At 68.7% G+C, this 55754-nt stretch carries 53 protein-coding genes (1 of these 53 running past the window's edge); 17 read left to right on the top strand and 36 right to left on the bottom strand.

Translation table 11 applies throughout. The features are described 5' to 3' along the window. Window positions 1-1628, top strand: partial view of a cation-translocating P-type ATPase gene (locus PHA8399_RS02115; protein WP_058284565.1) — the 3' portion only. 991 nt of this gene lie to the left of the window's left edge; only the last 1628 of its 2619 coding nucleotides appear in the window; its start codon lies beyond the left edge, outside the window; it ends in the stop codon at window positions 1626-1628. 7 nt (window positions 1629-1635) lie between these two features. On the opposite strand, the gene PHA8399_RS02110 is transcribed toward PHA8399_RS02115, so the two are convergent. The 6 genes from PHA8399_RS02110 to pdhA (PHA8399_RS02085) all read right to left on the bottom strand — a co-directional run bounded on the left by PHA8399_RS02110 (window position 1636) and on the right by pdhA (PHA8399_RS02085) (window position 7484). Then, window positions 1636-2481: a universal stress protein gene (locus tag PHA8399_RS02110; RefSeq protein WP_058284564.1), complete on the bottom strand. Its 846-nt coding sequence runs from the start codon at window positions 2479-2481 to the stop codon at window positions 1636-1638. A gap of 122 nt (window positions 2482-2603) precedes the next feature. After that, a complete protein-coding gene (locus PHA8399_RS02105) occupies window positions 2604-3038 on the bottom strand; it encodes a DUF4405 domain-containing protein (RefSeq protein WP_058284563.1) in 435 nt (144 codons plus the stop codon). Between the two features lie 93 nt (window positions 3039-3131). Further along, entirely contained in the window at window positions 3132-4235 is a 1104-nt protein-coding gene (locus PHA8399_RS02100) for a Glu/Leu/Phe/Val family dehydrogenase (protein ID WP_058284562.1), read from the bottom strand. Between the two features lie 42 nt (window positions 4236-4277). Further along, entirely contained in the window at window positions 4278-5426 is a 1149-nt protein-coding gene (locus PHA8399_RS02095; protein ID WP_082649431.1) for a dihydrolipoamide acetyltransferase family protein, read from the bottom strand. Next, window positions 5417-6397 (bottom strand): alpha-ketoacid dehydrogenase subunit beta, encoded by a 981-nt coding sequence (locus PHA8399_RS02090; protein WP_058284561.1) that lies wholly within the window; start codon window positions 6395-6397, stop codon window positions 5417-5419. The genes PHA8399_RS02095 and PHA8399_RS02090 overlap by 10 nt, the downstream gene beginning before the upstream one ends. Further along, on the bottom strand, window positions 6390-7484 hold the full coding sequence (gene pdhA / locus PHA8399_RS02085; RefSeq protein ID WP_058284560.1) for a pyruvate dehydrogenase (acetyl-transferring) E1 component subunit alpha: 1095 nt from the start codon (window positions 7482-7484) through the stop codon (window positions 6390-6392). Before pdhA (PHA8399_RS02085) ends, PHA8399_RS02090 begins: the two co-directional genes overlap by 8 nt. Before the next feature lie 167 nt (window positions 7485-7651). Here pdhA (PHA8399_RS02085) and PHA8399_RS02080 point away from each other — a divergent pair, with 167 nt between their 5' ends. Then, entirely contained in the window at window positions 7652-9178 is a 1527-nt protein-coding gene (locus PHA8399_RS02080) for a bifunctional aminoglycoside phosphotransferase/ATP-binding protein (protein WP_058284559.1), read from the top strand. Window positions 9179-9282: 104 nt separating this feature from the next. Next, a complete protein-coding gene (locus PHA8399_RS02075) occupies window positions 9283-9690 on the top strand; it encodes a universal stress protein (protein WP_058284558.1) in 408 nt (135 codons plus the stop codon). Here the strand turns inward: PHA8399_RS02075 and PHA8399_RS02070 are convergent. From PHA8399_RS02070 to PHA8399_RS02060, 3 genes are read right to left on the bottom strand one after another with little or no spacing between them, the layout of a single operon-like run. Beyond that, window positions 9687-10811: an ABC transporter permease gene (locus PHA8399_RS02070; RefSeq protein WP_058284557.1), complete on the bottom strand. Its 1125-nt coding sequence runs from the start codon at window positions 10809-10811 to the stop codon at window positions 9687-9689. The genes PHA8399_RS02075 and PHA8399_RS02070 overlap by 4 nt on opposite strands. Continuing rightward, window positions 10812-13508, bottom strand: a complete 2697-nt coding sequence (gene rbbA / locus PHA8399_RS02065) for a ribosome-associated ATPase/putative transporter RbbA (protein WP_058284556.1) — start codon at window positions 13506-13508, stop codon at window positions 10812-10814. Beyond that, a complete protein-coding gene (locus tag PHA8399_RS02060) occupies window positions 13505-14500 on the bottom strand; it encodes an HlyD family secretion protein (protein ID WP_058284572.1) in 996 nt (331 codons plus the stop codon). Before PHA8399_RS02060 ends, rbbA begins: the two co-directional genes overlap by 4 nt. Before the next feature lie 250 nt (window positions 14501-14750). On the opposite strand from PHA8399_RS02060, the gene PHA8399_RS02055 reads away from it, so the two are divergent. From PHA8399_RS02055 to PHA8399_RS02040, 4 genes are read left to right on the top strand one after another with little or no spacing between them, the layout of a single operon-like run. Further along, complete coding sequence (locus PHA8399_RS02055; protein WP_058284555.1) at window positions 14751-16007, top strand: sulfite oxidase; 1257 nt, start codon at window positions 14751-14753, stop codon at window positions 16005-16007. Then, window positions 16007-16360 (top strand): hypothetical protein, encoded by a 354-nt coding sequence (locus PHA8399_RS02050; protein ID WP_058284554.1) that lies wholly within the window; start codon window positions 16007-16009, stop codon window positions 16358-16360. Before PHA8399_RS02055 ends, PHA8399_RS02050 begins: the two co-directional genes overlap by 1 nt. Before the next feature lie 28 nt (window positions 16361-16388). Next, on the top strand, window positions 16389-17219 hold the full coding sequence (locus tag PHA8399_RS02045) for a universal stress protein (RefSeq protein WP_058284553.1): 831 nt from the start codon (window positions 16389-16391) through the stop codon (window positions 17217-17219). A 24-nt stretch (window positions 17220-17243) separates the two neighbouring features. After that, window positions 17244-18626 carry an MBL fold metallo-hydrolase RNA specificity domain-containing protein gene (locus PHA8399_RS02040; protein ID WP_058284552.1) on the top strand — a complete coding sequence of 461 codons (1383 nt, stop codon included), beginning with the start codon at window positions 17244-17246 and terminating at the stop codon, window positions 18624-18626. Window positions 18627-18665: 39 nt separating this feature from the next. On the opposite strand, the gene PHA8399_RS02035 is transcribed toward PHA8399_RS02040, so the two are convergent. Further along, entirely contained in the window at window positions 18666-20381 is a 1716-nt protein-coding gene (locus PHA8399_RS02035; protein WP_058284551.1) for a SulP family inorganic anion transporter, read from the bottom strand. Between the two features lie 240 nt (window positions 20382-20621). Between PHA8399_RS02035 and PHA8399_RS02030 the strand changes: the two genes are divergently transcribed. After that, window positions 20622-21149, top strand: a complete 528-nt coding sequence (locus tag PHA8399_RS02030; RefSeq protein ID WP_058284550.1) for a universal stress protein — start codon at window positions 20622-20624, stop codon at window positions 21147-21149. A gap of 35 nt (window positions 21150-21184) precedes the next feature. On the opposite strand, the gene PHA8399_RS02025 is transcribed toward PHA8399_RS02030, so the two are convergent. Both PHA8399_RS02025 and PHA8399_RS02020 read right to left on the bottom strand, forming a co-directional pair. After that, window positions 21185-21610, bottom strand: a complete 426-nt coding sequence (locus PHA8399_RS02025) for a DUF2267 domain-containing protein (protein WP_058284549.1) — start codon at window positions 21608-21610, stop codon at window positions 21185-21187. A 94-nt stretch (window positions 21611-21704) separates the two neighbouring features. Continuing rightward, the gene (locus PHA8399_RS02020) at window positions 21705-23090 is read right to left on the bottom strand and encodes a preATP grasp domain-containing protein (protein ID WP_058284548.1); all 1386 of its coding nucleotides are present in this window, start codon (window positions 23088-23090) and stop codon (window positions 21705-21707) included. Window positions 23091-23208: 118 nt separating this feature from the next. Between PHA8399_RS02020 and PHA8399_RS02015 the strand changes: the two genes are divergently transcribed. Continuing rightward, on the top strand, window positions 23209-24033 hold the full coding sequence (locus tag PHA8399_RS02015) for a class II glutamine amidotransferase (RefSeq protein WP_058284547.1): 825 nt from the start codon (window positions 23209-23211) through the stop codon (window positions 24031-24033). Window positions 24034-24242: 209 nt separating this feature from the next. Then, on the top strand, window positions 24243-24995 hold the full coding sequence (locus PHA8399_RS02010; RefSeq protein WP_058284546.1) for a Crp/Fnr family transcriptional regulator: 753 nt from the start codon (window positions 24243-24245) through the stop codon (window positions 24993-24995). Between the two features lie 8 nt (window positions 24996-25003). Here PHA8399_RS02010 and PHA8399_RS02005 read toward each other — a convergent pair whose 3' ends face one another. Together PHA8399_RS02005 and PHA8399_RS02000 are read right to left on the bottom strand one after the other, a co-directional pair. Continuing rightward, window positions 25004-25420, bottom strand: coding sequence for a CBS domain-containing protein (locus PHA8399_RS02005; RefSeq protein WP_058284545.1), 417 nt, complete (start codon window positions 25418-25420; stop codon window positions 25004-25006). Window positions 25421-25475: 55 nt separating this feature from the next. Further along, window positions 25476-26030: an Hsp20/alpha crystallin family protein gene (locus tag PHA8399_RS02000; protein WP_158509247.1), complete on the bottom strand. Its 555-nt coding sequence runs from the start codon at window positions 26028-26030 to the stop codon at window positions 25476-25478. A gap of 217 nt (window positions 26031-26247) precedes the next feature. On the opposite strand from PHA8399_RS02000, the gene PHA8399_RS01995 reads away from it, so the two are divergent. Continuing rightward, on the top strand, window positions 26248-27090 hold the full coding sequence (locus PHA8399_RS01995; RefSeq protein WP_058284543.1) for a universal stress protein: 843 nt from the start codon (window positions 26248-26250) through the stop codon (window positions 27088-27090). A gap of 11 nt (window positions 27091-27101) precedes the next feature. Beyond that, a complete protein-coding gene (locus PHA8399_RS01990) occupies window positions 27102-28154 on the top strand; it encodes a sodium:calcium antiporter (RefSeq protein WP_058284542.1) in 1053 nt (350 codons plus the stop codon). A 61-nt stretch (window positions 28155-28215) separates the two neighbouring features. Here the strand turns inward: PHA8399_RS01990 and PHA8399_RS01985 are convergent, their stop codons facing one another. The 5 genes from PHA8399_RS01985 to acsA all read right to left on the bottom strand — a co-directional run bounded on the left by PHA8399_RS01985 (window position 28216) and on the right by acsA (window position 33938). Further along, window positions 28216-28662 carry a hypothetical protein gene (locus PHA8399_RS01985; protein WP_058284541.1) on the bottom strand — a complete coding sequence of 149 codons (447 nt, stop codon included), beginning with the start codon at window positions 28660-28662 and terminating at the stop codon, window positions 28216-28218. 147 nt (window positions 28663-28809) lie between these two features. Next, window positions 28810-29061, bottom strand: coding sequence for an acyl carrier protein (locus PHA8399_RS01980; RefSeq protein ID WP_058284540.1), 252 nt, complete (start codon window positions 29059-29061; stop codon window positions 28810-28812). Further along, complete coding sequence (locus PHA8399_RS01975) at window positions 29058-30209, bottom strand: dihydrolipoamide acetyltransferase family protein (protein ID WP_058284539.1); 1152 nt, start codon at window positions 30207-30209, stop codon at window positions 29058-29060. Before PHA8399_RS01975 ends, PHA8399_RS01980 begins: the two co-directional genes overlap by 4 nt. 1 nt (window position 30210) lies before the next feature. Then, on the bottom strand, window positions 30211-32208 hold the full coding sequence (gene pdhA / locus PHA8399_RS21790) for a pyruvate dehydrogenase (acetyl-transferring) E1 component subunit alpha (protein WP_082649428.1): 1998 nt from the start codon (window positions 32206-32208) through the stop codon (window positions 30211-30213). Continuing rightward, window positions 32205-33938 carry an acetate--CoA ligase gene (acsA, locus tag PHA8399_RS01965; RefSeq protein WP_082649427.1) on the bottom strand — a complete coding sequence of 578 codons (1734 nt, stop codon included), beginning with the start codon at window positions 33936-33938 and terminating at the stop codon, window positions 32205-32207. The genes pdhA (PHA8399_RS21790) and acsA overlap by 4 nt, the downstream gene beginning before the upstream one ends. 115 nt (window positions 33939-34053) lie before the next feature. Here acsA and PHA8399_RS01960 point away from each other — a divergent pair, with 115 nt between their 5' ends. Further along, window positions 34054-35676, top strand: a complete 1623-nt coding sequence (locus PHA8399_RS01960) for a Na/Pi cotransporter family protein (protein WP_058284569.1) — start codon at window positions 34054-34056, stop codon at window positions 35674-35676. 158 nt (window positions 35677-35834) lie between these two features. Further along, on the top strand, window positions 35835-36224 hold the full coding sequence (locus tag PHA8399_RS01955) for a c-type cytochrome (protein ID WP_244270133.1): 390 nt from the start codon (window positions 35835-35837) through the stop codon (window positions 36222-36224). Window positions 36225-36241: 17 nt separating this feature from the next. On the opposite strand, the gene PHA8399_RS22530 is transcribed toward PHA8399_RS01955, so the two are convergent. From PHA8399_RS22530 to PHA8399_RS01940, 3 genes are all read right to left on the bottom strand, one after another. Further along, window positions 36242-36388, bottom strand: coding sequence for a hypothetical protein (locus tag PHA8399_RS22530; RefSeq protein ID WP_158509246.1), 147 nt, complete (start codon window positions 36386-36388; stop codon window positions 36242-36244). 116 nt (window positions 36389-36504) lie between these two features. Continuing rightward, on the bottom strand, window positions 36505-37044 hold the full coding sequence (locus PHA8399_RS01945; protein WP_058284536.1) for a DUF2953 domain-containing protein: 540 nt from the start codon (window positions 37042-37044) through the stop codon (window positions 36505-36507). A 2-nt stretch (window positions 37045-37046) separates the two neighbouring features. Beyond that, entirely contained in the window at window positions 37047-37412 is a 366-nt protein-coding gene (locus PHA8399_RS01940) for a GerW family sporulation protein (protein ID WP_058284535.1), read from the bottom strand. 138 nt (window positions 37413-37550) lie between these two features. Here PHA8399_RS01940 and ppsA point away from each other — a divergent pair, with 138 nt between their 5' ends. Continuing rightward, window positions 37551-39932 carry a phosphoenolpyruvate synthase gene (gene ppsA, locus PHA8399_RS01935; protein ID WP_058284534.1) on the top strand — a complete coding sequence of 794 codons (2382 nt, stop codon included), beginning with the start codon at window positions 37551-37553 and terminating at the stop codon, window positions 39930-39932. Here ppsA and PHA8399_RS01930 read toward each other — a convergent pair. The 13 genes from PHA8399_RS01930 to PHA8399_RS22525 form a co-directional block, all read right to left on the bottom strand. Then, entirely contained in the window at window positions 39929-40876 is a 948-nt protein-coding gene (locus PHA8399_RS01930; protein ID WP_058284533.1) for a 1-phosphofructokinase family hexose kinase, read from the bottom strand. The genes ppsA and PHA8399_RS01930 overlap by 4 nt on opposite strands. 52 nt (window positions 40877-40928) lie before the next feature. Beyond that, on the bottom strand, window positions 40929-41300 hold the full coding sequence (locus PHA8399_RS01925) for a hypothetical protein (protein ID WP_058284532.1): 372 nt from the start codon (window positions 41298-41300) through the stop codon (window positions 40929-40931). Window positions 41301-41324: 24 nt separating this feature from the next. Next, window positions 41325-41834 (bottom strand): hydrolase, encoded by a 510-nt coding sequence (locus PHA8399_RS01920; RefSeq protein ID WP_058284531.1) that lies wholly within the window; start codon window positions 41832-41834, stop codon window positions 41325-41327. Between the two features lie 89 nt (window positions 41835-41923). Next, on the bottom strand, window positions 41924-42676 hold the full coding sequence (locus PHA8399_RS01915) for a hypothetical protein (RefSeq protein WP_058284530.1): 753 nt from the start codon (window positions 42674-42676) through the stop codon (window positions 41924-41926). Next, window positions 42666-45101, bottom strand: coding sequence for a Lon protease family protein (locus tag PHA8399_RS01910; RefSeq protein ID WP_082649425.1), 2436 nt, complete (start codon window positions 45099-45101; stop codon window positions 42666-42668). Before PHA8399_RS01910 ends, PHA8399_RS01915 begins: the two co-directional genes overlap by 11 nt. A 20-nt stretch (window positions 45102-45121) precedes the next feature. Continuing rightward, window positions 45122-46102, bottom strand: a complete 981-nt coding sequence (locus PHA8399_RS01905) for a zinc-dependent alcohol dehydrogenase family protein (RefSeq protein WP_058284528.1) — start codon at window positions 46100-46102, stop codon at window positions 45122-45124. A gap of 83 nt (window positions 46103-46185) precedes the next feature. Then, window positions 46186-46908: a DUF5765 domain-containing protein gene (locus tag PHA8399_RS01900; protein ID WP_058284527.1), complete on the bottom strand. Its 723-nt coding sequence runs from the start codon at window positions 46906-46908 to the stop codon at window positions 46186-46188. A 3-nt stretch (window positions 46909-46911) separates the two neighbouring features. Continuing rightward, a complete protein-coding gene (locus PHA8399_RS01895; RefSeq protein WP_058284526.1) occupies window positions 46912-47211 on the bottom strand; it encodes a chaperone modulator CbpM in 300 nt (99 codons plus the stop codon). A gap of 4 nt (window positions 47212-47215) precedes the next feature. Next, complete coding sequence (locus PHA8399_RS01890) at window positions 47216-48136, bottom strand: DnaJ C-terminal domain-containing protein (RefSeq protein WP_058284525.1); 921 nt, start codon at window positions 48134-48136, stop codon at window positions 47216-47218. A 111-nt stretch (window positions 48137-48247) separates the two neighbouring features. Further along, the gene (repC, locus tag PHA8399_RS01885; protein ID WP_244270132.1) at window positions 48248-49495 is read right to left on the bottom strand and encodes a plasmid replication protein RepC; all 1248 of its coding nucleotides are present in this window, start codon (window positions 49493-49495) and stop codon (window positions 48248-48250) included. A 181-nt stretch (window positions 49496-49676) separates the two neighbouring features. Beyond that, window positions 49677-50690, bottom strand: coding sequence for a plasmid partitioning protein RepB (repB, locus tag PHA8399_RS01880; RefSeq protein WP_058284523.1), 1014 nt, complete (start codon window positions 50688-50690; stop codon window positions 49677-49679). Then, window positions 50687-51874 (bottom strand): plasmid partitioning protein RepA, encoded by a 1188-nt coding sequence (repA, locus tag PHA8399_RS01875; RefSeq protein WP_058284522.1) that lies wholly within the window; start codon window positions 51872-51874, stop codon window positions 50687-50689. Before repA ends, repB begins: the two co-directional genes overlap by 4 nt. Window positions 51875-52120: 246 nt before the next feature. Beyond that, entirely contained in the window at window positions 52121-52282 is a 162-nt protein-coding gene (locus PHA8399_RS22525) for a hypothetical protein (protein WP_158509245.1), read from the bottom strand. 207 nt (window positions 52283-52489) lie between these two features. On the opposite strand from PHA8399_RS22525, the gene PHA8399_RS01870 reads away from it, so the two are divergent. Next, complete coding sequence (locus tag PHA8399_RS01870; protein WP_058284521.1) at window positions 52490-53725, top strand: putative DNA modification/repair radical SAM protein; 1236 nt, start codon at window positions 52490-52492, stop codon at window positions 53723-53725. Further along, the gene (locus PHA8399_RS01865) at window positions 53725-55200 is read left to right on the top strand and encodes a UdgX family uracil-DNA binding protein (RefSeq protein WP_058284520.1); all 1476 of its coding nucleotides are present in this window, start codon (window positions 53725-53727) and stop codon (window positions 55198-55200) included. Before PHA8399_RS01870 ends, PHA8399_RS01865 begins: the two co-directional genes overlap by 1 nt. Here the strand turns inward: PHA8399_RS01865 and PHA8399_RS01860 are convergent. Further along, window positions 55197-55754: mechanosensitive ion channel family protein (locus tag PHA8399_RS01860; protein WP_145976958.1), on the bottom strand; the 558-nt coding region annotated here is incomplete at its 5' end. The genes PHA8399_RS01865 and PHA8399_RS01860 overlap by 4 nt on opposite strands.

Raw genomic sequence — 55754 nt, 5'->3', positions numbered from 1 at the left:
ATCAGGTGACCGGAACCGGCTATGATCCGGCGGGCCATATCGCCTTTGAGGGGGCGGTCATTGGCGCCCGGGACGATGCCGTTCTGGCGGCGCTGCTGGAGGCCGGGCTGACCTGCACCCATGCCAGCCTGCACCGCGAAGGCGGTCACTGGGAGATGACCGGCGCCCCGACCGAGGGGGCGCTGGTCACCCTCGGCTACAAGGGCTGGGCGGATCCGCCGCCGCCGGACACGGTGCTGGCGGAGATCCCGTTCAGCAGCGAGCGCAAGCGGATGAGCGTGCTGGTGCGCCGCGGCGGCGCGGCGAAGGTCCTGACCAAAGGCGCGCCGGAGCAGGTGCTGAGCATCTGCAGCCAGGTGATGACCCAGGACGGCCCGCGCGGCTTGGGCGCGGAGGAGGCGGCCGCCATCACCGCCGCCTATGAGGCGATGGCAGGGGAGGGGCTGCGGGTGATCGGCCTGGCCGCGGGCGCGGCCGAAGGCGGGACCATCGCCGAAGAGGACATGACCTTTCTGGGGCTGGCCGGCCTGATCGACCCGCCGCGGCCCGAGGTGCGGCCCGCGATCAGTGCCGCCCGCTCTGCCGGCATCCGGGTAATCATGATCACCGGCGACAGCCCGCTGACAGCGCAGGCGATTGCGGGCCAGCTGGGCCTGCCTGCCGCCCGGACGGTCACCGGAGCGGAGCTGGAAACCCTGGACGCGGCGGAGCTGAGCCAGCTTCTGCAGGAAGAGGTGCTGTTTGCCCGCACCCGGCCCGCCCACAAGATGCGGATCGTCTCGGCGCTGCAGGAACAGCATCAGATCGTGGCGATGACGGGCGACGGCGTCAATGACGCGCCGGCGCTGAAGAAGGCCGACATTGGCGTCTCGATGGGGGTGCGGGGGACGGATGTGGCCAAGGATGCCTCTGACCTGGTGCTGCTGGACGACAATTTCGCCACCATCGTGCGGGCCATCGGCGAGGGGCGGCGGCAGTTCGGCAATGTGCGCAAGTTCGTGCGCTACCTGCTGTCCTCGAACGCCGGTGAGGTGATTGCGCTTTTGATCAACATCCTGATCGGCGGCCCGCTGATTTTCCTTGCGACCCAGATTCTGTGGATGAACCTGGTCACCGACGGGGTGACGGCGGTGGCGCTGGGGCTGGAGAAGGGCGAGCCGGACCAGATGGAGCACCCGCCGCGCAGGAAGGACACGCCGATCCTGGGCCGGGCCGGCATTGCGACCATTCTGGCGCTGGGGCTTTATACCGGGCTGGCCAGCCTGTGGCTGTTCCTGCATCTCCTGGACGGCAACGAGGATCTGGCCCGCACCGCCGCCTTTACTGCCATGGTGATCTTTGAGAAGGCCAGCGTCTTTGCCTTCCGCTCGCTGCATCTGCCGTGCTGGCGGATTGGCTTTTTCACCAACCCGTTCCTGCTGGCCGCGCTGGCGGTGACCATCGGGGCGCAGGTGACTGCGGTGTACTGGCCGCCGCTGCAGGCGCTGCTGCACACGGCGCCGCTGGGCAGCGGCGAATGGATGCTGATCGGCCTCCTGGTGCTGCCCATCCTGCTGGTGCCCGAGATCCTCAAGACGCTGTGGCACCTCAGAACCCGCCGCAGCCGTGCGGTGCCGGCGGCTGCCTGACAGCGGTCTAATGCGCCAGCAGAACCGGCAGCTCCGTCTGTTCGATCATGGTTCTGGTGGTGCCGCCAAAGACCGCTTCGCGCAGGCGGGAGTGGCCGTAGGCGCCCATGACGGCGAGGCCGGCCCCGGCCTCCTTGGCGCGGGCCAGGATGAAACGGCCGATCTCCGCCCCGCTGTCGGGATACTGCGAGACGGTGACGGTGCAGCCGTGGTGGCTGAGCCAGGCCGCGGCATCGGTGCCTGGATCCTCGCCATCCCGCTGTTCGGTGATGTCGGGATCGAAGCAGCCGATGACGACCTCGCGCGCCTTGCGCAAATAGGGCAGGGCGGCATGGGCCGCCCGGGAGGCGGGCAGGCTGCCGTTCCAGGCCAGAAAGACGCGCTCATAGGATGCAAACGGGCTGCCGTTCAGGATCACCGGCGCGGGCGATTGGAACAGCGCGCCGTGCAGCGCTTCGCGGAACACCTCGCCGTCGTGCCGCAGCCCCATTGCCATCTGCACGATATCGCAGGTCTTGGCGCGGCGCGCCGCGTGCAGCCGCATATCTGCGCCGGTGCAGACCGCGTATTGCGCATCGCCCGCGCAGCCGCAGCGCGACAGCATGTCCGCCATCGCGGCAGCCCGCGATTGCGCGGAGGTGCGGGCCGCGTTGAGGCGGTCGATCCAATCTTCCGGCATCGCCGCCGAGGCAAAGGCACTGGTGCCGAGGATGAAATAGGGGCGGCCGGGCAGCTTATCCAGCAGCAGGCAGGCCAGATAGGCCTGCTCGTCCCGGGCGGCCTCTGCGGCGGCGGCTACTGCCGCTTCGGGGGTGTCTTTACCGAGTGTGAACAGCACTGTTCTGCGTTGCATTGCGGGCCTCCGGACGCTGGGACGCGGCAGGCGGGCAGGCGCGCCGCCTGTATCAGTAGATCACGTCTGCACCGGGATGCCATGATCCTGATCAACCCGGCGCGGCGGGGCGGCCGGCAGGGTCAGCGGGCCCAGAACACATGCTTGAAGTATCCGTTCAGGTCGAGCAGCCAGCTGGCCGGCGGCAGCTGGAGAAGCGTCAGCACGGCCAGCGCCAGAACCGCCGCGAGCGCGATCAGCGCCTCCGTGCGGTGGCCCTGCGGCGCCGTTTTGCTCCCCGCCAGCAGGGATTTGAACACCGGCAGATGCAGCGCCGCGTGCCATAGGGAGAACCCTGCAAACAGCGCCGCCAGAACGATATGCAGATCGCCCCAGCCCTGCCTGTCCAGCCCCAGCGCCTCCCAGCCGGTGGCGCTGGAAATCCTGCCCTGGGGCGCAAACAGCAGGATCCCGCCGCTGAGCAGAATGGCGGCGAAAGAGAAGGTCACGCCAAAGACGGCCAGGGCCCTGCCTGTGAGCCTGGCTTTGGACTGGGGGGGTGCTTCGGTGTTGGACATTTTAGGGCCTCCGGTCGGATCAGCCGGAGTCTATCCCGGGAGAAGGGCGCGCGCCTTGATCCAGATAAGTCCGGGGCGCGGGCGGGCGGCGCCTTACCGCCTGCGGAAGCCCATCGCCTTGCTGATCCGGCGGCGGGCCAGCGCCAGCGCGGCGGCGCGCGGCAGCGTGCGGTTCTGCGCGGCTTGCGCCAGCACCTCTGCCGTGTTGGCAAAGACGCGGCTGGAAATGGTCTCAAAGGCGGCCGGTTCGGACAGGCCGCGCAGCTCCATCGCGGCGCAGATGACGCCGCCGGCGTTGGCGATAAAGTCCGGCACCACGGTGATCCCGCGCGCGTGAAGGCGCTGTTCGGCCTCTTCGGTGGCGGGGATGTTGGCCCCCTCCAGCACCAGGCGGGCGCGGATGGCATCGGCATTGCCGGCGCGGATGACGTCCGGGCGCGCGGCGGGCACCAGGATATCGCAATCCGCCGTGATGACGGCGCCGCTGTCCGCCGCCGCGGCCCCCGGATAGGCGGCCACGCTTTCGCCGCCGGCCTTCACGGCGTCGAGGCGGGCAGGGTCCAGCCCGTCCGGCAGCAGCGCCCCGCCGCGCGAATCCGAGACCGCAACGATCCTTGCCCCGGCGGCGGCAAACCGGTGCGCGCACCAGCGCCCCACTGCGCCATAGCCCTGGATGGCGACGCGGGCGCCCTTGAGGGAGAGGATGCCGGCCGCCTCTGCCGCGCGGGCCGCCGCAAGAAGGCCATGCGCGGTGGCGCCGGTTTGGTCCAGCGGGATGCCGCCCAGTTCGCGCGGCAGGCCAACGGAGCGGGCGCCTTCGTCGCGGATCCAGGCCATGGCGGTTTCATCGGTGCCCATGTCCGGCCCGGGGATATAGCTGCCGGTGGTGCGGATGGCGCGGGCGAAGGCGCGGATCAGCCGCTCCTTCTCTGCCGCGGGCATCTTGGGGTCCGCGGCGATCACCGACTTGCCGCCGCCGTGCGGCAGGCCCGCGGCGGCGTTCTTGAGCGTCATCGCCCGCGCCAGCCGGACGCATTCGCGGGCGGTCACGTCCGGCGCCATCCGGCAGCCGCCGATGGCCGGGCCTGCGGCGGTGTTGTCCACCACCACGATCGCGCGCAGGCCGCTGTGCGGGTCTGTCAGCTCAATCAGCTGCTCAGGCCCCAGATCATCCGCATAGGCAAAGCGATCTGTCATCGTCTCCCCCCGTTTTCCGTTCCCCGCATCCGGCGCCTGCCGTCAGTCCGGGCGTTCCAGATCGGCAATTGCGGCGGCCAGGAACCGCGCCGCCTCGCCGCCGGTGACGGCGCGGTGGTCGAAGGTGAGCGACAAGGGCAGCACCCGCTGCCGCTCCGGCCCCTGAGGCCCCCAGGCGGCGGCATCGAAGATCCGCCCCGCCCCCAGGATCGCCACCTGCGGCGGCCGCACCACCAGGGTGGCATGGCGGCCGCCGAGCGGGCCGAAATTGGACAGAGTCAGGGTCGCCCCCGCCTGATCCGCGGCCTGCAGCCCGCGCTGGCGCGCGGCGCCGGTCAGCCGCTGCACTTCGCGCTGCAGGGCAGCGGTATCGGTCTGCCCGGCATCGCGCAGCACCGGAACATAAAGCCCTGCGGCGGTGTCCACGGCGATCCCGAGGTCGACCGTGCGGTGCAGCTCGCGGATCTGGGTTCCGGCGTCATACCAGGCGTTCAGCGCCGGTTCCGCTGCCGCCGCCGCGGCCGCCGCCCGCACCAGCCGCAACAGCACGCCGGAGGTGGTCCATTCGGTGACCGCCGCCTGGTCCTGCAGCGTGGCGGGCACCACCTGCGCCCCGGCCTCTGCCATCCGGCGCGCCATTGCCCGGCGCTGTTCGGACAGGATTTCGCCTTCCTCCGGGGGGATCAGCGCCTCGACATCGGCGCGGGTGATGGTGCCGCCGGGACCGCTGCCTGCAACCGCGGACAGGGCCAGCCCGTGCCGGGCCGCCAGCGCCCGCGCGGCCGGCATGGCCCGCGGCGGCGGCGGGCGCACGCGGCCTGCCGGGCCTGCCGGTGCGGGCGCGGACTGGGTTTCGGCCTGCGCTTCGGCTTGGGTTTCGGACGGGGACTGGGACGGGGGCGCGGCTGCCGCGTCCAGATCGCCGACAACCGCGCCGCGGTCCGGCCTTGCGCCGGTGTCGAAATCCGCCAGCGGCGCGCCGACCTGGATCAGGCTGCCGGGCAGCACGAACTGCTTGACCAGCGTCCCCGGCCAGGGTGCCGGGATCTCCACCACCGCCTTGTCGGTTTCCACCGAGACCAGCGGCTGCTCTGCCACCACCCGGTCGCCGGGCGCTGCGTGCCATTCCAGCAGTTCGGCCTCTTCCAGCCCCTCGCCCAGATCGGGCAGAACAAAGCGTTTCAATGCCATGACATCACCTCTCGGGCGGCGGCGGTGATTTGGGCGGCGCCGGGCAGGTACAGGTGTTCGAGCCGGGCCAGCGGCGGAATGATGTCCGGCGCGGCAACCCGGCGGACCGGCGCCAGCAGCGCCTCCAGAGCCTGCTCGGCGATGCAGGCGGCAATCTCGGCGCCAAAGCCGCCGGTGCGCGGGGCCTCGTGCACGATCACGCAGCGGCCGGTCTTGCGGACAGAGGCGAGAACCGCGGGCGCGTCATAGGGTTTCAGCGTCGCCAGATCGAGGATTTCCGCCGATATGCCGCCCTCCGCCAGATCCTGCGCCGCCTCCTGGCATTCCTTGACCGAAGCGCCCCAGGTCACGATGGTCAGGTCGCGGCCCTGCCGCAGCAGGCTGGCCCGGCCGAGGGGCAGCCCGGCACCGTCCTCTGCCACCTCCTGGCGGCTGGCGCGGTAGAGGCGCTTGGGCTCGAAGAACACCACCGGGTCCGGGTCGCGGATGGCGGACAGCAGCAGGCCGTAGGCCTGCGCGGGCGAGGAGGGGATCACCACCTTCAGCCCCGGGATATGGGCAAACAGCGCCTCGATGCTTTCGGAGTGATGCTCCGGCGCGTGGACGCCGGCGCCGAAGGGCGCGCGCAGCACCAGCGGGCAGGTCAGCCGGCCGCGGGTGCGGTTGCGCATCCGTGCCGCGTGATTGGCGATCTGGTCCAGGGCCGGGTGGATGAAGCCCTGGAACTGGATTTCCGCGACCGGGCGGAAGCCCTGCACCGCCAGCCCCACTGCCGCCCCGGCAAGGCCCGCCTCGGACAAGGGCGTATCGCGCACCCGGTCCCGCCCGAACCGCTGCCACAGGCCCTCGGTGGCGCGGAAAACGCCGCCATCGGGGCCTATATCCTCGCCCAGGAGCAGCACGGCGGGGTCGTCCTCCATCGCGCGGGGGAGGGCGGCGCGCACCGCTTCGATCAGGGTCATCTCAGTCATCGCGGGCCTCCGCCGGTTGCGCGCGCTGCGGCGCCCTGGTGTCCGGCAGCCCGGCATAGAGGTAATCCGCAACCGCCGTGTCCGGCTGCGGCGGCGTCGCCAGATAGGCCTCGGCGGCGGCCTCCACCTCTGCGCCGATCTCGGCCTTCAGCGCCTCCTCCTCCTGCCGGGTCCAGCCGTGCGCGTCCTGCAGATGCTTGCGCAGGCGGCGCAGCGGTTCCGCCGCCCAGTGCTTGCTGACCTCGGCGTCATCGCGGTAGCGCGCCGCATCGTCGGCGGTGGTGTGGTCGGCCAGCCGGTAGGAGATGCATTCGATCACGCTGGCGCCGCCGCCGCTGCGGGCGCGCGCCAGCGCCCGGTCCACCGCGTCCCGCACCGCGATCACGTCGCAGCCGTCGGCCTGTTCCGACGGCAGCCCGGCGGCGACCGCCTTTTGCGCCAGGGTCGGGGCCGCGGTCTGGCTGCTGAGCGGCACCGAAATGGCCCATTGGTTGTTGTTGATCACAAACACTGCCGGCAGGGTCCACACGCCGGCCATGTTCAGCGCCTCGTGAAAATCCCCGCGCGAGGTCGAGCCGTCGCCGCCGACCGCCACCGCGCAGCGCGCCTCGCCCCTGAGCTGGAAGGCCAGCGCCACGCCAACGGCCTGGGGGTACTGGGTGCTGACCGGCACGCAGACCGGGAAATCCTGCCGCGGGCCGGCGAAATCCGAGCCGCGCTCATCGCCGCCCCAGTAGAGCAGCGATTCCTCCATCCGCACGCCGCGCCAGAATTGCGCCCCCTGTTCGCGGAAGGACGGCAGCAGCACATCCTCGGGCCGCATCGCGGCGGCGGTGCCCACGGCGGCGGCCTCCTGCCCCAGCGAGGACGCAAAGGTGCCCAGCCGCCCGGTGCGCTGCAGGGCGACGGCCTTCTTGTCGAACAGGCGGGTGCGCAGCATCCCGGCATAAAGCGCGGTCAGCTCTGTCCGCTGTCTGGCGAATTCCGGCAGGACGCCCTGCACCGTCCCCTGCGCGGTGAGATACCGGGTGAAGGGGATTGCGGCCAGCCCGGCCGCTGTGCCCTGCTGGTCAGGAACGTGCGGCATTGCGGCACTCCTGCGGTTGTGGTGCCGCTTTTAAGTCTAGGCTGACAGCGCAGGCTGTCCACGCAAACAGCGGCTGCCGGGGCCTGGAAGGGCTGCCGGCGGCGCGGCTTGACTTTGCTCAAGGCGGCCGGGCGGCCGGGCTGGTAGGGTATTTGGGGGGTAAGGCGATGCAACCGGATGAAACCCAGCAGGCAGAGGTGGTGGCCTTTCTGAGCGACCCGTCGGCGCACGGGGCGGATGCCCCCGTCGAGGTGATCACAACCCATTCCGCGCATGTGTTCCTGACTGGCGGGCTGGCGTTCAAGATCAAGCGGGCGGTGCGCTACAGCTATCTGGATTTTTCCTCGCTGGCGGCGCGCAAGGCGGTGCTGGAGCGTGAGCTGGCGCTGAATGCCCCGGCAGCGCCCGAGATCTATGACCGGGTGATCGCGGTCACGCGGGAGGCGTCGGGGCAGCTGGCGCTGGACGGTGCGGGCGAGCCGGTCGAATACGTCCTGCGGATGCGCCGGTTCCCGCGCGAGGCGGAGCTGAGCCATATTGCGGATGACGGCGGGCTGACCGTTGACCTGGCCGCCCGGCTGGGCACTGCGGTGGCCGCCTATCACGCCGAGGCGGCACGGCGCGGCGCCGACGGGGCCGCCCTGATCGGGGAAATCGTGGAGGAGCTGCGGGAGGCGCTTGGCGGCATGGAGGAGGTGCTGGGCCGCGGCCGGGCGGACGCCTTCATCGCGGCCGCCGGGCGGGCCTTTGCAGCGGCAGCGCCGTTGCTGTCGCAACGGGCCGGGGCGGGGCTGGTGCGGCGCTGCCACGGCGATCTGCATCTGCGCAACCTGGTGCTGATCGGCGGCAGGGTGGTGCCCTTTGACGCGCTGGAGTTTGATGAGCGCTTGGGCACCTGCGACGTGTTTTATGATTTTGCCTTTCTGCTGATGGATCTGCTGCACCGGGGTGCGGCGGCGCAGGCGAATGCGGCGCTGAACAGCTATTTGCGGGCGGCGGGGGATTTCGGCGGGCTGGCCGCGCTGCCCTTGTTCATGAGCATTCGTGCGGCGATCCGGGCGATGGTCACGGTGCAGGGGATGGCCGGAAGCGGCTCCGAAGCGGCTGCCGCGGAGGCCCGCAGCTATCTGGAGCTGGCGGCGGAGTGCCTTGCCGCCGCGCCGCCGCGGCTGGTGGCGGTTGGCGGGCTGTCGGGCACCGGCAAGACCACGGTTGCCGCGCGCGTCGCGCCTCTGCTGCGGCCCGCGCCCGGTGCGGTGCATCTGCGCAGCGATGTGGAGCGCAAGGCGCTCCTGGGCGCCGCGCCGCTGGAGCGGCTGCCCGCCGCGGGCTATGGCCCGGAGGTCACAGCCAGGGTCTATGCCCGGCTGCTGGATCTGGCGGAGCAGGCGCTGCGCGCCGGGCACAGCGTCATTCTGGACGCGACCTTTCTGGAGGCGGGGGTCCGGGACCGGGCAGAGGCGCTGGCCGCCCGGCTGCAGGTTCCGTTCGCGGGGATCTGGCTGCAGGGCGACCCGGCGGTGCTGGAACAGCGGATTGCTGCCCGCACGGGTGATGCCTCGGATGCCGACGCGCAGGTGCTGCGCGCGCAGCTGAAGCGCGCCGCCGACCCCGCCGGCTGGACCCGGATCGCCTGCGGCGGCGATGCCGGTCAGGTGGCCGGGCTGGTTGAAGCCGCGCTGAGTGCGGAGTGACCGGGCGCGGCCCGCAGGGCAGGCCTCAGGCCGCCGTATGACTCCGGTCAATGCAGCGCCCGCGCCGCCGGAATACCCTGAAGCCAGCATGAAGGAGGACTGCGATGTACAAGAATATCCTTGTTCCGATTGCCCCGGATCACGGCGCCAACACCGCCGCTGCGCTGGAGGCCGCCCGGCTGCTGGCCGGCAGCGATGGCAGGATCACCGCGCTGACCGTGGCCGAAGCCATTCCCGGATATGTGGTGCAGCAGCTGCCGGAGGGTCTGCTGGAACATACCCATGACGAGATGCTGGCCGCGCTCAAGGCTGACCTGGGCGGGGTGAAAGACATCAAGGCGGAGGTTGTCACCGGCCATGCCGGGCGCGCGATTACCGATTACGCAGATCAGCATGGCGCCGATTGCATCGTGATCGCGTCGCACCGGCCCGGGCTGCAGGATTACTTCCTGGGATCGACCGCGGCGCGGGTGGTGCGCCACGCCGCCTGCACTGTGGTGGTGATCCGCTAGCTGTCGTGCGCCACCGAGCGGCGGAACAGCAGCAGGCTGGTGGCCAGCAGCGCCGCGCCCAGCAGCGCCATCCACAGGAACTCCGGCCAGACGGTTTCAACCCCTGCGCCCTTGAACACGATGGCCTGGCTGGCGGACATGTAATGGCGCGACGGCAGGAGCGTGGTGGCGGCCTGCAGCCAGCCGGGCTGGCTTTCGACCGGGGTTTCGCCGCCTGACAGCATCAGCATCGGCAGGATTGTCAGCATCACCAAGAGCGCAAACTGCGCCATGGAGCGCGCGACCGTCGCCAGAAACACCCCCAGCGCGGTGGCGGTGAACAGAAACAGCGCCGTGCCGCAGAGGAACAGGATCTTGGACCCGGCGATGCTGATGCCCAGAAAGCCCTGCATCACAAACGCCAGCGACAGCGCCGCCGCAACCAGCACCACCGCGGCGTTGGCCCAGATCTTGGCCACCGCAATATCAAACGGCGACAGCGGCATTGCCAGCAGGTGCTCGATGGTGCCGTGCTCGCGCTCGCGGATCATCGCGGCGCCGGTCAGGATCGTGGTCAGCCACATGATCTGGCCGATCAGCGCGTTGATGCCGGCAAAGCGCACGGTGTCGCGGTTGGGGTTGAAGGCGCTGCGGATGATAATGCTCAGGGTCTGCGCCTCTGCCAGGTCGGCGCCGACGGCAAAGCGGCGGATCTCGGCGCCGAGGATGCTGGTGATGTAATTGGCGCCGATGCCCGCCTGCTCCATCGCGGTGGCGTCGATCAGCACCTGGATTTCCGGCACCCGGGCGGCGCGCAGGTCCTTCTCAAAGCCGGGCGGCACCGCCACCACAAACAGGAAGTCGCCCGCATCCATCCGGGCGGTGCCGGTGCCGGGGGCGATCTGCACCACCGGCTGGAATTCCGGCGGAAAGAACGCCTCCGCCAGGGTGCGGGACAGGGGCGAGTTGTCCTCATCGGCAAAGGCGATGGAGGCGTTGTTGACCGAGGTTGCCACGCCCGTCGCCTCCAGCACCGGCGACAGGGTGAAGGACCAGGCCAGGAGCGCCATCATCACCCAGTCGCGGCGCAGGCTCATCATCTCCTTGAGGCCGAGCCAGAATATCCGGGACAGCCGCTGCATCTACTTCTCCTGCGCGCGCAGCGACAGCGCGGCCAGCAGCGTGAACACCGGGCCGAAGCAGGCCAGCGCCAGAATGTCGGGCATCAGCGCCTCCCAGCCCAGCCCCTTGGTGAAGGCGCCGACGTTCAGATGCAGGAAATAAGACGACGGCCACAGCGAGCCGATGACCTGGGCACCGCCCTCCAGCGTTGAGACCGGCTGCAGCAGGCCGGAGAACTGGATCGTCGGCACCACCGACGCGATGGCGGTGGCAAAGGTGGCCGCCACCTGGCTGGAGGTCATGGTGGCGATCAGCAGCCCGTAGGAGGTGGCGGCCCAGACATAGAGCAGGGCGCCCAGGGCCAAGGGCAGCGGGTCGCCCTTGAGCGGCACCCCGAAGACCACGATGGTCATCGCCGTCAGCAGCAGGAAGTTCGCATAGGCGATCACGATATAGGGGATCTGCTTGCCGATCAGGAACTCCAGCCGGGTGGTCGGGGTGACGTAGAAATTGGTGATCGAGCCCAGCTCCTTTTCCCGCGCGACGCTGACCGCCATCAGCACCGCGGGCAGCATGATCAGCAGGATCGCGGGCATGGCCGGGGCCATGGCGGCGATGCTCTCAAAGCTCTGGTTGTAGCGGAACCGCGGCTCTATCCGGGCGATTTCGGGCTGGCGGGTGCCGCTGGCGGCGGCCTCTGCGCTCAGGAACGACTGATGCAGCCCGGCGGCGTAGCCCTCGACCGTTTCGCCCTTGAAGGGGATGGCGCCATCGACAATGGCCAGCACCTCCGCCGGTTCACCGGCGCGCAGCTTGCGCCCGAAATCGGGCGGCAGCTCAACCACCAGCGACACCTCGCCCGAAACCAGCCGGCTGCGGCCCTCGGCGGCGCTGGCCAGCGGCGGGGTGGGGCGGAAATAGCGGGAGCCGGAGATTTCCGCCAGATAGGCGCGGCTTTCGGGGCTTTGCGACAGGTCGAGCGCGGCATAGTCCAGCTCGTCGATGTCCAGCGAAATGCCGAAGCAGAACACCAGCATCAGGATCACCGAGCCGAGGAAGGCAAAGGCCAGGCGCACATGGTCGCGCAGCACCTCCACCGTTTCGCGCCGCGCATAGGCCAGCGCGCGCCCGAGGCCGCCGCCGGTGCGGGCGCGGGCGGTCTGCAGCGCGGTGTCCGGCGCGGCGACCGGGGCAGGGGGGGCGGCGGCCTTGAGGATGGAAATAAACGCCTCCTCCAGGCTGTCTGCGGCCTCGGCGGCCATCAGGTCTTCGGGGGTGCCTTCGGCCAGAACCTTGCCTGCATGCATGAAGGACACCCGGTCGCAGCGTTCCGCCTCGCCCATGAAATGGGTGGAGACGAATATGGTCACGCCCTCGTTGCGCGACAGCTCGACCAGCAGCGCCCAGAACATGTCGCGCGCCTCCGGATCGACACCGGAGGTCGGCTCGTCCAGGATCAGCACCCGCGGCCGGTGGATCACCGCTACCGCCAGCGACAGGCGCTGCTTGATGCCCAGCGGCAGGGCGGCGGCCAGGGTGGTGCTGTGCGCCGCAAGGCCGAAGCGCCGGATCAGTTCCGCAACCCTGGCCTCGCGGTCCGCAATCGCGAAAATGCGGGCATGAAGCTGCAGGTTCTGCTGCACGCTCAGCTCGCCATAGAGCGAAAACGCCTGGCTCATATAGCCGATCTCGCGGCGCAGCGCGCGGTTGCGGGCATCCACCGGCTTGCCGAACAGCTGCGCCGCGCCGGAGCTGATCGGCAAAAGGCCCGTCAGCATCTTCATGGTGGTCGACTTGCCGCAGCCGTTGGAGCCCAGAAAGCCGAAGATCTCGCCCCGCCCGATGGTGAAATCGACGCTGTCCACCGCCACGAAATCGCCAAAGCGCCGGGTCAGCCCGCGGGCGGTGATCACCGGCTCGGGGCTGACCCGGTGCGCGGGCGCTGCAACCTGGATGGCCTGCGGCTCCCCCTGCGCCCGCAGCTGCCGGTAGGCGGTTTCAAGGTCGGGCGCGGTGCCTCTCAGCGCCTCCGGCGGGCCCTGGAACAGCACGCGGCCGGCATCCATCGCGACGATCCGGTCGAAACTCTGCGCCTCCTCCATGTAGGCGGTGGAGACCAGCACCGAGAGGCCGGGGCTTTGATCCCGGATGGCGCCCACCAGCGCCCAGAACTGGCGGCGCGACAAAGGGTCGACGCCGGTGGTCGGCTCATCCAGCACCAGCAGTTTCGGGTCATGGATCAGGGCGCAGCACAGGCCCAGCTTCTGCTTCATGCCGCCCGACAGCCGGCCCATCAGCCGGTCCGCGAAAGGTGCCAGCCCGGTGGCGGTGAGCAGCGCCGCAATGCGGATCTCACGCTCTTCCGCCCCCTGCCCGAACAGGCGCGAGAAGAATTCGAGGTTCTCCCGCACCGAGAGTTCGGGATAGAGGTTGCGGCCCAGCCCCTGCGGCATGAAAGCAATGGCAGAGCAGACCCGGCGCCGGTGGGCGGTGTCGCTAATCGGGCCGCCCAGCACGTCTATCGACCCGGCCTGCAGTTTCTTGGCGCCGGTGATCAGGCCCAGAAGGGTGGATTTGCCGACCCCGTCGGGGCCGATGAACCCCACCAGCCGGCCCGGCGGCAGATCCAGCGAAACCGCGTCCAGGGCGGTATGCTTGCGGTAGCGGTGGGACACCTCCGCGATGCGGATGCCGGGAGGGCCGGACCCGGCGGTCATTCGAACAGCTCAGGCGGGATGCGCCGGTCCAGCGCTTCGGGCCAGGGCTGGTCCGGGTCCAGCCGGATCACCGCGACGCCGCGCAGGCCGGTCTTCACATGCTCGATCCGCGCCGCCACCAGATCCTGCGGGATCCGCACGCGGACGCGGAACACCAGCTGCTCGCGCTCGCTGAGGGTTTCGACCTGCTTGGGGGTGAACTGCGCCTCTGGCGACACAAAGGTGACGGTTGCCGGAATCGCATAATCGGGCAGCGCATCCAGCACGATGCGGGCCTCGGCGCCGATCGGCAGAAGCCCGGCCTCGCGGGCGGGCAGGAACACTTCCATATAGATGTTTTCGAGACTGAGCAGCGTCAGGATAGGCCCGCCGGCGCCGACCACCTCGCCCGGTTCGGCCAGCCGGTAAAGCACCCGGCCCGGCATCGGCGCAATCAGGGTGCTGTCCTCGATCTGCGCCGCGATCCGGCGGACCTCAGCCTCTGCCGCCGCAATACCGGCCTCGGCGGTGGCGACCCGCGCTTGCGCCGCGCCCAGCACCGCTTCGGCGACCTGATGCGCGGTGTCGCGTTCTTCAAAGAGGGTTTCGGAGATGTTGTGCCCGGCCAAGAGCGCGGTGGCGCGCTCCAGCTCATGTTCGGCGCGGCGGTGCTCGCTCTGGCGCTGCACCACCAGCGCCTCCGCCTCGGCCTTGGTCTGGCGCGCCAGCGCGGCTTCGGCCCTGGCCCGGTCATGCGCCGCCGCCAGCTCGTCGGTGTCCATCACCACCAGCACGTCGCCCGCCGCTACCAGGCTGCCCTCCGCCGCCATGACCTGCTGCACCCGGCCGGCCCTGGCGGGGGCGATCTCCACCTGTTCGGCCTCGATCCGCCCGTTGCCCTGCACCAGGCCCTCTGGCAGCTCCGCGCCGTTCCCGGCGACGTAAAAATACATTGCGGCGCCCGCCAGCAGCACGGCTGCCGCGGCAAATACCGCGCCTGTCTTATTTTGCATGGCCAAGCGCCCGGTCATTCACAACATCCGCCAAGCTTAGGCCGATCCCGCGCGGGATGTCTTGTTTTGGATCAAGCCCCCCCTCAATGCGGCCCGGCATGCGGCTGCCCCCCTTAACCGCCGTCAATGCGGCGGCCGCGGGCGCGTGGTCAAATGGCTGCATCAGCTTCCAGCGGACGCCGGTCTGGACGGCCGTCCCGCAAGCCAGGGCCCGGCACGCGCAGGGCCTGCAAGCAAAGGGAATGACATCATGGCTACCAACGACAAGGCACCCCCCGCAGCTGCGAAGGCGGAGGCTGAGACCGGCCCCGGCCGCCGCCGGTTCCTGAAAACCGCCGGACTGGCCGGACTGGGCGCTGCCGCCGGGCTGGCGGTTCCGTTTCACCGCAACCTGCCGCACGGGTTCTTTCCCGCCGCGATGGCCAGCGAAAACGGTCTGGCGGGCAAGGAGGGGCTGACGCTGCTGAACGACCGGCCGCTGAACGCCGAAACCCCGCCCGAACTGCTGGATGATCCCGTCACCCCGACGGCGCGGCACTTTATCCGCAACAACGGGCTGCCCCCCGATGACACCAGCGCAGAGGGCTGGACCCTGACGGTTGACGGCTTTGCCGACAGCCCGCTGGAGCTGTCCATAGCCGGCCTCAGGGACCGCTTCGAAGTGGTCACCCTGGCGCTGGCGCTGGAATGCGGCGGCAACGGGCGCGCCTTCTTCGATCCGCCCGCCAGCGGCAACCAGTGGACCTATGGCGCGGTGGCCTGCTCGGAGTGGACCGGGGTGCGGCTGCGCGACGTGCTGCAGGCGGCAGGGGTTCAGGACAACGTGGTCTATACCGCGCATTACGGCGCCGACACCCATCTGTCGGGCGATCCGGACAAGCTGCCGATCTCGCGCGGGCTGCCGATTGACAAGGCGCTGACGGACAGCGTGCTGATCGCCTTTCAGATGAACGGCGCCGATTTGCACCCGATGAACGGCGCGCCGCTGCGGCTGGTGGTGCCCGGCTGGCCCGGCTCCTGCTCGCAGAAATGGCTGACCCGGATCGAGCTGCGCGACCAGGTGCATGACGGGCCGAAGATGACCGGCACGTCCTACCGGGTGCCCGCCTATCCGGTGGCGCCGGGCGACGACGTGCCCAAGGAGGACTTCCGCATTATCGAGCGGATGCCGGTGAAATCGCTGATCACCTTCCCCGCCAACGGCGCCGCGTCCGGCATGGAAACCGAGGTGCGCGGCCATGCCTGGTCCGGCGACCGCACGGTGGACCGGCTGGATATCTCCCATGACTTCGGGGCCAGCTGGCAGGCGGCGGAACTCGACCCGCCCGCCAACGATGGCGCCTGGCAGAACTGGCGCGCAACGGTGCGCTTCCCGGTGGCCGGCTATTACGAGATCTGGGCCCGCGCCACCGACAGCGAAGGCGAGATGCAGCGGTTCGCCATCGACTGGAATCCCAAGGGGTATCTGAACAACCGGATGCACCGCGTCGGCCTGCGGGTCAGCTGATGCCGCGGCAGAGCGCATCCCGCAGCGCGGCCCGCCCCGCGTGCCCGGCACGCCTGTGGCTGGCCGCCGCCGGCTGCGCGCTTGCGGCGGTGCCCGGCGCTGCGGAGGAGGCGGAGTTCGGCCAGCTGGTCGCGGCGGAGGGGGCAGAGGAGACCTTTTACGCCTGCACCGCCTGCCATTCCGAGATGATCGTCGCCCAGCAGGGCAAGACCCGCGAGGGCTGGGCAGAGCTGCTGGACTGGATGGTCGAGGAGCAGGGCATGGCCGAGCTGGAGCCTGCCGAACGCGAGGTCATCCTCGATTACCTCGCCGCGCATTACAACACCGACCGGCCGAACTTTCCGCGCCGGTGAGACACCCATCACAGCAAGGAGTTTTGCGATGACGATCAAGTCCCTGGCGGTTGCGCTGTTTTCGGCTGAGGATGCGCAGCGGCTGATGCCCTTTGCCGCGGATATGGCCAGCCGCAGCGGCGCCCATCTGACCGGCGTGATGCCGATCGAAGCGCAGGTGCCCTTTGCCGGTACCGAGGGCGGCCTGGTCAGCTATGGCGCGGCCTATGTGCCCGAATGGCAGCAGGAGGAGGCGGAGGCCGCCGCCAAAACCTTTGAGGCGGCTGCGGCGGGGCGCGATTTTCCCTATGATCTGAGGCTGCAGCCGCTGGGCAGCCAAAGCGCCGAGGAGTTCCTGCTGAACAACGTGGCCGCCGCGGATCTGGTGATCGCGGCGCAATGCCCGCCAGAGGGCGCCAGGTACAGCCAGCGCCAGCTGCAGGAACAGCTGATCCGCCGCTCGGGCCGCCCGGTGCTGATCCTGCCCGAGGGCTGGGACCCGGCCCCCGTCGGCGCGCATATCCTGATCGGCTGGAGCAACACCCGCGAAGCCGTCCGCGCCGCCCATGACGCGCGCGTCCTGGCACAGCCGGGCGCCACCCTGTCGATCCTCCACGTCGGCGACGGCGGCGACGGGCTGACCTGCCGCGAGGACATGGCGGCCGCCTTTGACCGGCACGGCCACCCGGTGACGCTGATCAACCGCGAACGCACCGCGCAGGACACCGGGACCATGCTGCTGAAGGTGGCGGTGGAATGCGGCGCCGACATGCTGGCGGCCGGCGCCTTCGGGCATTCCTGGGCCTATGATTTCGTGATCGGCGCCGCCACCCGCGAGCTGCTGGCGCATGCGAAACTGCCGGTCCTGTTTTCCAGGTAGGCCACCGCAAGAGGGGAGGCCGCCATGCCGCCGCCAGACAGTGCCAGGCTGCGTTTCCTCGGAGCCGCGGGAACGGTCACCGGCTCGCGCTACCTGATCGAGGCCGGACAGCACCGGGTGCTGGTCGATTGCGGGCTGTACCAGGGCTACAAGCAGCTGAGGCGGCGCAACCGCAAGCCGTTCCCGGTGCGCCCCGGTTCGATCACCGCCATCCTGCTGACCCATGCCCATCTGGACCATTCCGGCTATCTGCCGGCGCTGATCCGGTCGGGCTGCCGGGCGCCGGTCTACTGCACGCCGCCCACCCGCGACCTGTGCGGGCTGCTGCTGCCCGACAGCGGCCGCCTGCAGGAGGAGGAAGCCCAGCACGCCCGGCGCAAGGGCTATTCCCGGCACAAGCGGCCCAATCCGCTCTATACCGAACAGGACGCCCGCGCCGCCCTGCGGCGGTTCAAGACGCATCCCTTCGGGGTGCCGCTGGATCTTGGCGGCGGCCTGAGCGCCGAGTTCATCCGCGCGGGACACCTGCTGGGGGCGGCACAGATCCGGGTCAGCATCGGCGGCAGGACGGTGCATTTCAGCGGCGACCTGGGCCAGGACCGCGACCCGCTGATGCCGCCGCCGGAGCCTTTCCCCGGCGCCGATGTGCTGGTCTGCGAGTCGACCTACGGCGACCGCCTGCACCCCGCCATCCCGCCCGAGGATGAGCTGGCGGGCATCCTCGCCCCGTTCCTGAAGCAAAAGGGCATCGTGCTGATCCCCGCCTTTGCGGTCGGGCGCGCCCAGGGCATTACCTATCACCTGTCGCGCCTGATGGCCTCTGGCCGGATCCCGCGGGTTCCGGTGTTCCTGGACAGCCCGACGGCGTCGGACGCCACCGATATCTATCTCCGCCACTGCGCCGAGCACCGCATCCCCCGGCAGGACTGCGCCGCCGTCTTCCAGCTTCCGGCCCGGACCAATTCGGTGGCCGAGTCCAGGGAGCTGAACACGCTGGAAGGACCGATGGTCATCCTGTCGGCCAGCGGCATGATCACCGGCGGCCGCATCCTGCATCACGTGGTGAACTTCGGCGGCAGCCTGCGCACCATGATCGTGCTGTCGGGCTATCAGGCGGGCGGCACCCGCGGCGCCTCCTTGGCGGCGGGAGAGCGGCGGCTGCGGATCTTCGGCCAGGACCACGTGATCCGCGCCCGCGTCGCCCAGCTTGAGACATTCTCGGGCCATGCCGACGCTGATGAGCTGCTGCGCTGGATGGCGGCAGGCCCGGCGCCGGCCATGACCTACCTCACGCACGGCGAAACCGAGGCCGCCGACACGCTCAGGCGTCGCATCTCGCATGAGCTGCACCGCCGCGTCCGGGTGCCCGAGCATCTGGAATCGATCCGAATCGGCAACCCGGCGTGATCCCGGCGCGCGGTTTACCGGGTGCCTCGCAGGGCTTTATCAGGCTGCCCCGGAAAGCTCCTGCCAGGCGTGGAATTGCGACAGGTAGACCCGCCCGTTCAGCTCCTCCAGGAAATGCGTCTTTTGCAGCCGGTCCATCACCGGACCCTTGACCTCGGACAGGTGCAGGCCGATCCCCTGCTCCTTCAGCCGCTGATTGATCGCTTCCAGGTTCTCCAGCGCGGAATAGTCGATCTCATTGACCGCCGAGCACATCAGCACCACGTTGCGCAGATCCTTGTCCCGGGCCAGCCGGTCGAGCACCAGGTTCTCGAGAAACCGTGCGTTCACGAAATACAGGCTCTCGTCGATCCGCAGGCTCAGAAGGCCGGGGCTGGTCTCCACCTTGTGACGGCGGATATTGCGGAAATGCTCAGTGCCGGGCACCCGGCCGACCTCGGCCACATGCGGGCGCGAGGTCTTGTAGAGATGCAGCAGCAGCGACATGATCACCCCGGCGGACACCCCGGCCTCGACACCCAGGCCCAGCGTCATCAGCAGCGTTGCCGCCACCGCCAGGAAATCCGCCTTGGAATAGACCCACGTCCGTTTCAGGATCGAGAAATCAACCAGGCTCAGCACCGCGACGATGATCGTGGCGGCCAGCGTCGCCTTGGGCAGGAAATAGACCAGCGGGGTCAGGAACAGCGCGGCGATGGCCAGACCGGCGGCGGTGAAGGCGCCGGCCGCCGGGGTTTCGGCCCCGGCGTCGTAATTCACCACCGACCGGGCAAATCCGCCGGTCACCGGAAAACCGCCGGTGAACGCAGCGCCAAGGTTCGCCGTCCCCAGGCCGATCAGCTCCTGATCGGGGTCGATGCGCTGCCGCTTGCGGGCGGCCAGCGTCTGCGCCACCGAGACGGATTCGACAAACCCGATCACCGAAATCAGCAGCGCCGGCACCAGCAGCGTGTTCAGCAGCTCCAGCGAGAATGAGGGCAGCGTCAGCGGCGGCAGGCTTTGCGGCACCGCGCCGACGATGGCGACCCCTTGGGTGTGCAAGCCATAGGCCTGGACCAGCACCGTGGTGGCAACCACGGCGCCAACCGGTCCCGCCTTGACGGCGAAATCTGCCAGCCCCGGCGGCAGGCCAAGCCGCAGCAGCAGCGGCTTCAGCCCCTTGCGCACCCAGAACAGAAAGGCAACCGCCCCGGCGCCGATCAGCAGGGTCAGCCAATTGGTCTCAGCCGCATGGGCGGCCAGAGAGGCGGCCATTTCCAGCAGCGTGTGGCCCTGCGCGGGCACCCCCAGAATGTGCTTCAGCTGGCTGACCGCAATCAGAACGCCCGAGGCAGTGATGAATCCCGCAATCACCGGATGGCTGAGGAAATTTGCCAGAAACCCCAGCCGCAGCAGGCCCATCGCAAGCAGCATCACCCCCGACAGCAGCGCCAGCGACAGGGCCGCCAGCGCATATCCCATGGTGCCCTGTTCGGCCACTTGCCCGACCGCCACGGCCGTCATCAGCGACACCACCGCCACCGGCCCCACCGCCAGAACCCGCGAGGTTCCGAACACCGCATAGAGCAGGATCGGAACGATCGAGGCATAGATCCCCGCCTCCGGCGGCAGCCCGGCCAGCAGCGCATAGGCCAGCGATTGCGGTATCAGCATGATCGTGACGATCACCGCCGCGATCAGGTCGCTGGACATCTGGGCGCCGGTATAGGAGCGGCCCCAATCCAGAATGGGCAGATATCGCACCAGCGGGGTCATCTTGTGCTCTCCTCGGGAACGTCAGGTCAGGCCGGGCACCCGGCGCGCTGTGGTGAAGCATGGCACTTTAGTGAACATGGCAAGGAAGGCAACGGGCCGCAGACGGCTGCGCTGTCATGTCCTGCGCGGCGGGCCGCTGCCGCGCTCTGGAACTGCGTGCGGGGTTGACGCGAGGCAATGCGGTCCGCCCGGTGCCGGATTACATTTTCCGGGAATCGCTTGGAGAACAGGGGGCTGGCCATGACTGACAGAATTCTTGCTGCCACGGACGGATCACACGCCGGAAACCGCGCGGTGGACTTTGCCGCCAGGCTGTCGGACAAGCTCGGCCACGGCCTCAGCATCGTTCACGTCTACCTGCACGGGCGCCCGCCCGCAGAGATGATGCAGCTCGCCGAGACGGAGCAGCTGTACACGCATGTGGCTGCGGCTCAGAACCTGACGCCCCGCGGCCAGCCCGCCAACTTTCTGGGGCTGTTTGCCAGCGCCGCAGAGGAGCATGAGAAGGCAAATGCGATCCTGGCGGTTGGCGAGACGATCCTCGACTGGGCAGAGCACCGCGCGAGGGATGCGGGCGCGCAGGATGTGGTCACGCACCTCTGCGCCGGCGATTACGCGGACGCCATTCTGAAAACCGCCGACACCGAAAACGCCGCGATGATCGTCATCGGCCGGCGCGGGCTGGGCCTGGTGCGCGAGATCCTGCTGGGCAGCGTCTCCCAGAAGGTCCTGCACCACGCGGCCTGTACCGTGGTTGTCACCCAATAGCCCGCCGCCGTGGCAGGGCGCTCGCGCGCCACTGCCTAGTCCCAAAGGTCCCGGATCGGCTTGCGCATGGCGTTCTTGACCTGGTCGAACTCCCCTTTCGAGACGTGGCGGCGCAGCAGGTCGAACACCGCCGCCACCGCGCGCTCGGGGTCGTCCAGCGGATCCTTGTCAAAGCGCGCCTCGATGCGGGCCAGCAGGTCCTTCTTGCTGCGGGGCTTGGCCGGCGTCTTGGACGGGTCCCAGCCGGCATAAAACACGCCGCGCACCAGAACAGGCAGCTGCGCCGCCAGGTCGGCGGCTTCGTCAACCGACAGGAAATCGCGGATCGCATGCAAAGTCTCGTGCAGCAGCAGATAGGCCCTGGACTTGTCAGGCCATTCCAGATCCTCGCACAGCTGGTTCAGCCATTCGGCAAAAACCTGCGGCGCATGATCCAGCGTCTTGATACCCGTGGTCGACATCCTCTTCCCTCCCGCTGATATGTGCGGGGTCAGGATCGGCCATTTCGGCGCGGGCCGCATTAATGGGCATCAATGCCGCCCGCAGCGGCCCTGCTCAGCCGGCCGGGCTGATCCGCTCGAACACCGTATCCATCAGCGCCTCTGCCCGCGCCTGGCTGCCCGCAACCGCCGCCGCGTTGAGAGAGGCCCGCTGCGGCCGCGGCGGCGACACCAGGATCACCCCTTCGCGCGACTGGCCGCGCCGCAACAGCAGATCGCCGAGTCGGCTGCACTGCCAGGCGGTGTCATGCGGGGCTTGATCCGCAAGGTATTCCTGCACGATGACAATCCCGCCCGGACGCTGCCCCAGCAGCCCGGTGGCGGCGGCGAGCGGGATCGACACGCCACTCCAGCGCCCGTTGCATTCGATCCAGTGGATCTGCTCCGCCCCTGACGGATCCGTCCGCAGCACCGCATCCAGGGAGCACGGCCCGAAATACCCGGCCTGCTGAAACAAGGCGCCCAGGCGCAGGGCGTCCGCCGCCAGCGTGTCTTCGGTGTCCCGCGAAAGGCTGGCATAGCGCGCGCCCGCGAACCTGCCCTCGCGCCCCTGCACCCGCTGCTCGAACAGACCGAGGATTTCCGGCGGCCCGCCGGCGGCCTGCGGCAGCCACATCTGCACCGACGGGCTCTTTTCCACGCCGCTTTCCCACACCCCCACCAGCACCGGGTAGCCGCCCTCCCAGCCGGCCGCCCGCAGCCGCTGCTCCAGCAGGGCGCGCAGCGCCGCCGGACCAAGGCCCTCCAGCTGCGCCGCGCCGAACCGGATGTTCCCGGCCGCACCGGCGCTGTCCGGCACCTTGACCACGACCTGCCCGGACACCCGCGCCAGCCGGGCGATCTGCCCCGCCGCCGCCGCCGGGCCAAAGGCAAAGGCGGTGGGCGGCACCGACTCCGGCCCGGCGATCTCCCGCGCCACCTCCCAGAACCACAGCTTGTCATTGACCCGGCGCGACATCCGCGGCGAGGGGCCTGCGACATAGACCGGCAAACCGGCGGCAGCGGCCAGCGCCTGGGCCAGCTGCCACAGGTGCCCGGTCACCAGATAGCCGTGCAGGGTCAGCGACCCGGCCGCCTGCAAAAGCTCCAGCAGCGGGCCAAACAGCGCCGGGCTGGTGCGGCACTGTTTGGCCACCGGCGCCGGGTCCGTGCCCTGCGCCTCCAGAAAGCGGACTTGGCGGATGCCGAGATACTCCGCCAGATAGGCCTCAAAGCCGGGGCTGCGCTGCCGCACCACAACCGCATCGCCGGGTTTGGCTAGCAGCGCCATCCGGTAATCCCGGGTTCCGGCCATGGCCGGCGTGAACAGGGCAATGCCAACCATATCGCCGATAAACAGCGAAGCGCCGCTGCCGGTGCCCTGCCGCACGCCCGGCCACAGATCGCGCGAGGACCGCAGCGCGGGCTCGTCCCGGGCCAGCCTGCCGGCAATTGCATCCACGGCTCTGCCCCGCTTATCCCCGGTCCGGCTCGGGTCCAAGGCTGCCCCCCTTCTTTACGGCTGCACCTGCAGGGCATACTATCACACTATCCCCTGGACCGAGCTGACCGGTAAAAATATGTGCCGCCTTTATGCCATGCACGCGAATGAGCCGACCCGCGTCGAATGCGGTCTGGTCAAGGCCCAGAACGCCCTGATGGCGCAAAGCAAGGGCGACATGGAAGGCATGATGCACGGCCACGGCTGGGGGGTGGCCGATTATCCCGACGGCGTTCCGGTCATCGAAAAACAGGTCTGGGCAGCCTATCACGGCGAGCATTTCGCCAAGGCCGCAGCACGGATCTATGGCCGCACCGCGGTGGCCCATGTCCGCCGCGCAACGGTCGGCGCCACCAGTCTGGAGAACACCCACCCCTTCCACCACGGGCGCTGGATCTTCGCGCACAACGGCACCATTCCGAACTTCGGCCAGATCCGGTTCCGCCTGCTGGACGCGATGGACCCCTTGCACCGGTCCTCGATCCACGGCCAGACCGACAGCGAGCATGTGTTCCGCTACCTGCTCAGCCTGATCCTGCGGCATCCCGAAAAGGGGCTGCTGGACACCGTGCGGCAGGCGCTCAACCGGATTGCCGCCTGGTGCGCGGAGATTGATCCCTCCCGGCCGCCCGGCCTCAACATCGTCCTGACCGACGGGCAGCAGCTGGCGGGCGCGCGGCTCAACCGCTCGCTGTATCACCTGCGCCGCGACCACCTGCACATCTGCACCGTCTGCGGCGAGACCCACGTCAAACATCACCATAATACGGATTACCGGTCGGTTGAGGTCGCCTCCGAACCCGTCACTTTTGATGAGCCCTGGGAGGAGGTGCCCAACGGCGTGGCGTTCCAGGCAACAGAGGATTTCCGGCTGCAGATGCGGCCGCTTTCGGACCCCCGCTGAAGCCGCCCGGCACCGCCCCGGGAACAGGTCTGGCACCGCCCCCGCCCCCGGCGCCCCTGCGGCGCACCGCCGCGTCCGGTCGACAGAATCGCTTTGCGCCAGTATCGTGTCGCTTGCACCGCGGGGCCATGCCACTCTACCGCCGGTCAATGTGCGGTACGGTATGCGGATCAGGATCCCTACTGCCATTTCTTGCGGGGAAAGTTTCAGTGACACGGCAAGGCGCAATTCCGATACAATACACCAACGTGACCAGCCTCCGGGTTGGCGCGATGGACTTCGGCAGCGATGACACCGCGCTGAACAGCTTCCGCAGAAACGTGCAGCGGGTGCCGGCCAACAAGATCCTGCTGCACGACGGCGAGCACAACTGCAAGGTCATCGTGGTGATCGAGGGCTGGCTGGCGACCTCGAAATCCTCTCTGAATGGTGAAGTGCAGCTGATTGATTTCATGCTGCCGGGCGATATCGCGGATCCGACCTCGGCGGACGGCAAGACGGCCGGGCTCAACATCGAGGCAGTCACCGGGGCGCTGGTCTCCGTCATTCCGCTGGCGGTCTGGCACCGGATGCTGGCCGAGTCCCCCCGTCTGGCGCGGGCAAACGAACAGGTTCAGGCCGCCGAGCGGGCGCGGCTGTCGGAACGGATGCTGCGGCTGGGGCGCGGCAGCGCCGAAAGCCGCATCGCCTATGCGCTGATTGAGCTGTGCATGCGGCTAAGACCGCTGGGCCTGTCGGACAACTGCGCCTTCCACCTGCCGCTGACTCAGCGGCATATCGGCGATTTCACCGGCCTGACCGCCGTCCACGTCTGCCGCACCCTGCGCCGCTTTGTCAGGAACGGGCTGGTCGAAACCGCCGATCACATGGATATCCGGATCACCAACCTTGCCACCCTGTCGGAGATCGCCGGGGTGGAGCCGGAGCGCCTGGCGGCCGAAATCACGCCGCTGCCGGACTAGCCGCCGGACTAGCGGTACTCGGCAATCTCGCCCAGGGCCTCCCCGGCCAGCTGCTCTGAGGCATGGACGGCAATGTCCGTCACCGACAAAAGGCCGGCCAGCCGCCCGCTGTCATCCAGCACCGGCAGGCGGCGCACCTGGTGGTCGCCCATCAGTGCCGCCGCGGCTTCGATGCTGTCCTCCGCCCGGCAGCAGATCACCCCGGCCTTCATCACCGCGGCAATGGTCAGCCCGTTCAGCGCGCTGTCCCGCCCGGCCAGCACCAGGGCAAGGTCCCGGTCTGTGACGACGCCGACAATCTCGTCGTTTTCAACAACCGGCAGCACGCCGATCCCAAGGCTGCGCATCTGCTCCGCGGCGCTGGCCACGCTGTCCCCGCGGCGGGCAAACCGTGCGGGGACCGACATGATCTCTTCTACAAGCATGGGCCTCTCCTTTCCCTGCCGCCGGCGGCCTGCCCGTCACCTGCGCCCGGCCCCGTCAGGAGGCCGGTTTTACATCAATCTTCTGCGCCGGGGTGCGGGCTTCGGGCGTCTTCGGCAGGCGCACGGTCAGAACCCCGTTCTTGAAGGTGGCGTCGATCTTGCTGCGGTCGATGCCCTCCGGAATCCGGATGCTGCGCTCGAATGAACCGAACCGCCGCTCGCGCAGGTAAAAGTCGCCGTCCTTGTCGCCTTCCTCGCGGTCTTCCTTCTTTTCGCCGCGCAGGGTCAGCATGCTGTCGCTCACCCGCAGGTCGATATCGTCTTCGGTCAGGCCGGGCAGCTCGGCGCTCAGCTTCAGCTCGTCCTCCTTGTCGATCACATCCAGCACCGGCACTTTCCAGGTGAACTCAGGCAGCGCCCCGCTGATCCGGCGCCCCTGCCCCTTTCTGCGGCGGCGCAGCGGCGCAAAGAAGCTGCCGGCGTTCAGATCCTCCAGCAGATCGTCGATCTCGTCCCGGATGTTCCAAAGCGGCCCCCAGGTGCGCTCGGCAACCCCGGTGTCCTGGCTGGCCGCGGGTTCAGTGTGTTTCGGGTCCTGTTTGTCGGTCATCATCCGGGTTCCTTCGAAAATTGATGAGTCGCTGTATCCACAACACTCCGCCAGACCGCCGCCCTGCGCATTAACCAGCGTTAAAGCGCGCCGCCCCCCGTGACCGTTTGACCGGCATCAACGCCTGACTCCGGGGCGATCTGCTATATCTCATAGGCAGGCCTCGCGGCGCCGCCAGCGCTGCAGGCATCCGCATCCGGGAAGGAACCCCCAAGCCATGAGTTACAAGACCATTCTTGCCTGCCTGACGTCGGAGTTCGCCGCCGCGCACCTGCTGCCGGCGGCCTGCGGTCTGGCGCGGCAGTTCGACGCCCATCTGACCGGCCTGCACACGCGCGAGGCGCTGGTGCCCTACTCCGGCATCGCAATCGCCTCCGATGAAATCGTGCTGGGCGACTTCAACCGGCGCGTCGCCGAAGAGGACCGGAAGATCGAGAACCTGTTCCAGGCCGCGGCGGACCAGGCCGGCTGCACCGCCGAATGGCGCTCGCGCGCGGCCCGCTCGCCGGACGCCGCGGACGAGCTGCTGGACTCGGCCACCCGCTGCGATCTGATCGTGGCGCTGCTGCCCGACCGGCAGCAGGAACGCTTCGATCAGGCCGGGTTTCAAAAGGATCTGGTGGTGAACAGCGGCCGCCCGGTGCTGCTGCTGCCGGACGACTGGGACAGCAAGCCGGTCGGCACCCGAATCCTGACCGCCTGGAACGGCAGCCGCGAGTCGGCCCGCGCCCTGCATGACGGCCTGCCCTTCCTGCAGCGCGCCGCCTTTGCTGAGGTCGTCACCATCCAGGAACCGCATCACCGCTCTGCCGAGTTCGCCACCGAAGGCCATGAAATCGCCCGCCTGCTGTTCCGCCACGGCGTCACGGCGGAGGTCCGCCAGATCCAGGACACCGAGCATCCGCCCGGCATCCGCATCCTGATGGAGGCCGCCAGCCAGCAATGCGATCTGGTGATCATGGGCGGCTACGGCCACTCCAGGCTGCACCGGCTGATCTTCGGAGACGCCTCCGAACACGTGCTGCGGGAGGCCCGGATTCCGGTGCTGATGTCCGGCTGACCGCGGCTCCCGTGCCCAGCCCGGATGCCCTGCCCGTCTACGGACTTGCCGCTGTGTTTGCCGCTGCGGCGCTGGTGGTGTGGCTTGCGGGCACCCGGCTGGCGATGGCCGGGGATGAACTGGCGGAGCGCTACGGGCTGGCCAAGGAATTCGTCGGCCTGCTGTTCCTCGCCACCGTCACCGAACTGCCGGAGATCGTCACCACCGTCACCGCGGCGCAGGTGGGCAATGCCCAGCTGGTGCTGGGCAACATGTTCGGCGGCATCACCATGCAGACCGCCATCCTGGCGGCCGCCGATATCTTTGCGGTGCGCTACGCGCTGACCTCCTGGCCCCGCAAACCCAACCATGCGCTGCTGGCGGTGCTGCTGATCGCATTGCTCAGCGTCCTGCTGTGCGTCACCTTTCTGGGCGACCTCGACCTCGGTCCGGGGATCGGGCTGGGCGCCATCCTGCTGGCGGCCGGGTTTCCGCTGGTGATTTACCTGCTGCGGGTCTTTGACCGCAAAACCACCTGGGCGCCGGTCGACCTCCCCGGCGAGCAGGAGCGCCACAAGACCCTGCGCGCCCATCTGCGCGCAAAGGACGCCGCCAGCAACCGTGTGCTGCTGCTGCGCTCTGCGGTCTGCAGCCTGCTGATCCTGGCGGCCGGCGCGGCGCTGGCGCTCAGTGCCGATCTGCTGGCAGAGCGGACACAGCTCGGCGCGTCTTTTGTCGGGGTGACCCTGCTGGCGGCGGCAACGTCGCTGCCGGAGCTCAGCACGACGCTGGCGGCGGCCCGCATCGGCGCCTACACGATGGCGATTTCCAACATCTTCGGCAGCAACCTGATCATGCTGGCCCTGCTGCTGCCGGCCGACATCGCCTTCCGCGGCGGCCCGATCCTGGACCATGCCACCACCGGCGCCCAGCTCAGCATTGCCGCCGGCATACTGGTGACGGCGATCTATGTCGCGGGGCTGCTGATCCGCCGCACCCCCAGGATCCTGGGCGCGGGCCTGGATTCCTGGCTGGTGCTGGCGGTCTACTTCGGCTCGATAGCCGCGCTCTACCGCATCGGCTGAACGAACAAAGCGCCCCGCATGGCGGCGGGGCGCTGTCCGGTTCAGACAGGCTCAGACCGGCTCAGACCGGGTCGGACTGCGCGGTCTTGGTGGCCTTCTTGGTCATCTTCACTGCTTCGCCGATGGTCTCTTCCACCGCATCCGCTTCGGTATCGCTCATGTAGCGGGCGCAGCGGGACATCATGCCGAACCATTCCTGGCTGTCCTCGGCGATGCGCTCTGCCGAGTGGCGCTGCCATTCCGCAAAGGCCTCGGCCATCGAAACCGGCGCGCCGGGGTTGTCCGAGGCAATGGTCCGGGCCGCGTCCAGCGCCGTCCGCGCCGCCTCGTGCCGGCGCTCGAACCAATGGCGCGCAAAGACCTCCGCTTCATCCAGGAACTTCTCCTGAACGTTCCAGAATTGCTCCACCTGCGGCTTGTACATCGGGTTGAACTGCATCGCGCTTTGCCACGGCTTCAGCGCCTCCGCAAAAACACCCGCATTTTGGTATGTCGGTTTTTCTGGCATCTGTTCATCTCCTCGCAGCGGATTTCACCTTGCTGCCATTGTGCCACCTGCCCGCCGGGGCCGCTTTAATTAAGATCAAACGCCCGCCCTGACAGGCCGCAGCGGGCCCCATCCGGGCGGAAAACCGCTCAGCGCCGCCGCAACCGCCTAATCCGCAGCCGCCGCGGCAGACAGGTAAGCGGCGGCGGCCCCCGCGGTGGCAATCCGCGGGTAATCCGCCTCCGGGATTTCGATGCCAAGCCGCTGGTGCAGGGCGGCCACCAGATTCAGAATATCCATCGAATCCAGCTCCAGATCATCCTGCAGATGATCCCCGTCCGACACCCCCGCGGGGTCAATGTCCGGAGCCACCCGGGTCAGCTCTTCCAGGAAAACGGCACGCATATCGGTCTGGGTCATAACGCCTCCGGCTGGGAAACCAGTGTTTCGAATTCGCTCAGGAACCGGGCCGCCTGCCGCCCGCCGCTGACCCGGTGATCGGCGGCCACGGTCACGGTCACGACCGTGCGCGGCACGATCCGGCCGCCGGCCACCCAGGGCCGCAGCTGCGGCGCGCCGATCCCGATCAGCGCCACCTGCGGCGGAAAGATCACCCCCGCCATCACCTCGCCGCCGGTGCCGCCCAGGCTGGACACGGTCAGGGTGCCGCGGGTCATCTCGGAACCGGTCAGCCGCCCCGCCCGCGCGCGCGAGACGAGGTCGCGCATCGCCGCCATGGTCTCGCGCAGCGGCATCGACGGCGCATCCTCCAGCGCCGGCGCCACCAGCCCGCCGCCGCGCAGCGCCACCGCAAGACCGGGATTGACCTGCGCGGCGGGCTGAAAAGCGCCATCGGTGTAATGCCCGTTCAGGGTCTCCGCCTTCTGCGCCGCCAGCGCCGCCGCCCGCAGCAGCACCGCGCCCAGCAGGATGCGTTCCTCCGGCGGCGCCTCCGAGTTGCGCACCGCCAGCAGGTCGATGGCGTCCTGCACGTCCATGGTCTGGGACAGGTAGAAATGCGGGATCGTCTGCTTGGCGCGGGTCATCGCCGCGGCAATCGCCTTGCGCATCTCATCCAGGCGGGAGGCCGGTTTGCCAGTGCCGCCCCCGCCGCCCGCTTCCACATCCGCCAGCACGATGGCGCCGCCCGGGCCGCTGCCCCTGAGGCCGCCCAAATCCACCCCCAGCTCCGCCGCCCGCAGCCGCGCCGCCGGAGACGCCCTGACCGCCCCCACCCCTGCCCTCTCCACGGCAGACGGCGCAGCAGCCGGGGCAGGCGCAGCAGGCGGCGGCGCAGGGGCAGGCGCGGCTTCCGGCTCCGGCGCCGCCTCGCCTGCCGCCAGAATGACCGCCACCGGCGCCCCCACCGCCAGCACCTGGCCGGGCTGCGCCTTCAGCTCCTGCACCGTGCCGGCCTCGAAACACTCGATTTCAATCGCGCCCTTCTGGGTTTCGACCACCGCAACCGCATCGCCGCGCGCCACCGTATCGCCCGGTGCCACCAGCCATTCCGCCAGCGTGCCGCTCTCCATGTCGGAGCCAAGCGAGGGCATTGTGAACAGACCCATCCTACGCCGCTCCCATCATCGCCCGCACCGCCGCCGCGATGGCCGCCCCCTGCGGGATCGCCGCATCCTCCAGATGCTTGGGATAGGGGATCGGCACCTCCGCCGAGCAAACCCGCCCGACCGGCGCGTCCAGCGTCCAGAACCCATGCTCCATGATCCGCGCCGAAATCTCCGCCGCCAGCGAGCCGGAGCGCCAGCCCTCGTCCACGATGACCGCGCGGCGGGTCTTTGCCACCGAGGCCAGGATCGCGGCGTCATCCAGCGGCCGCAGGCTGCGCAGGTCCAGAACCTCCGCCGAGATGCCCGCGCCCTGCAGCGCCTCCGCCGCCCCCAGCGTCTTGAACAGCGACCCGCCATAGGTGATCAGGCTGACATCGCTGCCGTCGCGGCGCACTGCCGCCTGCGCGATATCCACCGGCCCCGCCGTGCTGCTCAGCGCCGCCTCGCGGTTATAAAGCATCACGTTTTCAAAGATCAGCACCGGATCGGGATCGCACAGCGCCGTCCACAGCATCCCCCGCGCGTCCTCCACCGTGGCGGGCGCCAGCACCTTCAGCCCCGGGATATGCGCGTACCACCCTTCCAGGCTGTGCGAGTGCTGCGCCGCCAGCTGCTTGCCCGCGCCGGTGGCCATGCGGATCACCAGCGGCACCCCGAACTGGCCGCCGGACATGTGCCGCACGGTGGCCGCCGTGTTCAGGATCTGATCCAAGGCCAGCAGCGAGAAATTCACCGTCATCAGCTCCACCACCGGGCGCATCCCCGCCATCGCCGCGCCGATGCCGGCGCCGGTAAAGCCCGACTCCGACAGCGGCGTGTCGCGGATCCGGGCTTCGCCGAATTCCTCCATCAGCCCCATCGACACCGCATAGCAGCCGCCATAGGCGCCCACGTCCTCGCCCATCAGAAAAACCCGGTCGTCGCGCGTCATCGCGTCGCGCAGCGCCGCGCGCACCGCGTCCCGGTAGCTCACCACACTGGTTTCCCCGCCCGGCGCCGCCGGGGCAACCGGGCCGGGCTGCGGCCCCAGGACATGGCGCGTCAGGTCTTCCACCGGCTCCCACGATCCGTCCTCGGCAAACTGCACCGCCTCGGCAATCTCCGCCGTGATCTCCGCCTCGATCCCGTCCACCTCCTCCGCGTGGATCAGCCCGGCCTCCAGCAGCCAAGTGCGGAAGCGCACGATCGGGCCGCGCTTGCGCCAGTCCTCCACCTCCGTCTTGTCGCGGTAAAGCTGGGCGTCGAACATCGAATGCGCCCGGAACCGGTAGGTGCGGCATTCCAGGAACACCGGCTTGCCGTTCTCGCGGATCGCCGCCAGCGCCCGCCGCGCCGCGGTCTCGACCGCCACCACATCCATCCCGTCCACCACCTCGGCCGCCACCCCATAGGCCGCCGCCTTGGCGCTGATGTCGGTCTCGGACTCGCTGCGCCCCAGCGCCGTGCCCATGGCATAGCCGTTGTTCTCACAGACAAACAGCACCGGCAGCCCCCACAGGGCGGCCAGGTTCATCGCCTCGTGAAACTCGCCTTCGGCCACCGCCCCCTCGCCGAAGAAACAGGCGGTCACATGCGGGTCGCCGCGCATATGATCGGCCAGCGCCAGCCCCGCCGCCAAGGGCAGCCCGCCGCCGACAATCGCGTTGCCGCCATAGAAATTCGCCCCCGCATCATAAAGATGCATCGAGCCGCCGCGCCCGCCGGAGCAGCCCTCGGCCTTGCCGAACATCTCCGCCATCACCGCGTTCATCGAAACCCCGCGCACCAGCGCGTGCCCGTGCTCGCGGTAGGTGGCGACAACCCGGTCGCCCTCCGCCAGCAGCGGGATCACGCCTGCGGCAATCGCCTCCTCGCCATCGTAAAGGTGCAGAAAGCCGCGGATCTTCTCCTGGGTGTACAGCTCGGCGCAGGCGTCCTCGAACATGCGGACCCGCATCATCGCAGACAGCAGATCGCGCACATGGGTGCGGTCGAGGCGGATTTTCTCAGGGGTGCTCATGTCTCATCGCTCTCCAATGTCGAAATGTCGCCCTCCGGCAGCCCCAGCTCGCGCGCCTTCAGCAGCCGCCGCATGATCTTGCCGGAGCGGGTCTTGGGCAGGGTGTTGCGGAACAGGACGCTGCGCGGCGCCACCGCCGCCCCCAGCCGCTTGCGGGCATGGCCCCGCACCTCGCGCTCCAGTTCTTCGGAGGGCTCATAACCGGGGTTCAGCGTGATATAGGCCTTCACGATCTCGCCCGCGGTTGCATCCGGCACGCCGATCACCGCCGCCTCGGCCACGCCCGGATGCTCGATCAGCGCGCTTTCCACCTCAAACGGGCCGATCAGATGGCCGGAGGTCTTGATCAGGTCGTCCTTGCGCCCGACGAACCAGTAATAGCCGTCCGCGTCCCGGGTGGCCAAATCGCCCGACAGGTACCAGCCCCCGGCAAAGCATTTGGCGAACCGTTCCTCCTCATGCAGGTAGCCCCGCATCACCGACGGCCAGTCCGGGCGCAGCGCCAGTTCGCCGGTCTCCCCTGCCCCGCATTCGGTTAGCCCGCCGCTGTCTTCCCTCAGGATGGCCGCAACGATGCCCGGCAGCGGCTTCCCCATCGAGCCGGGCTTCACCTCCATGCCGGGCAGGTTGGCAATCATGATGCCGCCGGTTTCGGTCTGCCACCAGTTGTCATGGAACGGCTGCGGAAACACCTTGCCGCTCCATTCCACCGCCTCGGGGTTCAGCGGCTCGCCGACGCTGGCGAGGAAGGTCAGCGACGAGAAATCGAACGCCGCCGCCGCGTCCGCGCCCGCCCGCATCATCAAGCGGATGGCGGTGGGGGCGGAATACCAGATCTCAACCCGCTCGCGCCCGATGATGCCGTACCAGCGTTCCAGGTCGAACTCGGCCTCGTCCACGATCATCGTCACCCGGTTCACCAGCGGCGCGATGATGCCGTAGGAGGTGCCGGTGACCCAGCCAGGGTCTGCTGTGCACCAATAGACCGCGCCCGGCTCCAGCCCCAGGGCGATGCGCCCCGAATAGGCGTGATAGACCACCGCCCCATGCACATGCACCACGCCCTTGGGCTTGCCGGTGGTGCCGGAGGTGAAATGCACCAGCGCCGGATCCTCGGCCCCCGTGCGCACTGTTTCGAACTGGTTCCCTGCCCGCTCCAGCGCCGGTTCCAGCGCCACGCAGCCCTCCGGCGCCTCGCCGCCGGTGACCAGCACCAGCTTCAGGGACGGCAGCTGATCGCGGAACGGCGCGATCTTGCGCCGGTACAGCGCCGCGGTGGTGACCAGCACCCGCGCCTCCCCGATTTCCAGCCGGGTGCGGATCGGTTCCGGCCCGAAGGCCGCAAACAGCGGCGTATAGACCATCCCCGCCTTCAGTGTTCCGATGGCGCAGGCATACAGCTCCGGCACCCGCCCCATCAGGGAAAAAACACTATCGCCCCGCTGCAGCCCGTGCTGCCGCAGGAGGCTGGCAAATCTCGACGACACTGCCGCCAGCTCCGCATAGCTCAGCTCGCGGCGGCTGCCGTCCTTTCCCAGCCAGCGGATCGCCGTCTGCGCGCCATAGCCCGCGGCCACGTGACGGTCCGCGGCTTCATGCGCAATGTTCAGACCGCCATCCAGCCCGCTGACCAGTTTCTCGGTCCCGGCCCACCGGCTGCCCTCGCCGCCCGCGGCAAACACCCCGCCGGCGCGCGGCGCCTCCTCCCCTGTCTTGCGGTCATCCTGCATGGCATCCTCCCGGCCCCATGTTCCCCCGGCAGCGGGCGCGCCGCTATAACCCGCATCAATCGGGCGGCAGGCGCCGGATTTGCTGAGCCGCCGCAATTCTGGCACTCTGGTGCAGATGTACTGGGATGTGTTGCCGGCGCTTGGCGGCATCGGCCTCTTTCTGATCGGAATGCTGCTGCTGACCGGCGGTCTCAAGACACTTGCCGGAGCCCGCCTGCGCAGCATTCTGGGCCGCTTCACCTCCACCCCCGCCACCGGCGCCGCAACCGGCGCGGTGACCACCGCGGCGATCCAGTCCTCCAGCGCCACCACCGTCGCCGCCGTCGGCTTTGTCGCCGCCGGGCTGCTGACCTTTCCGCAGGCGCTGGGGATCATCTTCGGCGCCAACATCGGCACCACGATGACCGGCTGGCTGGTCGCCATCCTGGGCTTCAAGCTCGACCTCGGCCAGGCGATGCTGCCGGTGGTCCTGCTGGGCGCCCTGCTCGCCCTCTCCGGCCGCCGCAAGGTCTCGCATCTCGGCCAGGCGCTGGCCGGCTTCAGCCTGATCTTCATCGGCATCGAACAGATGAAATCCGGCCTCGACGCCTTTCAGGGCATCGTCACCCCCGCCGATTTCCCCCCCGACAGCTGGGCGGGCCGCCTGAAACTGGTGGCCCTCGGCGTGCTGATCACCCTGGTCACCCAGTCGTCGAGCGCGGGCGTCGCCACCGCCCTGGCCGCGCTCAGCGCCGGGGCGGTGAATTTCCCGCAGGCGGCGGCGCTGGTCATCGGGATGGATGTCGGCACCACCTTCACGGCGGTTCTGGCGACGCTGGGCGGCGGCACCATGGCCCGGCGCACCGGCGTTGCGCATGTGGTCTACAACCTGATGACCGGCGCCATGGCGTTCTTCCTGCTCGGCCCCTTTGCCGCCGCGGTGGCGTATTGGCACGGGGCCGCACAGCCGCTGACAGCCCTGGTCGCGTTTCACAGCCTCTTCAACCTCCTGGGCGTGATCCTGATCCTGCCCTTCGCGCGCCCCTTCGCGCGGCTGATCGAGGTTCTGATCCCGGACCGCGGCGCGGCGCTGACGCAATCGCTGGACCACCTGATCCTGCAGGATCCGGCCGCCGCCACCGCCGCCGCCAAGGCAACCGTTGACCGTCTTGCCAAGGCGGCCGTTCACTATCTCCGGTCCCTCACCGGCAGCGCTGCCGCGGGCGCCAGCAGCGCCCGGCACGACCGCCTCGCCGCCGCCGTTTCCGACACCCGCGCCTATCTCGACAGGATTGAGCTGCCCGCAAGCACCAGTCCTGAGTTTGGCGAAATCAAGGGCATGTACCACATCCTCGACCATCTGGACCGGCTGCTCTACCGCTGCACCCAGACCGAACGGATCAGCGAGCTGCCAAGGGACCGGCGGCTGCGGCGGCTGGCGCGGGTGCTGGCCCTGGCCACCGCCGGGTTCGAGGACGTCACCCGCCCCGAGCACTGCGAAACCACCCTGAACCGGCTCCGCCGCCTGATGCGGGCGCAGCAAAGAACGCAGCGCGACCGGCTGATTTCCGAGGCCGCAGACGGCACCCTGCCGGACGACATCGCCTGGACGCGGCTCGATGCGGTGCGCTGGCTGCACAGGGTGTCCTATCACCTGTGGCGCATGCGGGTGCATCTGAACCTGCTGGACAGCAATGCAGCCGCGGACCTCGGCACCGCCCGCGGCGACGAGGTGCGGCTGGATGCAGGCCTGGACTGAGACCCGCACCGAGGCCCGCACCGGCCCGCCGCCTGGCGGCGGCGCAGGAACTTGAGGCAGATTAAAGCCGCGCCCCGGCGCCGCCCGCTATACTCACCCCAGCAACGGGGGCAGCCACGGGGCGGCAGAGAAGGAGAAAAGCAGTGTTCTTTCGCGCGATGATCTTGATATGTGCAGCCGCTGGCGCCGCCAGCGCGCAGGAGCCGGACCCGCAGGACGGGCGGGATCTGTACCGGACCTATTGCTGGCAGTGCCATGGCCGCGACGCCACCGGAAACGGCCCGATGGCAGAGATGCTGGCCATCGAAACACCAGACCTCACCCGGCTCGCGGCCCGCAACGGCGGCACCTTCCCGCTGGCGGCCGTCGCCCGCCAGGTCGATGGCCGCGCGCCGGTGCTCGCCCACGGCGGCGAGATGCCGCTGTTCGGCCCCGTTCTGGACTCCGACCAGCAGGTCGCGCTGGCCTTGCCCAGCGGCCAGCCGATGATGACCGGCCTGCCGCTGGCAAATCTCATCACCTATCTGCAGTCGGTGCAGACCGAATAACCCCTAGGCGCCCGGCTTCACTGGCCCTGCGGCATCCGCGCCAGCCGGGCCAGCGTCCTGGCGATAGCCTGCGGAAAGCTCTCCTCGATTTCCGCGGCAGAATAGCTTTTGCCGTCAATACCGGCTCCCGTCACCGCGCCGCGGTGGAAAACCAGGATCAGCACGGGCCGCTTCTCGCCGCTGTAAACCGCCGCCGCGCTGCTATGACAGGCCCCGCGAACCCGGCACACCGCCGCAAAGGCCCGCGGCCCGGCGCGGACCGGCGGGTCGACCACCCAGCTCACCGGACCGGCCCGAAGGCGTCCCAGCCGAACCGCACCGCCGGAACGATCAGCGCCGCCGGAACGACCGTGACGTCCAGTTCGGCCCGGCCAGACAGCTCAGCCCGGTCAAAGACCGGCTGCACGGCGACCTGCAGCCTCCGGGCAGGCAGGGTTCCGTACACCAGCGGCGCCAGCATCCCATAAAGCTGGCCGGTCTCCGCCGGATCACCCAGGCCGAATTTCGCATCAAGGACCAGCGCGCGGATACGGATGCGGCGCAGCACCGCCGCCGCCAGCCGCCCCGCCGCAGGGACAAGCCTGCGCGGATCGTACCGCCGCTTGCGGCCCGGTTTCTGCGCTGTTTCAGGCGGTTTCCGCCTGCCGGAGAGCCTGATCCGCGGGCCAATCCCGCCAAACGGACGCAGCGCCGCCGAAAACGCCAGCTCTGCCTCCTTGCGCAGCACCAGCTCGATCCGCAGCGGCAAGACCAGCACCAGAACGGTCAGGCCCAGCAGCGCCGCCAGCAGCACGGCCAAGGCTGCGCCAAGGCCCGCCACGGTCAGCCTTGCCCCTTCCCGCCCTTCGCCCCGGCCGTCTGCGCCGCCGTCTCGATGGCCTTTCCGGCGGCATCGCCCAGCACCGCCGCCAGCGCTGTCATCGCGCCTTGCACCGATTCAACCCGCGCCCCGCGCTGGTCGATGATGATGGCCCCCAGCGGCTTGATGCCGCCGCCCGCCCCGGTGCCCGCGCCTTCACCGGTCTTGGTATCCGCGCCGCCGCCGGCCCCGAAGCCAAACCCGTAGCTGACAATCGGAATAACCGTCGCGTCCCCCTTTTCGATCGGGTCTCCCAAAACATTCTTGGCATTCAGCAAGCGGTCCAGTTCCTCCACCGTGCCTTTCAGCAGCCGTTCGACGTTTTCCATCCCGCAGACCTTTCATACTGGCAACATTCAACGGGGCGACCTTATCAGCCGGTCAGACCGCGCGGATTGAGCGGCATCAATCGGCCCGCCCGGATTCATGGCATTATGGACCGGCCCGCCCAGGACCGGAGACCGCAGATGCCCCATTCCGCCCCGCCCGTGATCAGCTTCGACAAGGTGAACCGCGCCGATACCGGCCTGGTTGGCGGCAAGAACGCCTCTCTGGGGGAGATGATCCAGGCGCTCGGCGCCAAGGGCATTCGCGTCCCGCCGGGGTTCGCCACCACCGCCGCGGCCTACCGCGGGTACCTGTCCGCCAATAAGCTCGAAGCCCGGATCCGCCAGCAGCTCGGCGCGCTGGCCGCCGGGCGCACGGACCTGCCCAGGGCGGGCAAGGCGATCCGCTCGCTGATCCTGGCCGGAGACTGGCCCGCCCGCACCGCGCAGGCGATCCTCGCTCAATACCGCAGCCTCGGCGCCGCCGCCGGACAGCCGGACCTGCCCGTCGCGGTGCGCTCCAGCGCCACCGCCGAGGATCTGCCGGAGGCCAGTTTCGCGGGCCAGCAGGAGACCTTCCTGAACGTGCGCGGCGGACAGGCGCTGCTGGAGGCCTGCCGCAAATGCTATGCCTCGCTGTTCACCGACCGGGCGATCTCCTACCGCCAGATCCACGGCTTCGATCACATGAAGGTGGCGCTGTCGGTGGGGGTGCAGCAGATGGTGCGCGCCGGCACCGGCGGCGCCGGGGTCATGTTCTCAATCGACACCGAATCCGGCTTTCCCGATGCGGTCCTGATCAACGCCGCCTGGGGCCTCGGCGAAAACGTGGTGCAGGGCGCCGTGGACCCGGACGAATACCAGGTCTTCAAGCCGTTTCTCGGCACCCCCGGCCTGACCCCGATCCTGGAAAAGCGGCTGGGCGCCAAGGCCGTCAAGATGATCCTGGACCGCGACGGCAGCCCGCGCAACGTGCCCGCCTCCAAGGCCGAGCGGGCGCAATACGTGCTCAGCGACGCGGAAATCCTGACCCTCGCCCGCCAGGCCAAGGTGATCGAGGACCACTACGGCTGCCCGATGGACATGGAATGGGCCCGCGACGGTGCCGGCGGTCCGATCTTCATCGTGCAGGCCCGCCCCGAAACCGTCCAGTCGCGCGCCGCCCCCGGCACCCTGCGCTCCTATGCGGTGACGGACCCGGGGCGGGTGCTGCTGACCGGGCTCAGCGTCGGCAGCGGCGCGGTCGCGGGCCGGGTGTCGATCATCGAAAGCGCCGATGACATCGCCCGCTTCGTCGAAGGCTCGGTGCTGGTGACCGGCACCACCGACCCGGACTGGGTGCCGGTGATGAAACGCGCCGCCGCCATCGTGACAGACCACGGCGGCCGCACCTCCCACGCCGCCATCATCAGCCGCGAGCTGGGTCTGCCCGCCATCGTCGGCTGCGGCAACGCCACCGAGGTGCTGCACGACGAGCAGGACGTGACCGTCTCCTGCGCCGGCGGCGAACAGGGCGTGGTGACCGAGGGGCTGTCGCAGATCGCCGTCACCGAGGAGTCGCTGGCCGGCCTGCCCCGCCCCAGGACCCAAATCATGCTCAACCTCGCCAACCCCGGCGCCGCGCTGCGCTGGTGGCGGCTGCCGGTGGACGGTGTTGGCCTCGCGCGGATGGAATTCGTGATCAGCAACACCGTGCGCGTGCACCCAATGGCGCTGGCCCGCTTCGATCAGGTGCAGGACCCGGACACCCGCGCCGCCATCGAGGCGCTGACCGCAGGCTACGACCCCAGAACCGAATACTTCACCGACCGCCTCGCCCGCGGCCTGTCGCGGATCGCCGCCTTCTGCCACCCCAAGCCGGTGATCATCCGGATGAGCGATTTCAAAACCAACGAATACGCCGACCTCTTGGGCGGGCAAGCCTTTGAACCGGCCGAGGAAAACCCGATGATCGGCTTCCGCGGCGCCTCCCGCTACTACTCCGACCAATACCGCGACGGCTTTGCGCTGGAATGCCAAGCGATTGCCCGGCTGCGCGGCGAGATGGGGTTCAAGAACGTGATCGTGATGATCCCCTTCTGCCGCACGCCGGAAGAAGCCGACAAGGTGCTGGCGGTGATGGCAGAGCACGGCCTGAAACGCGGCCAGGACGGGCTGCAGGTCTACGTGATGTGCGAAATCCCCTCCAACGTCCTGCGCGCGGCGGAGTTTGCCGAACGCTTCGACGGCTTCTCCATCGGCTCCAACGACCTGACCCAGCTGACACTCGGCATCGACCGCGACTCCGATGCGCTGGCGGAGCTGTTCCGCGAGGACGACCCGGCGGTGCTGTGGATGATCGAGCGGGTGATCCGCGAGGCGCATAAGGCAGGGTCCAAGGTCGGCTTCTGCGGCCAGGCCCCCAGCAACAACCCGGACTATGCCCGCCGTCTGGTGGAATTCGGCATCGACAGCATCTCGGTCACCCCCGACAGCTTCGTGCAGGTCCTGCGCAACGCCGCCAGGGCCGAGGACGCAGGCTAGACCGCCTGAACCTCGCACTGCGGCAGCAGCGCCTCCACCGCGCCGCGCTCAAACAGCGCGGTGCCCTCGGTGCCGACCGTGGCGCTGGCCGCGGCAACGCCCCAGCGCAGCGCCTGATCCAGCGCCGCGCCGCGCGACAGCGCCAGCGTCAGCGCGCCGGTAAAGGCATCCCCTGCCCCGATCTTGCTCTGCACCGCGACATGGGGCGCACGGCAGAAAAACCGATGCTCCCCGGTGGCCAGAACCGAGCCTTCGGCACCGCGCCCGCCCACGACGATCTGCGCCACCCCGCGCGCAATCAGCTCTTGCGCAAACGCCAGGCTGTCCGCAACCGACGCCAGCGGATGCCCCGCCGCCTGCTCCGCCTCCCGCTGGTCCAGCCGCAGCACATGCACCGGCTGGCGCGGCGATGCCAGCAGATGCGCCAGCGCCGCCTTGGAGGTATCGACCACCAGCTTGCCCGTGCGCGGCACAATCGCCGTCAGCACCTGCTGCGGGAAATTATCGGCCAGCCCCGGCGTCACGCCGCCGCTCAGCACCACATAGCCCCCCCGCGGCGCCGCCTGCGCAATCGCGCTCAAGAGCCGGGCGCCATCTTCCGCCGTCATCGTCTCGCCCGGAACGCTGAAGCGGTATTGCTCGCCGGTGGTCTCATCACTCACCGCAAAGCTCTGGCGGGTTTCGCCGGGCACATGGACCGCCAGCGCCAGCACGTCCTCCGCCACCAGCAGCTGCAACAGCTGCTCGCCCATGGCGCCGCCGACGGCGACCAGCGCCGTCACCTCGCCGCCCAGCCTGCGGATCGCGCGGGCCGCGTTCACCCCGCCGCCGCCGGGATCCACCCGCGGCGCCTTGCAATAGAGCTTGGGACCCGCCACCACCCTCTCAATCGAGGTCGCCAGATCGACCGCCGGGTTCAGTGTGATCGTCAGAATCCGGGACATCCGCTTCCCCTCTCCGCTGCCAGGCCGGGCCGCCAACCGGGGCCGCGCATGGTCACTCCGTCTTCAGGATCATCGCCAGCCGCAGCACCGCCGCCAGGATCGCCTGGGCCAGCACCGGCGACTGGCCGACGCCAATGGCCGCATCATTGTCGCGGGCGTCGTTCTCCCGCAAGGTGCAATGCCAGCGCCCGTGCTTGCCATAGGCGCGGCCGCGGATATGCACGTCCCAATCCGGAAAGGCATCGTCGGCGACATGCATCGCCCCGTCCGCGGTGCTGATCCGCTGCGCGGCGTGCTCATCGTCCGGCACCGCATCCGGCAGCAGAAACGCCAGCGCATGCAGCACGCCGTCAAAATCCGCCAGAGTGAGATCCGGCTGGCTTTCCAGCCGGCCGATCAGGATTTCCAGTTCCGGGTCTTGCATAACCACCTCCCGTAGCGTGACGCGTTAAAGGACTTCGGCAACGCCGATGACAAAATTCTTGCCATAGGCCCGGGCGCATTTCGGGCAGGTCGTATAGAACATAAAGATCCGCCCCGCGGTCTTGCCGTCCGCTTCGGCGGCAACCTCCATGTCATGCATCCAGTCCCTGGCCCGCCGGTACGGGCCTTCGAACACCCGGGTGATGAAGTCGCCGGTGATCTCCTTCATTTCTTCGCCGGGCACCCGGCCGGTCACCGCAAAGAAATGCTCCGCTTCCGCCTGCGACAGATCCCGGCTGAGGACCAGATAGCCCTCGGGGTCCTGCGCGCCGGCGTCGTCGATATGCTTCTGCACCCGTGCAAAGACCGTTCCCATGTTGAGCGGAATATGCAGCAGGCTGCGCGTTTTCGCCCGCACAAACGGTTTCTTCTCGAAATGCAGATGGCGGCCGTCCCACCCCTGCGGCTTGAACCTGGGGCAGCAGCCGGTGGTGTTGTCGCTCATGTCCATCTTTGGCAGGCAATTGGTCTCCATGGCTCTCCCCTCCCGGTGTCCCGTGCCGCCGCCAGTCTAGGCCCGCTGCGGCGCGCCGAAATGATTTGCATCAATCCCCCGCCGCGCCCTCAGCCGCCGCTGCGCAGGACCAGCGGGCAGCGCGCCGCCTCCTGGATGCGGGCCGGCGGCGGCAGCCCCGCCAGCGGCGCCGCCACAATCACCGCAACCGGGCTCATATGCTCCAGCTGCCGCAGCAGCACTTCCGGTTGCGCGCACAGCCGGGTTTCCGCCACATCGCCCGGCGGCCCGGCAGGCGCGGCGGCGGGCGCTGCGGCGGGGCCGGTCTGCGCCGCCGCAGCGCAGGCCACCAGCGCCACCAGCGGCTTGCGGGCGCTGCGCGCCAGCCGCAGCGCAAAGCCCGGCACCGCCTGCCCTTCCGCCAGGATCACGGCAATGCAGCCCGCCGCGGGCAGGATCGGCTTGAACCCGGAGATCAGGATGTCGCCCGCCGCCGCACAGCGGCGCAGCTCCTCCTGCAGATGGCCCTCCGCCTCGCTGAACGAGCTGACCAGCGCCGCCGCCTTGGCCCGCCGCGCCAGCAGCCCCTCGAACCGCCGGGCATCCGCCTGGAACGCTTTGGCCAGCGCGCCCGCGGTCAGCCCAGTCTGCCGCTGCCCGGAATAGGTGACCACCCGCGAATACGCATACCCCGCGGCCAGAAGCGCCGTCTCGCGGACGAAGACCCCGTGCAGCTCCGCCCCCGTCTGGCGCGCCAGATCCAGCGCCAGCGCCAGCGCCGCCTCCGCATCCGGATAGCAGCTGGCGCCCAGGATCACCCTCAGTCGCCCCCCCTGCCCTGCGTTTTCCGCCTCATTGCGCATCGCCGCCAGCCTCCTTTGCAAAGGACTTGCGGATGTCGGCAAAGGCTTGCAGCCGGTCCTCCACCCGCCGGTTCAGGCTGCCCTCCGGATAGGTTCCGTCCGCGCCCCGCACGCCCGCCTCCAGCCCGGTCAGCACCGTCAGCCCGTCGGTCACGCTGGTCATCGGAAAGATCCGGAACCGGCCCGCCTCCACAGCATCGACCACCCGCTGGCGCAGGGTCAGGTTGCGCACATTCGCGGCCGGGATCAGAACCCCCTGGCGGCCGGTCAGGCCGCGGCCGTCGCAGACATCAAAGAAGCCCTCGACCTTCTGGTTCACCCCGCCGATCGCCTGAATATCGCCAAACTGGTTGACCGACCCGGTAATCGCAAAGGACTGGTCCAGCGGCACCTCCGCCAGCGACGACAGCAGCGCAATCAGCTCCGCCGCCGAGGCGCTGTCGCCCTCCACCCCGCCATAGCTCTGCTCGAACACCAGGCTGGCCCACAGCGACAGCGGCGCGCGGGTGGCATAGGTGGCCGCCAGATAGCCCTGCAGGATCAGCATCCCCTTGGAATGGATCGGCCCGCCCAGTTCGGTCTCCCGCTCGATGTCCACCAGCTTGCCGGTGCCCGGCCGGGTCCGCGCCGTCAGCCGCGACGGCTTGCCGAAACTGTAATCACCGATCTGCAAGACCGACATGGCGTTGATCTGGCCGATGCGGGCGCCGTCCGTGTCGATCATCACCGTGCCCTGCTGGATCGTCTCCAGCCCCAGTTCACGCACCCGCCCGGCCCGGCGCTCCTTCTCCGCCACCGCCCGTTCGATATGCTGCGGCCCGATATGCGCGCTGCCGCCGCTCCCGGCCCAGAACTCCGCCTCCCGCAGCAGATCCGACAAGCGGCTGAAGTTCAGCGTCAGCCGCCCGGCATCGCCGGTCAGGCGCATGCTTTCCCGCATCACGCTTTCAACCGCAGGCTGATCCAGGGGCCGGGTCCCGGCCCGCCGCGCCAGCCGCGCAATCAGCTCCGCATAGCCCTCAACCGCGCCGCTCTCCTCCAGCCGCAGGTGATCGTCGAAATCGGCCTCCAGCTTGAACAGCTGCAGGAAATCCGGGTCCAGCGCCGACAACAGGTAGTAATGCAGCCGCTCCCCGATCAGCACCACCCGCACGCTGAGGGGCACCGGATCCGGCTCCAGCGACACCGTCGACACCAGGCTCAGCCGCTCGCCCGGCGAATAGATCGAGATCTCCCCGGTCCGCAAACAGCGCTTCAGCGCGTCCCAGGCCAGCGGCTCGCTCAGCACCTGGCGCACGTCCAGCACCAGATAGCCGCCGTTGGCCCGGTGCAGCGCCCCCGGCTTGATCATGGTGAAATTAGTGACCAGCGCCCCCATCTCCGAGGCATATTCGATGCGCCCGATCAGGTTGGCCATCGTCGGCAGCTCTTCCTTGACCACCGGCGCGCCAGAGCAGCCGCTGCCGTTGGAGACCATCACATTGACCCGGTAGCGCTGGAACTGCGGCTCCTTGAACCGCTTGCTGGTCGCCACCGGAAACGGGCCGGCGGAGTCTTCGCTGTCACCCATCAGGAACAGCTCGGCGTTTTCCACCAGATCGTTGCGCACCGCCTTCAGATAGGTCTGCACCTCCGGCTCGGCGGCATAGGCGTCCTGCACCTCGCGGATCGCCTCATCCACCCCGCGCGCGGCCAGCTGATAGTTCAGCTGCTCCACCTGCCGCCGGTGCGCCTTCTCCTGCTTGGGCACCGATTTCAGCACGTCCGAGATCCGCTGCTGCACGCTCTCGATCGCCTCTTCCAGTGCGTCGCGCTCCTCGTCGGTCAGCGCCTCGAACTCCTCCTGCGTCAGCACATTGCCGTCGCGATGCCCGGCAAAGCTGAACCCCACCGGCGTGCGCAGAATGGCGACATTCCGGGCGCGGGCATCGTCAAAAATCTCCGACATCTCGCGCTCATGCTCCGCCGAGAAATCCTCCTCGATGGTCCGCCGCCGGGTCTGGTAGTCCTCCGAGTCAAACAGCGCCGGGATCTGGTTCGCCAGGTCATCGACCAGCGTTTCCATCATCTTGCGCAGGCGGCTGGCCGATCCGGGCGGCAGCTGGATGGCCACCGGCTTGTGCGGCATTTCGAAGTTGTTGACATAAACCCAGTCGCAAGCGACCGGCCTGTCCTTCGCGATCCCGTCAAGGATCGACTGGGCAATCGCGTGGCGGCCGCTGCCGGGCTGGCCCAGAACAAAGACATGGAAATCCTCATGGGGGACCATGGCGCTCATCCGGATGGCATCCACCGCCCGGTCCTGCCCCAGCCACTCCTGCGCCCCGTCCAGCTCATCCGTCAGCGTGAACCGCAGCTTTGCGGATGGCAGCGCAGGCCGCAGCTCCGCCGCCGTCAAAGGGTCCGGTCGGTGATGTCCAGCCATTGCAGTCTCCTTTTCCGGGATCAGGGCACCAGCACCGCGGCCCCCTTCAGCCGCCCCTGCCGCATGTCCTCCAGCGCCTGATTGGCCTCCTCCAGCGCATAGGCGCGGTGCTCCGTGACGACGCCCGCCCCGGCGGCCAGCGGCAGGAACTCCTCGCCGTCCTGCCGGGTCAGATTGGCAACCGACAGAATGTGCCGCTCGCCCCACAGATCGGCATAGGGAAAGGCGGGAATATCGCTCATGTGGATGCCGCCGCAGACCACCCGTCCGCCCTTGCGCACGGCCTTCAGAGCGGCCGGCACCAGGCTGCCCGCGGGCGCAAACAGGATCGCCGCATCCAGCAGCTCCGGCGGCGTTTCATCGGAGCCGCCCGCCCAGGCCGCGCCCAGGCTGCGGGCAAAATCCTGCGCGTCGGTGTCGCCCGGTTTCGTTAGCGCAAACACCTTGCGGCCCTGCCAGACCGCCAGCTGCGTCAGGATATGCGCCGCGGCGCCAAAACCGTAGAGGCCGATGGTGCGGCCCGCCCCCGCCATGCGGTAGCTGCGATAACCGATCAGCCCGGCGCACAGCAGCGGCGCCAGCGCAACCGGATCGCCGCCGCCCAGTGGAAACACATAGCGCGCATCCGCCACGCAGGCCTCGGCAAAGCCGCCGTTGCGGGTATAGCCGGTGAACTCCGGCGCATCGCACAGGTTTTCCTGACCCTCCCGGCAATAGCGGCAATGGCCACAGGTGGCCCCCAGCCAAGGCACCCCCACCCGCTGGCCAATCTCCAGCCCTTCGGTCCCCGCGCCCAGGGCCGCGATACGGCCAACGATCTCATGCCCCAGGATCAGGGGCACCTTCGGTTCGGTTAAATCACCGTCAAAGATATGCAGATCGGTGCGGCACACGCCGCAGGCCTCCACCCGGATCAGCACCTCTCCCGGTCCGGGCTCCGGCTCGGCAACTTCCTCCAGCCGCAGCGGCTCATGTGCCATATGGAAAACCATTGCACGCATTCTGCGTCTCCCCGCGGCCAGCATACCCCAGCCGCGGCCGGGGCGCAGTGATCAGGATCAACACGTCAGGCCCCTCCCCTCGGTCACACCCGCACGCCCCACCAGCTGCGCGTGGAGACGGCACCGCGCACCCAAGGGCTCAGCCCGATGCACAGGATGACGATGGAAAACAGGCACCAGACGGCGGGCATTTCATTGGGGTTGCTGGTCAGCATCCAGGCCAGCGCCGGCCCGGTGGCCGCATGCACGATCACAAACCGCCACGCCCCATAGGCCAGCGGCATCAGGAATACCGCCGCCATGTAAGCCGGAAAGCCGGACTGCACCCCCAGCGCCCGGTCCACCGGCACCAGCAGCCCGTTATAGGGCACATTCCAGGCGATATGCCAATTCCCGGACACCGTGCACAGCACCTCGGCGCACAACGGCGCCCCCGGCGCGCATGTCCCGAGGGCGGGCAGCGGCACCAGCTGCAGCAGCATGACCCCCGCCGCCGCGCAGCTCAGGGCCAGCACCCAAACCCGGCAGCGCCGCCGCACGGCAGCGGGCACCAGCTCCAGAACAAAGGCATTGATTACAATGGGTTGAAAGGCGATATGCAGATAAGACAGCAGCGTGGTGCCCTTGTTTGCGGCTGAACTGCACTCATCGGCGGTCAGGTATCCCGCGATCTGCAGCACCTCCATCACCGTGAAGTATCCCAGCGCCCCCCAGACCGCCAAGGACCGGCCCCGCCGCCAGCAGACCCCCGCCGCCACCGCTCCGGCAGCCGCCATCACGGCAGAGGCTTCCAGGCTCCAGCACATCTGCTAACCGTCGTCGAGGACGGCCAGCCGCCGCAGCATCTCTTCCCGCTCCGCCAGCAGATCCAGCACCAGCGCCACCCCGGCGGCATTGACCCCCAGGTCCTGGTTCAACCGCCGCGCCTTCTTAGCGCGGGCGATGCTTACACTGTGGAACTGCCAGCTCTGGATCGTGGCCCCCTCGGGTTCCAGCACCCCATGTTCGACCAGTTCAATGACCCAGTTCCTGTCAGCATGGCAAAACCGGCACAGCTCCTCCAGCGACAGGCTGACGACAACTGCCGTTTGTACGGTTGCAGGTTTCATACGTCTATCCTCCGATACCGGCGCGCGGGTTGAACGGCACCTCCCGGGCCATCTGCTCAAAGACCCTGCGCGCCTCTTCCGTTGCCACCTTGGGGTTCACGATCCTCAGCGTGGCATAGATGTCCCCCGGCGGCGTGCCCGGCAGTCCCTTGCCCTTCAGCCGCAGCTTCTGGCCGCTGCGGGCGTTTGCAGGCACGGTCAGCGCAACCTTGCCATCCGGTGTGGGCATCATCACCTTGCCGCCCAACGCCGCCTCCCAGGGGGCCACGGGCAGGTCCAGATACAGGTCCCTGCCATCCGCCCGGTACACCGGATGCGGGGCGAAGCTGACCTCCAGAAACAGATCCCCCGCCCCCCCTCCGCCCAGCGGCGCCAGGCCCTGTCCCGGCAGCCGGATGTGCTGGCCCTCAAGGATCCCTTTCGGGACATGCACCGTAATGCTGCGGTCCTGCAGATGCACCGACCCGTCCGCCGCCGCCTGCGGCACCCGCAGCGTCAGAACCCGGGTTGCCCCGCGAAAAGCGTCCTCGATGTCCAACTGCAGGCGGGCGTGCTGATCAGCGCTGGAGCCGCCAAACGGCTGCCCGCGGCGCCGGAACAGGGATTCGAAGAAGTCGCTGAAGGCTTCCGTACTCTCCGGGCCGCCGCCGGTGAATTCGAAACCGCCTTCCCAGCCGGGCGGCGGGCGGAAGCCGTCGTGGGATCCTGGACCGGGTTTGCCCAGCTGGTCATAGGCGGCGCGGCGTTCGGGGTCCTTGAGCACCTCGTAAGCTTCGTTCACATCCTTGAACATCGCCTCGGCTTCGGGGCTGGTGTTGATGTCCGGGTGGTACTTCCGCGCCAGTTTGCGGAAGGCGCGCTTGATGTCGCTGGATTCGGCATCCGGTGCGATGCCGAGGATTTTGTAGTAGTCCCTGTATTCCATGCCACCGCTCTCCCCGCGCCGTTGCGAGCGCAGTGTGCCATGACGCAAGCGGCTGCGGGTTGATCCGGATCATAGCGGCCGGGGCCGCGGCGGGGAGTTCACAGCTGTGAACTATGCGGCCGCCTCGCGGCGGGTGAGGGCCAGGACCATGGGCGCGCTGGTGAAGCGTCCCGACACCGCCTTGGCGCTGAGATGCCGGAGGTAGCCGCCGGGGGAGCGGATCTCCGAAAACCGCTCCAGCATGGCGGCAACCACGGTTGCGGCTTCTGCCGTGCCCATGGCGGTTTTAGCGTCTTCCCAGACCGCCGTGGAAATTCCCATCATCGGGCGCACGGTATCGGCGGCGCGCAACAGGTCGTTCCAGTGGCGGATGGCGCCATCGGCGTAACCGCGGATCTCGCCGCAGGCAGAAAGGACCAGACGCAAGGGGAGGCTGGGGCCGCTGGGGGCAGGGGCCTCTGGCACCGGTCCCGGCGTTTCACATGTCACGGGCCTGTCTGCTGCTGGTTTCTCAGCATAACTGTTTTCGTCTTTCGATTCCGTAGCCTCAGCGGGCGCTGCCGTAACGGTCTGTTCAGATTCAAATAAGTCTTTCTTTGAATTCTGATAGTGGTGCTCAATTTGGGCGTCACTGGTGCCCGATTTTTCTGCAAAGGCAGGCTCTAACAGGTGTTTCGTCTCAGCCAGGGCGGCTGCAAGACGGGCTTGCAGGGCTTCCAGATCGTCCGCGCCGAGCTTGCGGCGGAGGTCGCGGGCGGTCAGGTGGGCGAGGTCGTGGAACTGGTCCCAGACGGTCAGCTCAGGCCGGTCCGCAGCGCCGCAGAGGGCGAGGTTCAGGAGGTCGCGGCGCATCAGGCTGACGGTTTCGCGCAGCTGCTTGATGCGGGCCTCCTCAGCGCGCCGCGCCGCTGCCGCGTCCGAGAATTCGGCAAAGCGGAAGGCGAGGGGGGAGAGGTCGAAACCATAGGCCACGCGCTCCCCCTGGTAGCGGCGCACGTAGCGTTTGCCGTTGGGGCTGTCGCGGCGGATCAGGATGCCTGCATCCACAAGCTTGGCCATGTGGCGGCGCATGGTGGAGCTGGGCATGCCGTTCAGCCGCTCGCAGATCGCGCGGTTCGATGGATGCACCACGGTCACGCCGGGCTGCGGACTGATCTCCTTGCCGGGCAGGAAGCCGAGCAGCGCCTGCAGCACCGAGAGGTCGCGGTCGCTGAGGCCGTAGGATTTCCGTGCGGCGGCCAGGTCGCGCAGCGCGTCCCATTTGCTGACGTCAGATTGCAAAGGGGCGTGGCCTGAGGCGGCCTGCTGGTGCTTCAGCAGGACAGCATCCACCGTTCGCCCAAAAGGCGTGAGGGGCATATATCCCATGTCATCATCACGAAAGACAAAAAAACAGCGGCCCGCGAATCGCTTTGGACTTGCGGTTATCGGCTCCGGCCACTAACTTGAAGGTGCTAGAAACAAGTTGGTCTCGTGGAGCGTCGTCTTTGCGGGGCCTTCTTTTTTGCCTGCTCTGTGCCTCCTAAGTTATTGTTATCTATTATTCTTCGCCGCGCGACTGCCAGCGCGCGTGAAGCTCTTCTATGACGTTCTGCGCCTCGGCTTCCAGCCAGTCGGCAAAGCCGCCGCCGGGAAGTTCCAGGCTGAGGCCCTTGGCGGTGCGGCGCAGGGTGGCGCTGCGGCGGCCATCGACGGTGAGCGGCTGGGTGAGGGTGCGGGCCTTCTTTGCAGCCGGTTTGGCGGCAGGGGCGGGGGCCACGGCGCTGAAAACCGCCTCAAACGCCATCACAGACGGGTCGCCGGGCGCGGCGTCCGAGCCTTCGGTCACCGCGTCCACGGTAAAACGGGTGTATTCCTTTTCGGCGATGCGGATCAGCGCGTCTCGGTCGGCGCCGGTTTCCTCAATTGCCTTGGCCAGCGCGTCCCAGCGGGGGCGGCCGATGCCCTGAGCCGGGCCGATGGCGCGGATCAGATCGGGGCCGATGGCCTCGGCAATGGCGATGGCCATGGAGACGGAGGATTTGGTGACGGTCAGCACCTCGGCGACCTGCGACTGGTTGCCAAAGCCGTTTTCGACCAGCTCCTGCGCAAACAGCGCCTTTTCGATGAAGGAGAGGTCGCGCCGGGCCATGTTTTCCGAAATCTGGGCGCGCACGGCGGCATCATCGTCCAGGCTGGCGACCAGGGCGCGGACCTTGGTGACCTTGTCGGAGGCGCGGATCGCCTCCAGCCGGCGGCGGCCGTAGACCAAGAGGTAGCGGTCGGCCTCAGTGGGGTGGCGGCGCACCAGGATCGGCACGGTCTGGCCGTTCGCCTCTATCGCGTCGCGCAGGTCGATCACGTCTGCCGGGTCGAGCCGGTCGTTGATCCGCGTGTCCTCGATCTGATGCGGTTCCAGATCCCAGACCCGGTGCGAATCCACCGCGTCGCGGGCGGAGCGCAGGGCGCGGTTGCTGGACATCATCGAGGCCGCCGGGGCAGGGGCGGCCACCGGCGCCCCGGCGGCGGCCAGGCTGTCGAGCATCGAAAGGCGGGATTTCTTGCTGCTGGTCATGAGCGCCCCCAGGTTTCCTGAATGAGCTGGCTGATTTCGTCGTTGACCGCGTTCAGGCTTTCGACCGCGCGGTCATAGGTGGAACGGGTGAAGGCGCTGCGTTCGACCTCGTAAAGGGTCTGTTTCGTGAGGCCCGCGTCGGAAATCGCGGTGGATTTCAGCATCGGCGCGTTCAGCACCTTGTCGCCGTACATGGTGCGCAGGAAGGCAACGATGCGGTTCTGCGGCGCGTCCGACGGCTCGTAGCGGGTCAGCAGGTAGCGCATCCAGTCGTGGCTCATGTCGGCGCCGCTTTGCGCGATCACGTCCATCAGGTCGGCGGTCATGCGTAGGAATTGCGACATCGACATCACGTCGAGCATTTCCGGGTGGATGGTGACCAGCACGCCGGTGGCGGCGGACAGTGCGGACATGGTGAGGAAGCCGAGCTGCGGCGGGCAGTCGATCACCACCACGTCATAGTCGGAATCGACCTGTGCCAGAGCCTCTTTCACCCGGAAGAAGAACAATCCGGCGCTGCCCTGCGCGAGGGCGCGGGGGGTGTCGTGCTCGAACTCCATCAGTTCGAGGTTGCCGGGGATGAGGTCGAGATTCGGGATATAGGTCTTGCGGATCACCGAGGAGATCGGCGCCGGGTCGTCATAGCGGATGGCGTCATAGAGCGTGCCGCCGTCCTTGAGGTCGAACTCCGGCTGGACGCCGTGCAGGGCGGTCAGCGACGCCTGCGGGTCGAGGTCGATGGCCAGCACCCGGTAGCCCTTGAGCGCCAGGCGCTGTGCGAGATGGGCGGAGGTGGTGGTTTTGCCGGAGCCGCCCTTGAAGTTCATCACGCCGATGATCTGCATATGGTCATTTTCGCGCCGCCCGGGCAGGTAGTCGCCGGGCTTGCGGGCGGTTTTCTCCAGCAGATGGCGCAGGGCCTGGATGTCCTCGGCGGAATACTGGCGGCGGTTGCCGGCGGTCAGCTCGGGCGAGGGGCCCTTGCCGTCCAGATGCAGCTTGCGCAGGTAGGAATCATTGACCCCGAGCAGGGCCGCGGCCTCGCCGGAGGTGAATTTGCGCATGGTCTTGGAGGCGTTCGGGGGGAACAGGCTTTCGCGCTGCGCGTGCAGCTGGGCCGCAATCCATTCGGAATGCTGGCGGATCACCGCATTGAGATCCTCAGGTGTGTATGTATGATCCATCTGCCCTTGTGCCTGCCATCTGCGCCGCTCTGCCTTTTACCCGTGTCTTTGCCGTCTGGCGTGTTCACGGAAATTGGCGTTTACCGCCTCTTTTCCGTGACTATTGGCCAAAGAGCGGGATTCGTGCAAGCGTTTTCTATAGTTGGCAGGTTCAGGGGATCACGCGGCAGGGGCCGGGCGCCGGGCCGCGAACCGGGTTTGCGGCGGCGCCCAGGGCTGGAAACGGTGCCGCGCGGGGCGGCGGAGTTAGTCCTCGTCTTTGTCCTTGTCGCTGGATTCGGACGTTTCGGACTTCGGATCGGTATGGTCCGGGTCGCCTTTTTCACCGGGCCGGTTCTTCAGCGGGTGGTGCTGTTCCGACCCCTTCAGACCTTCGATCACATCGTGTTTGGGCTGCTGCTTGGTCATGGGATCCTCCTTGTGACTGGCCGGCCGCGGGGCTGCCGCGGGACGGTTTGGCAGCCGCGCAGGCGGCACAGACTCAACGCGGGGCGGCGGCAATGGTTCCCCGCGGCGGCCCCGGCTGTGCGGCGCCGGTATCGGTTTCCGGCGGATTTCCGGTCAGGGCAGGGGGGCGGGCTTGCCAATCCGGAAGGGAGAACATTATAAGAACATATGTCCAAGATGAGTGTTCGAGACAAGCTCGCGATTCTGAGCGATGCGGCCAAATACGACGCCTCCTGCGCCTCCTCAGGGTCCAGCAAGCGCGACTCGCGCGATGGCAAGGGGCTGGGGTCGAACACCGGCGCGGGGATCTGCCATGCCTATGCGCCAGACGGGCGCTGCATCAGCCTGCTGAAGATCCTGATGACCAATTTCTGCATCTATGACTGCGCCTATTGCATCAACCGGGTGTCGTCGAACGTGCCGCGGGCGCGGTTCACCCCGGATGAGGTGGTCAAGCTGACGGTGGAGTTCTACCGGCGCAATTATATCGAGGGGCTGTTCCTGTCGTCGGGCATCATCCGCTCGCCCGATGCGACGATGTCGGACATGGTGCAGATCGCGCGCAAGCTGCGGGAGGAGGAAAACTTCCGCGGCTATATCCACCTGAAGACGATCCCCGACGCGGCGCCGGAACTGATTGCCGAGGCCGGGCGGCTGGCGGACCGGCTGTCGATCAATGTGGAGCTGCCGACCGATGCCTCGGTGCGCCAGCACGCGCCGGAGAAGAAACCGGAGCAGATCCGCAAGGCGATGGCCGATGTGCGGCTGCGCGGCGAGGCCGCCAAGGACCGCAGCCACACCGGCAAGCGGCCGCCGCGGTTTGCGCCCGCCGGGCAGTCGACGCAGGTGATCGTGGGGGCCGATGGCTCCAGCGATGCGGTGATCCTGGGGCAGTCCACCCGGCTTTATGGCAGCTACGGGCTGCGCAGGGTTTATTATTCGGCGTTTTCGCCGATCCCCGATGCCTCGGCCCGGCTGCCGCTGGTCAGCCCGCCGCTGGTGCGCGAGCACCGGCTGTATCAGGCGGACTGGCTGCTGCGGTTTTACGGTTTTGGCCTGGAAGAGATCACCAGTGCGGCGCCGGACGGCAACCTGGATCTGGAGATCGACCCCAAGCTGGCCTGGGCGCTGGCGCACCGGGGGCTGTTTCCGCTGGATGTGAACCGGGCCAGCCGCGAGGAGCTGCTGCGGGTGCCGGGGTTCGGGGTCAGGACTGTGAACCGGATCCTCAGCACCCGGCGGCACCGCGCCCTGCGGTATGAGGATCTGCAGCGGATGGGGGCGCTGCTGAAGAAGGCGCGGCCCTTCATCACCGCCGTTGGCTGGACGCCGGGGGCGCTGGCGGACACCGCGGATCTGCGGTCGCGCTTTGCGCCGCCGCCCGAGCAGCTGAGCCTGTTCTGATGCAGGTTGTGAGCCTGCCCTCCATCGGCACCGCGGCCGCCTGGCGGGAGGCCGCGCGCGGCTATCTGAGCGCCGGGGAGCCGCCGGAGGATTTGCGCTGGCACTGCGGCGCGCCAGGGGAGGCGGGGCTGTTCGACACGGCCGCAGCGCCGCCCGCGCCTGCGCGGTCCGTTGCGGTGCCGCGCAGTTTCGTGAACCTGGCGGAAAGTGTCTCCTGGCATTCGGATCCGGCGCGGTTTGACCGGCTGTATGCATTCTTGTGGCGGCTGAAGGACGCGCCGCAGCTGATGAGCGACCGGGGCGATGCGCAGCTTGCGCATCTGCGGCGCATGGAAAAGTCGGTGCACCGCTGCCAGCACAAGATGAAGGCCTTTGTCCGGTTCCGCGAAACCGGCAGCCCGGAGGCGGCGCGGCGCAGCTTTGCCGCCTGGTTCGAGCCGGAGCACCGCACGGTTGAGCCGACGGCGCCGTTTTTTGCCCGCCGGTTCGGGGACATGGACTGGCGCATCCTGACGCCGGATGTCTGCGCGGTGTTCGAGGGCGGCGTGCTGCGGTTTGAGCCGGGCGCGCCCAAGCCCGGCCTGCCGGAGGATGCGAGCGAGGCGCTGTGGCTGACCTATTTCCGCAACATCTTTAACCCGGCGCGGCTGAAGGTGAAGGCGATGCAGTCGGAGATGCCGAAGAAATACTGGCGCAACATGCCGGAGGCGGCAGCGATACCGGAACTGATCGCCACGGCGCCTGCCCGGGCGCGGGCGATGGCGGAGGCGGCGCCGACGCTGCCGCCCGCCCGCACCGCGCGGGTGCAGGCGGCGGCAGAACAGGCCGCAGCGGAGCATTGGGCCGGGCCGCAGGACGGTCTGGCAGCGGCGCTGGCGGGCTGCACCCGCTGCCCGCTGCATTGCGCCGCCACCCAGGCGGTGCCGGGCGAAGGCCCGCAGGATGCCGCGCTGATGCTGGTGGGCGAGCAGCCGGGCGACCGCGAGGATCTGACCGGGCGGCCCTTCGTTGGTCCTGCCGGGCAGCTGCTGGATGCGGTTGCCGCCGAGGCCGGAGTGGCGCGGGAGGCGGTGTATCTGACCAATGCAGTGAAGCATTTCAAGTTCCGCCCCCAGGGCCGCCGCCGCCTGCATCAGCGCCCGGATGCGGGCGAGGTGCAGCGCTGCCGGTGGTGGCTGGATGCCGAAGTTAAACTGGTGCAGCCGCGGCTGATCGTGGCGATGGGGGCGACGGCGGCGCTGGCGCTGACCGGCAGCGGCGGCAGCCTGATGGCGCGGCGCGGCACGGTGGAGAGTGGCCGCCAGGGGGTGCCGGTGCTGCTGACGCTGCACCCGGCGCATATCCTGCGCACGCCGGACCCCGCCGCCCAGGCCCGCCTGCGCGGGTTGCTGCGCAGCGACCTGGCGGCGGCGCGGGCGCGCGCCGGGCTGGCGCTTCCGGCAGCTCAGGCAGGGCAGGCGGGGCAGGTGGCTTAGGCCGCCTCGGCCGGGCGGACCTCGGGGAAGATGTCGATACCGCGTTCCTCGGCAATCCGGTTGCCGGCCGCAATGATCATCTCGCGGGCCTTGCAGGCGGCATCCCAGGAGGTGTTCGGATCGGCGCAGGGCAGGGCGAACCAGACGTCCTTGCCGAACACATCCTGCCCGGCCACCCGGACCTTGGCATCATCGGGATCGCCCAGCTCGTCTTTGTCCAGTTCGCTCACGATATCGTCAAACGCCTCGCGCAGCGCGTCCACATCGGCGTTATGGGCGCATTTCAGCTTGATGATGCGCAGCATCTTCGGCTCTTTCATCGTCCAGTTCTCAAACGGGGTGGAGATGAATTCCTCCACCGGCACGATGAGCCGGGTGCCGTCCCAGTCGCGCAGCTGCACATAGGTGAAGTTGATCCGCTCCACATGGCAGAGGTAGTCATTATAGACGATCCGGTCGCCGATCTTGGCGGACTGATTGAGCGCGATTTGCAGCGAGGCGATGATATTGCCCAGCACCCGGCGGGCGGCGAAGCCCAGAATCAGCGTCAGCGC

Origin of the sequence: Leisingera aquaemixtae, assembly GCF_001458395.1 — a bacterium.
Taxonomy (GTDB): domain Bacteria; phylum Pseudomonadota; class Alphaproteobacteria; order Rhodobacterales; family Rhodobacteraceae; genus Leisingera; species Leisingera aquaemixtae.
This window is presented reverse-complemented; position numbering and strand designations above follow the sequence as displayed.

Bases quoted from the DNA above. Each gene is read 5' to 3' on its own strand.
- PHA8399_RS01985 (WP_058284541.1), bottom strand. From the start codon at position 28,662: ATGCCAGAAAAACCGACATACCAAAATGCGGGTGTTTTTGCGGAGGCG.
- PHA8399_RS01925 (WP_058284532.1), bottom strand. From the start codon at position 41,300: ATGCAAGACCCGGAACTGGAAATCCTGATCGGCCGGCTGGAAAGCCAG.
- PHA8399_RS02100 (WP_058284562.1), bottom strand. From the start codon at position 4,235: ATGACAGATCGCTTTGCCTATGCGGATGATCTGGGGCCTGAGCAGCTG.
- repC (WP_244270132.1), bottom strand. From the start codon at position 49,495: ATGCCCCTCACGCCTTTTGGGCGAACGGTGGATGCTGTCCTGCTGAAG.
- PHA8399_RS02080 (WP_058284559.1), top strand. From the start codon at position 7,652: ATGCAACCGGATGAAACCCAGCAGGCAGAGGTGGTGGCCTTTCTGAGC.
- PHA8399_RS01870 (WP_058284521.1), top strand. From the start codon at position 52,490: ATGTCCAAGATGAGTGTTCGAGACAAGCTCGCGATTCTGAGCGATGCG.
- PHA8399_RS01865 (WP_058284520.1), top strand. From the start codon at position 53,725: ATGCAGGTTGTGAGCCTGCCCTCCATCGGCACCGCGGCCGCCTGGCGG.
- PHA8399_RS01955 (WP_244270133.1), top strand. From the start codon at position 35,835: ATGATCTTGATATGTGCAGCCGCTGGCGCCGCCAGCGCGCAGGAGCCG.
- PHA8399_RS01960 (WP_058284569.1), top strand. From the start codon at position 34,054: ATGTACTGGGATGTGTTGCCGGCGCTTGGCGGCATCGGCCTCTTTCTG.
- PHA8399_RS02110 (WP_058284564.1), bottom strand. From the start codon at position 2,481: ATGCAACGCAGAACAGTGCTGTTCACACTCGGTAAAGACACCCCCGAA.
- PHA8399_RS02015 (WP_058284547.1), top strand. From the start codon at position 23,209: ATGTGCCGCCTTTATGCCATGCACGCGAATGAGCCGACCCGCGTCGAA.
- pdhA (WP_058284560.1), bottom strand. From the start codon at position 7,484: ATGCCGCACGTTCCTGACCAGCAGGGCACAGCGGCCGGGCTGGCCGCA.
- PHA8399_RS02045 (WP_058284553.1), top strand. From the start codon at position 16,389: ATGACGATCAAGTCCCTGGCGGTTGCGCTGTTTTCGGCTGAGGATGCG.
- PHA8399_RS02000 (WP_158509247.1), bottom strand. From the start codon at position 26,030: ATGACCGACAAACAGGACCCGAAACACACTGAACCCGCGGCCAGCCAG.
- PHA8399_RS02105 (WP_058284563.1), bottom strand. From the start codon at position 3,038: ATGTCCAACACCGAAGCACCCCCCCAGTCCAAAGCCAGGCTCACAGGC.
- PHA8399_RS01920 (WP_058284531.1), bottom strand. From the start codon at position 41,834: ATGGAGACCAATTGCCTGCCAAAGATGGACATGAGCGACAACACCACC.
- PHA8399_RS02090 (WP_058284561.1), bottom strand. From the start codon at position 6,397: ATGACTGAGATGACCCTGATCGAAGCGGTGCGCGCCGCCCTCCCCCGC.
- repA (WP_058284522.1), bottom strand. From the start codon at position 51,874: ATGGATCATACATACACACCTGAGGATCTCAATGCGGTGATCCGCCAG.
- PHA8399_RS02070 (WP_058284557.1), bottom strand. From the start codon at position 10,811: ATGCAGCGGCTGTCCCGGATATTCTGGCTCGGCCTCAAGGAGATGATG.
- PHA8399_RS02095 (WP_082649431.1), bottom strand. From the start codon at position 5,426: ATGGCATTGAAACGCTTTGTTCTGCCCGATCTGGGCGAGGGGCTGGAA.
- PHA8399_RS01915 (WP_058284530.1), bottom strand. From the start codon at position 42,676: ATGCGCAATGAGGCGGAAAACGCAGGGCAGGGGGGGCGACTGAGGGTG.
- rbbA (WP_058284556.1), bottom strand. From the start codon at position 13,508: ATGACCGCCGGGTCCGGCCCTCCCGGCATCCGCATCGCGGAGGTGTCC.
- PHA8399_RS02060 (WP_058284572.1), bottom strand. From the start codon at position 14,500: ATGCAAAATAAGACAGGCGCGGTATTTGCCGCGGCAGCCGTGCTGCTG.
- PHA8399_RS02035 (WP_058284551.1), bottom strand. From the start codon at position 20,381: ATGACCCCGCTGGTGCGATATCTGCCCATTCTGGATTGGGGCCGCTCC.
- PHA8399_RS01995 (WP_058284543.1), top strand. From the start codon at position 26,248: ATGAGTTACAAGACCATTCTTGCCTGCCTGACGTCGGAGTTCGCCGCC.
- PHA8399_RS02055 (WP_058284555.1), top strand. From the start codon at position 14,751: ATGGCTACCAACGACAAGGCACCCCCCGCAGCTGCGAAGGCGGAGGCT.
- PHA8399_RS02025 (WP_058284549.1), bottom strand. From the start codon at position 21,610: ATGTCGACCACGGGTATCAAGACGCTGGATCATGCGCCGCAGGTTTTT.
- PHA8399_RS01930 (WP_058284533.1), bottom strand. From the start codon at position 40,876: ATGTCCCGGATTCTGACGATCACACTGAACCCGGCGGTCGATCTGGCG.
- PHA8399_RS01905 (WP_058284528.1), bottom strand. From the start codon at position 46,102: ATGCGTGCAATGGTTTTCCATATGGCACATGAGCCGCTGCGGCTGGAG.
- PHA8399_RS01980 (WP_058284540.1), bottom strand. From the start codon at position 29,061: ATGACCCAGACCGATATGCGTGCCGTTTTCCTGGAAGAGCTGACCCGG.
- ppsA (WP_058284534.1), top strand. From the start codon at position 37,551: ATGCCCCATTCCGCCCCGCCCGTGATCAGCTTCGACAAGGTGAACCGC.
- PHA8399_RS22525 (WP_158509245.1), bottom strand. From the start codon at position 52,282: ATGACCAAGCAGCAGCCCAAACACGATGTGATCGAAGGTCTGAAGGGG.
- PHA8399_RS01910 (WP_082649425.1), bottom strand. From the start codon at position 45,101: ATGGCTGGACATCACCGACCGGACCCTTTGACGGCGGCGGAGCTGCGG.
- PHA8399_RS01940 (WP_058284535.1), bottom strand. From the start codon at position 37,412: ATGGAAAACGTCGAACGGCTGCTGAAAGGCACGGTGGAGGAACTGGAC.
- PHA8399_RS02030 (WP_058284550.1), top strand. From the start codon at position 20,622: ATGACTGACAGAATTCTTGCTGCCACGGACGGATCACACGCCGGAAAC.
- PHA8399_RS01900 (WP_058284527.1), bottom strand. From the start codon at position 46,908: ATGTGCTGGAGCCTGGAAGCCTCTGCCGTGATGGCGGCTGCCGGAGCG.
- PHA8399_RS02050 (WP_058284554.1), top strand. From the start codon at position 16,007: ATGCCGCGGCAGAGCGCATCCCGCAGCGCGGCCCGCCCCGCGTGCCCG.
- PHA8399_RS02040 (WP_058284552.1), top strand. From the start codon at position 17,244: ATGCCGCCGCCAGACAGTGCCAGGCTGCGTTTCCTCGGAGCCGCGGGA.
- repB (WP_058284523.1), bottom strand. From the start codon at position 50,690: ATGACCAGCAGCAAGAAATCCCGCCTTTCGATGCTCGACAGCCTGGCC.
- acsA (WP_082649427.1), bottom strand. From the start codon at position 33,938: ATGCAGGATGACCGCAAGACAGGGGAGGAGGCGCCGCGCGCCGGCGGG.
- PHA8399_RS01890 (WP_058284525.1), bottom strand. From the start codon at position 48,136: ATGGAATACAGGGACTACTACAAAATCCTCGGCATCGCACCGGATGCC.
- PHA8399_RS01975 (WP_058284539.1), bottom strand. From the start codon at position 30,209: ATGGGTCTGTTCACAATGCCCTCGCTTGGCTCCGACATGGAGAGCGGC.
- PHA8399_RS01895 (WP_058284526.1), bottom strand. From the start codon at position 47,211: ATGAAACCTGCAACCGTACAAACGGCAGTTGTCGTCAGCCTGTCGCTG.
- PHA8399_RS02075 (WP_058284558.1), top strand. From the start codon at position 9,283: ATGTACAAGAATATCCTTGTTCCGATTGCCCCGGATCACGGCGCCAAC.
- pdhA (WP_082649428.1), bottom strand. From the start codon at position 32,208: ATGAGCACCCCTGAGAAAATCCGCCTCGACCGCACCCATGTGCGCGAT.
- PHA8399_RS02005 (WP_058284545.1), bottom strand. From the start codon at position 25,420: ATGCTTGTAGAAGAGATCATGTCGGTCCCCGCACGGTTTGCCCGCCGC.